The sequence below is a fragment of the Campylobacter sp. 7477a genome, from assembly GCF_014892335.1.
Classification (GTDB): Bacteria; Campylobacterota; Campylobacteria; order Campylobacterales; family Campylobacteraceae; genus Campylobacter_A; species Campylobacter_A californiensis.
This window is the reverse complement of record NZ_JADBJH010000015.1, coordinates 1-51219: the sequence shown is the minus strand read 5'-3', so window position 1 is coordinate 51219 and position 51219 is coordinate 1. Positions and strand designations below refer to the sequence as shown.

Below are 51219 nucleotides of genomic sequence, written 5' to 3'. Positions count from 1 at the left end.
CTCCACATCGATCATATAGCTTGTAGCATTTAGATTGTGAGATACCGACTTTACGCTAAATTCTACATTTTCAAGACCTGCCACGCCTAAAACTTTCAGCTTTCCACCGGCTCTTAATTCTCTGCCCGTAGCCGTAAGCGAGCCGTTTATTCCGCCGCGTTGCAGCTCATTTAGCTTTGCTTCGCCTTTTTTAAAGGCTTCGTTATCGCTCTTTGGCTCGGGGATATTTAGCTTATAGGTTTGCTCTCCACTGCCTACTTTAGCCTGTTTATCTTTGCCCTCTTTGCTATCGTGCCACTGCACGATTACGGCAGAGTAGCTGTTGCGGTTTGCTTCCGTGATGCTTAGGCTTTCACACTCGGTCAAGGCTATTTCAAAGATTGGCAGGCTCTCGTTTTTTGGCGTGTTTGACGTTTGACTCTCATCGCCTTTTGCGTCCTTGCTTGTAATTATTATTGTATTATTTGCTACTTTCATTATATAACCATAGTCAAAGCATAGTCCATATAAAAAGTCAAGATCGCCAATATCGTTTTGCAGAACGGAGGCGATAGGCTGATCCGTTCCGCTAGTTTTTGCCGACAGGATGTTTTCGCCTGCTATCTTTGAGGCTATACTAAAAAGGCTAGTATTTTCCCAGCTTCTACGTTTGGCTATCTTCCCCGGACTTGCGAAATTTACGGCAGTAGCTCTTACTTCTGTTGTGTTGGCTTTGTAATCACGCGTGGCGGTTTGGACTGAAAATTTGCCGCAATGATAAAGATTGTCGCCATATCCCAGCCAAAGCTCCAGCTGATCTCCAAATATTGGTTTGGCGTATATGCCATTTACAACAAAGCTTATTTCATCACTTTCGCTTCCCTCTTTATCTTCGTAGTTTAGGCTTATTAAGTTTGTTTTGATTTTAGCGGTGATGTCGTTACCTTTAGCGAGTAGTTTAAAATTTGGTTTTCTTACCATAACGTTTTCTCGTTTTTTATCTCTTTTACCTTTATTTTAGGCAAAAAGACTTTATCTCCAGCCCTTAAAATAGCGTTTAAATGACTATTAAAGGCTAAAATTTCGGCAAAGTTTTCTAAAGTGCCGTAATGTTTATAAATGATAGTATCTAAACGCTCATTGTCGCTAGCTATATAAATTTTATCCATCATAATCCCTTTTAAGCTCTAAACTAAATCCTTGTGTAAAAAATAGTCCATTGTCTGTAAAAACCGCTTGGCTCTCGCTTATCTTTGTTATAATAAATTTGCCTAGATATTTGCCGTATCCTGTTACTAAAGGGTAGCTAAGCCCGGCACCAGCTAGAGCATAAAGCTCTTTTAGAGCCTCTTGCTTATCTCCGCTATAAGGCAGAGTGTGTCCGTCTATTTTTATACTCTCATTTCCTAAATTTGCACGAAAGAGCGCAGGATAGTTATTTATACGATCATTTGAGCTAATGCCAAATTCGCTCTCTTTTGAGATAGAATCCGTTTGCTTCCAGTTAAATTTAAATCCGCCTGAGATCCGAACATATCGGTCAATACGCCCATTTGAGCTCTTTTATCCACTTTCGCCAAAGCGTTTAAAAACATATCAAGCCCACCGCTTGCGTCACGCTGCATCGCTACCTTTAAGTAGTTTGCATCCATTCCCATGCTTTTTAGAGCTTCTTTAAATTTCTCATCCTGTCCGTCAATATTTGCAAGTTTGTTAAAAAGCGAGTTCATAGCGGTACTTGCTACTTCCGGAGCTTTGCCGAGAGATAAAAAGCTACTTGCAAGGGCTGAAATTTTATCGCCTTTTAGTCCTAAAATAGAGCCCGATCCCGCCGTGCGACCGATCACGTTTATTATATCTCTTGCATTTACCATTGACATTTTATCGTCAAGGTAGTTTATCTTATCGCCAAGCACGGCTATCTCATCGATGCCTAGTTTTAGGTTATTCATAACTGACGCTGTTAGTAAAAAACCAGTAGTAGAGTGCCCACTTACTACTGTTTCTGTAGTAGCACTTAACTGGGATTTATCTAGTGTTACCCATACACCAAAACATACACTTGTAAAAGCAATTGGAAACATAATAGACTTTGCAATAAAGCCATTTTGTGGGTCTGTTATTCCCCACTGAAGTATTAGCCCATTTGGCAGTTTTGTATAGCCGTTTGAAGATTTTGAGCTATCAAAGCTTTCATCCAAAAAGCTTTTTACTGCTTTTTCAGTTACTGCTACATCTTCAGCATTACCAGTGATTGAGTTTTTGAGTTTGGTTATACCTGCTTTTGCTTCTGTTGCGTATATGCTATCGTCTATTTGGTTTGCGTTCGGCTCTTTAACACCAGGCTTAGCCACACTTCGCTTTTAGGGATCTGCGCGCCCTTTGTAGGCGTGTTTTTAGCGATTATTTTGTCTAAAAACGCCTCGATTGACGCCTTATAAAGCTGCGCATTCGCCGAGTCGTATTTATCGTTTAAAATACCGCTTACGGTGCCCTCTCCCTTGCCGATGTGCCTCGCTAATAGCGCGTTTGTTACGCCGTAAGCCTTGCAAAGCTCAAATTTCTCTTTTAAATTCATACTTTCTCCTTTATTACATTTTTATAAATACCGTATGTCTCAAGCAACGGTACACTCATGCGACGATGCGAAGCAAGGCTCTCTTTGAAGTTAAAATTTGCGACAAAAAGCACAATACCTATCACGCTAAGCACGACAAAAATCCCGCGCCAGTCTGTAACTTTAAGCAGAAACGATCCGCCGATAGGAGAAAGAATGGGTGCTAGCGAATTTATAACCATCATGAGTGAGAAAAATTTAGTCATCTCATGACCGCTGTAAAGATCACCTACTACCGCACGAGCGATAACTACGCTGCCCGCACTTGAGAGTCCTTGGATAACCCTCATAAAGATAAACATCTCGATACTTGCGGTAAAAAATATACAAATCGTGCTTATAGTATAGATGATAAGCGATATCGTAAGAGGCAGTTTTCGTCCGAATTTATCACTTATAGGGCCGATTAACAACTGTCCGATCGCAAGTCCTGCCATACTTGTGGTAAGGGTGAGTTGCGTAAGCGAGGTTGAGGCGTTAAACCAATGCGAGATAGACGGAAGTGCTGGAAGATAAAGGTCGATGACAAATGGTCCAAATGCGGAAAGTGCACCCAAAAAGAGCAATAAAAATATTTTTGAATTATGTTTGCGTTTCATGATTTCCTCAAATTTTAAAGGGGCGATTATACTATTTCAAACTAAATTTAAATGAAATTTGGATTTCACTTATTTAGTATAACCACATACTCTTTTATAAGTCTTTCGAGGCTAAATTTGGCATTTCTAGGGCTTGTCGAAGGAAGAGGCGTGACGTTTTTGCCCGTTGCTTGTAAAATTTCGTCTTTTAAAAATTTGTTGCAAATTTCATAAGCTTTACCGCCGTTTGCATAAACTTGCCTGATCTTTGCCGTATCAAAAATCGGCCTTAAATTTACAGGAATTATCCGCCTCATATCAGCGTCACTTGAACCCTTTATCTCGCACATCAAAGCGGCGTCATAAAGAGCGATCTTATGTTTTAGCAAAAACTCTATCTTGCCATTTGTCTCTTTTGGAATTTGCTCGTTAAAAAGTGAAGCAAGAACTTTATAAAAGCGATTTTGAGGATGTGAATAATAAAATCCGGCCTCACGTGAGATAACTGACGGAAATGAGCCGAGTATTAAAATTTGCGAATTTTTATCAAAAATCGGCTCAAAAGGATGAGTATAACTAGCGCTTTTCACTTCGCTTGCTCTTTTTAGCGCTTAATGTAAAGCTCTCGTCTATGAAGTCAAAAACTTGTTCTTTTGAGATATCGCTGTTTAAATTTATGCTTATCCAGTGCTTTTTACTCATATGATACGCTGGGATTATACGAATTTGATCGTGCAAAAGATAAACAAGAGATGGATCGCACTTTAAATTTAAAAGTTCTACTTCGCCTTTAAATTTCTGCCTTGCCTCATCGCTAAAATCAAGACTTTTAGCATCTGCCGATAGTATGATAGCAAACCATTTTTGGTTGTCCTTATGTCTAAAAACATTGATTTTAGGGTATTTTTCAAACACCTTCTCGCCCTCTATGTCAAATTTATCTTTTATGTAGCTTGCGATACTTTCTTTTAGACTCATACTTTTCCCCTTTAAGATAATCACAAAATGTATTTTACCTCAAATTTATTTTAATCCCTTGTAACGATCAAAAGCATCTTAAATTTATCCATCACCTTTAGTCCATGTGGAACTTTACCGGGCATCACGATACTATCGCCCTCTTTTATGTTAAATTTCTCATCACCTATGGTAAGATCAAGCTCTCCGTCAAGCGCAACCAAAAGTGCGTCTCCTGGTGCTGCATGCGTAGAAAGTTGTGTATTTGCACCAAAACTCATCAAAGTCACAGTTGCTTTATCGTTTTTAACAAGAGTTTTACTTACCACCTTGCCATCTTGATATCCTACCGCTTGGACTAGGCTAAATACAGCCGCCTTATCTAAATGCTCTATCATTACATTCTCCTTAAAAGTTATCAAAATCAATTTACTCTGCTTTTTTGCAACAAATTTACGCCAAACACCATTTTCTATAAGACAGCTCTCGCCCGTTTTTAGCATAACTTCCCGAGTGTCATAGGTAAGCAAAATTTCACCGTGCACTACCCATGCAAGGCAGTCTGAAAAAAGCTTTTCTTTATCGATCTCCTCACCTTCATCAAGAGCGTAGATATCTGTGTGTAAAATTTTATTTATAAATAATCTTTGACTAACTATGCTAGCATGCTCCATCAAGATATCATTGGTGAAATTATAAATTTTTGCCATTTTTATCCTTTTTATTTATTTCGGATAATTATAGTATGATTTAAAAATGTTTTTATAGATGTAGGTCAAGGGTCAAGGGAGTAGATAAAATATTAATGATTATTTTCTTTATATTGGCTCAAATTTATATCATTTTTACCAAATTCTTTCTTCTAATTCCTTTTGATAAATTTTATATAATTCAATAAAAATATTATCGATCAATAATAAAATAGAAAACCATAAAAAATAATTTCTTGCATGCTCATCTTGATTCTTCAGCACAGTCAAATCTGGTAAATTTTGCTGGTAAGATAGTGTATTGTGTGCGATTCTGTTTCTTTGACTGTATAACAACTCGTATTTATCTTGAATTATATTTTCCACTAAATTATTTTTATTTTTTAAATATTGATTTTCTTTTATAATATTACTTTTAGAAAAATTTTCAAAAGAGCATTGGTCCCATATTGCTAAATTTGTATTTTCAAAAACGCTCTTTACAAATTGAAACGAACCCTCTTTTACTCTTTTTTTAATATCTGCATTATCAAAAAGATTTAAATCTTTTATTTGCTTACATAGTGATTTGTATATATCATTCTTTGCCTTATATGTTGAGCACTCTCCTAGTTGAAATTTATTACTTAAGAAATCTCTTCTAAATTCAAAGTCGTTGGTTGCGATTTCCCATATTATGCATTTCATTTTTTGTTCTTGATAACCTGTCATTTTTAGAAAAGTAGACTGCATTATATAGTCGCATAGCGGGTATGTTTCCACACCTGCGCCTATACCTGAACTGGCAATAATAGTCTCTTTTAAAATAACCGACATTGATGTTAAAATAAAATCATCATGCTTGCTCATATGTTACATCCCTTATAGCATATTTGCTGTATATCTCTATGGAACTGCCGATCCTTGATTTAAGATATTTAATTGCGCTTGGATTTTTTTTATGTAAATACACATTTTTAAACTTTGCAATTTCTTGATTTAACTCGCCAAGCAACTCATCTTTCTTTTCAAGTTCTATTTTAAATTTTTTAAACATAATAAAATAGATCAACCCAAACAACTTAACGTCCATATCAATAATTGATTCATATTTTGCAAATAAACCAAGCTCAGATAAAGTTTTTTCTATACTATTAAATGCAAATTCATGATTTGTATCTTTAAAAATATCATAATATGACACAAATAAATTAGACGTATTTTCTCCCACTAAAGAATAAATATACTCTTCATAATATTTTTCCATTTTTCTAGCAAATCCTTTAGCTAGACCATCTTGACTGCCATCTTTTTGATATTGAGACAACAAGGCAAGATATCTTACAAAATCCATCTTGGCATCATTGACAAATATTTTGTTGACAAATTCAGGCTTAAAATATTTTGTCAAATCTTTGTTTAAGTAATACAACGCAGATCTACTTTCTTGAGGCAATAATGTTTCACCCTGCATATTTATATTTCTAAATACTTTGGAATAAAAATTTTGTTGTTGTTTTTGGTCGTTTGTATTAGGAACTAGATATGAAAAACCTAAGAAATTATTATTAAAAAAATCATCATCAACCTCATAATCCATATTTGCATAATTACCGTCAATTATATTATTTTTAATTTCGTTCTTCTCTCTTCCTTTTTTGACAAGACTATTAAAATTCCACTCTAAAATATTATCCATAAGCCCTTCGTCTATAGGATTATCATCTTCGTCCGCAAAGCCAATTTGCTCCTTGCTAGCAAAAGATTTTTTGTCGGGAAACAATCCAAGATATGCCAGCAATATACTTGTCAAGCGCTGCTGTCCATCCAAAATTAAATTAACATTTTTTCCATCTTCTTCAAAACTTCCTATCGTTATAGGTGGAATAAATTGTTTTTCTTTAAAAGCTTTTATAAGTTCTTTTGTTTTTTCTTGTTTCCAAACAAAATATCTCTGGTATTCTGGCAAAATAATATTTCTTTTTAAAATTAAATTTATCCAATGCTTTAATGAATACTCACCGTAATAAATTTTATTATCCACAATCTTTCCTTTGTTTAAAGATTACAATTACTTATTTGACTTGTTATTACAATCTTATCTTAATATTTGTCTTTTTTGCAATGGGTTATAGAAAATAGATTTTCATCAATTATATATTTTTAAACATCCGATGTATAATTTTGTTTATGGCATTGGTTTTAACGATGGCTTGCATCAATAGCACATGCCACTAAAAACCACTTTTAAAATTTTTAATAAATTTATGTAATTTTATATTTTATTTTAAAACAACCAGGATTGCACTGTATTATTTTTACAAATAACACAATTTAACCCTAGTTGCTTAAATGCTTTTTATTTAATAATAGCTTATTCCCACTCGATCGTTGCAGGTGGTTTTGAGCTTATATCATAAACTACGCGGTTTATTCCCTCAACCTCGTTAATTATACGACGTGATACATTTTCAAGCAGGTCATAAGGAAGTCTTGAAAAGCTTGCCGTCATGCCATCACTAGCATCTACCACACGGATACAAACAGCGTTTTCATAAGTGCGGTTATCACCCATTACGCCTACGGAATTTACATTTAAAAGCACGCAAAATGCTTGCCATGTTTTGTTATACCAGCCTGTGCTTTTTAGCTCATCGCGAAGTATCACATCGGCTTTACGAAGAAGCTCCAAGCTAGGCACATTTACTTCACCCATTATGCGTATAGCAAGTCCTGGTCCCGGGAACGGATGACGGAAGACAAGATCGCGAGAAAGTCCTAGCTCAAGGCCAAGCTGTCTAACCTCATCTTTAAAAATTTCACGTAACGGCTCGATAAGCTCAAATTTCATCCAGTCAGGCAAACCACCGACATTATGATGACTTTTTATCGTTTTACTAGCACCAACAACCGAACTCTCGATGATATCGGTGTAAAGTGTGCCTTGTGCTAGGTATTTTACATTTGTGTGCTTTTTGGCTTCAGCGTCAAACACCTCGATAAACGTCTCGCCGATTATTTTACGTTTCTTCTCGGGATCGGTAACTCCTGCTAAACGACTTAAAAACATTTCACTCGCATCAATAACTATCAAATCAACGCCTAGACGAGTTCTAAATGTAGCCTCAACTTGCTCACGCTCATTTGTGCGAAGTAGACCGTTATCAACAAAAACAACTATTAAATTATCTTTTATACAATGTGCCAAAAGTGCCGCCACGACAGAGCTATCAACACCACCGCTAACTGCACAAAGCACCTTGTCATCGCCTACTTTAGCCTTTATACGCTCCATTTGCATTTTAGCAAAGCTTCCCATATTCCAAGTGCTTTCACAACCACAAATATGCTTAGCAAAATTCTTTAAAATTTGAGAACCAAACTCGCTGTGCTGGACCTCCGGGTGAAACTGCATGGCATAAAATTTACGCACATCATCACCAAACACACAAAACGGTGAATTTTCGCTAGTCGCCAAAGGCTCAAACCCTTGCGGTAAATTTTCAACTATATCAGAGTGGCTCATCCATGCTATTTGAGAATTTGGAGTATCGGCAAACAAAACATGCTCTTTTACTACATTTAGCTCTGCCTTACCATACTCTTTTTTATTTGCCGCAGCAACCTTTGCTCCGAAGTTATGAGCTAGAAGTTGCATGCCGTAGCAAATTCCAAGTATCGGAAGACCTAATCTAAAAACTCCCTCATCGCAAAAATAAGCATCGGCCGCATATACACTTGCAGGACCTCCACTTAGTATTATACCTTTTGGCTCTTTTGCCTTTATATCGTCAAACTTGGCGTTAAACGGTAAAATTTCCGTATAAACACCCTGCTCTCTTAAACGACGAGCGATTAGCTGAGTATACTGCGAGCCAAAATCCAAAACAATAATGTCAGATGTTTTCATTAATAAATCCCTAAAATTTCAAACTGGACATACCAAATAGCGATCGAAACAACATATCCGACAACTATTTTCCATGCCTGGCTCATATGTGCGCCAAATGTGTAAATGCCTTTTAGTTTTCCCATTACGCCTACACCGGCAGCAGATCCAAAGCTTATCATAGAACCACCGATACCTGCTGTTAACGTAACAAGCAACCACTGATCTATACCCATACTAGGGTTTGATTTAAGAACTGCAGACATTACCGGAACATTATCAACGATAGCCGAAACGAAACCGACCGCGATGTTGATCGCGCTAAGACCGAATACATCATAAAGTTTGATAAGATAATCCAAGAAACCAAGGAAGTGAAGCGCGCCGACGGCTGAAAGGATACCAAAGAAAAATATCAACGTATCATTTTCTATCTTTGACATAAAGTGAAATAAGCTTATAGGCTCTTCGGTTTTATTTACTTTCTTAAAGATGTATGTGTAAATTCCTAAAAGTGACATACCAAACATCATGCCAAACATCGCAGGAAGATGGAAAAGCTGGTGTCCAAGAACCGCCGAAACTATCGTAAACACACCAAGATATATGATAACTTTACCACCCTTTTTAATTGAAAATTTAGGCTCGTTCTCAGGGTCAAAGTGCGGGCTTCCTTCCGGAACGCTCTTAACAAGCAAAAGAGCGGTAACAAGCCAACCGATGATAGAAACCGGAAATAAAAACAAGAAATCCACAAAAGGAGCTTTACCTGCAGCCCAAACCATAAGCGTAGTAATATCGCCAAACGGGCTCCAAGCACCGCCGGCATTAGCCGCTACAACGATATTTATAGCGCCTGCAACCAAAAATGGCTTATTGGTTCTATCTATTGTCAAAAGAACAGTTGAAAGGATAAGCGCGGTAGTTAGGTTATCGGCAACCGGGCTTAAGAAAAATGCAATAACACCTGTTAGCCAAAATAATTTTTTATACGTGTAACCTTTTGAAACAAGGTTGTATTTAAGGGTATTAAATACGTCTCTGTCGATAAGTGCTTCTATATAAGTCATCGCAACTGTTAAGAAAAATACAATCTGCGCGATCTCTAAGATAAGGTGATTTACTTCGTTATTTAACGGATGGACATCCATGCCATGGATAACCATGTAGATGCCAATTAGCATAAACATAAACGTACCTATAAAAAGCGCGGGTTTTGCTTTATTTACGTGGTATTTTTCCTCGGCGGCGATAAAATAATAACCGACGACGAATATAATTAAGCAAAGTATTCCGACCCATGTCGTGCTAAGGTCGATGTGCTCCGCACCGGCTGACTCTGCACCGCTTGCAAATAGCGAACAAAGCATCAGCAACATTAATGAAAGAATTTTCATAAATTTCTCCTATTTTTGGTTTTAAAAACGATGTATTTTACTTAAAACTACATAAAATTTATTTAAATTTTATTTAAAGGTTTGAGTTTTGCTCTCTTTCACAGGCTTATCTCCATAAAACGGATCCGCCTTGTAACCGCACCCCATTAGGAAACTTAAAATAAAAAATGATAAAATCGTCTTATGAAAGATGCTAAAAATTTGATTGAACATATCTATAAAAATCCTCTATATAAAAATTTACACAAAGCCAATGACTGCAGAGAGCTAGTCTTGCTTATGAGTAAAACGTATCAAAGTTTAATAGCCTTTTGCTACCTAAAACACACCACACTTTACTTTGCTCTTAAACATCCTCTAGCCCTGCAAGAACTTAGGCGAGATAGTAGTATAAATATGATAAAAGGCTTATTAAAAGCGCATTCAAGCATCAAAAAAGAGAGCAACTTAGGCTCAGTAGAGGATATAAAATTTTTTGTTACAAAAAGTCTTAGATTTTTGCAGCCAACACAAAACGAGTTAAAAATTTTATGCCCAAAAAGCAAAGGAAAATTTGCAAATTTAGCCAAAGATGAAAAAATACACGCCAAATTTGAAGAGATAAGAGCTATTTTGCAAGCTAGAAACGATAAATTTAATGCTAATTGACGAGATAAAAACTCTACCAAACGAACCTGGCGTCTATCAGTATTTTGATAGTGCAAACCGCCTTTTATACGTAGGCAAGGCTAAAATTTTGAAAAATCGTGTCAGAAGCTACTTTAGCTTTTCTAACGGACTTTTGCCAAGCCCAAAAGTAAGCCCGCGCATACATAAGATGTTAAGCGAAACCGTCCACCTTGAATACATCGTAACGTCAAGCGAAGCTGACGCATTAATCCTTGAAAACTCCTTTATCAAGCAACTTAAGCCAAAATATAACATCTTGTTAAGAGACGACAAGACTTACCCTTATATATTTATAAATTTAAATGATGATTTTCCTAGGTTTGAGATAACACGAAAGATAGTAAAAGGTTCAAATATACGCTATTTTGGACCATATTTCAGTGGAGCTAGAGAACTACTTGACGCTATTTACTTAAATTTTGCTCTTGTGCAAAAAAAGTCATGCCTTAAAAGCAAAAAGGCGTGTTTGTTTTATCAACTGGGTCGCTGTAAAGCACCTTGCGAGGCTAAAATTTCAGCAAGCGACTATGCTTTAATCGTAAAGGAAGCCATGCATGCTTTGCAAAATCCAAATTTGCTCATTGAGCGCCTATCAAAAGTCATGTTAAGCTATGCGCAAACCCAAAACTACGAACAAGCCGCAGCTGTTAGAGATCAGATAGAGACGCTAAAAAACATGCAGATAAAAGTCGAAGTCGATCTTGCCAAGCTTGAAGACTTTGAAGCTTACGCAGTAGTTGCTTCGCACTCTTTGCTTTGTGCGATTAGATTTAGTGTTCAAAACGGTAAGATAAACGGAGTAAAAACATCTATCGCAAATGCAAAAGATAGCGATGAAAGCACGATAAACGAAGCTTATAAACACATTATCCTTGAAAGCTTCGCGCCTGATCAACCATTTATAAGCACTAAAATTTATACCCTTGATGAATTTGAAGATACAGCGCTGGTTGAGAAAATTTTAAACGAGAGGCACTCTACTAGGAAATTTAGCATACAAACGCCAAAAATCGGCGAAAAACGTAAAATTTGCGAGATCGCCGCCAAAAATGCCCACATAAGCATAGAAAAATATCTTAAAACAACACAAAGCGAGCTACTTGAAGAGATCGCAAACTACTTTGAACTTAGCACGACACCTTATGTTATCGAAGCTTTTGATAACTCACATTTATTTGGAGAGGCAACAGTTGGTGCTATGGTGCGTTATGAAAACGGTGAATGGACAAAACAAAACTACCGCCACATGCATTTAAGTGCTAAAAACGACTACGACCAGATGAAAGAGAGCCTAAGTGCTCGAGCGCTTAGATTTGATAAACTTTCCCCGCCCGATCTTTGGGTGCTTGACGGCGGAGAGGCTATGCTTAATCTAGCTTGCGAAATTTTAGCAAGTAGTGGGACAAATATCGACATTATCGCCATTTCAAAAGAAAAAGTAGACGCAAAAGCATACCGCGCAAAAGGCTCGGCAAAAGATAAAATTTATACATTAAAAGGCAAATTTAGCCTTGGCACAGATGATAAAAAACTACAATTTTTCCAAAAGCTACGCGATGAAAGCCACCGTTTTGTTATAAATTTCCACCGTAAAACAAAACAAAAACAAAACATGCAAAACTCAAAACTCGCACAAGCCGGGATTTCGGCGGGACAGATTGTGAAGTTATTAAATTTTTATGGAAGTTTCGATAAAATCTATACGGCAAATTTGGACGAAATAGCAAACGTTACAAATAAAAGCGTTGCGCGAAAGATCGACAGCCTTAGGCAATCCGAAACATAAAGGAAGCTTGTGATACTCTATGATAGTTCTTATAAAATTTTCGGCATGGGCGGTAAAAGCCTTAGAATTTTACATTACGACAGTTTTGATGACTTTATGGCTAGAAACAGCGATCTTGACGATATTTGTGAAAACTATAAAAAAGAAGACAACTTAAGCTTTGTTCAAGATATCCTAAAGTCCCCAAAAAGCACAAAAGCAATTACTTTACGCACCAAAGACAATAAAAAAATAGAAGCAACCGCCAAGGTTTTACAGCTAAGCCTTGCTAGCGGCGAGAGTATGTATGAGGTTGTTTTACTTTTAGACGAGGACTTACTTCCGGTTGCTAATACAACATACGACGACGAACTTCCTGCACTTAGACTTCCTGTTTTTAGATACCTAAGCATGAACGAACAAAGTAAAATTTCAAACACCATGCTTGATGATACTTGGTTTGAAAGAACGAGCAAATTTCTAAACATCAGCTATGAAGAATTCGCCTCATACCTAAATGTCTTGGTAAAAGGGATAAATAAAAACAGCATAGCTTTGCATAACGCCTTGATGTCGCACGACACGACGCATGTAGCAAAGATAATCTCCATACTAAAAGAACCTGCCGTAAATTTACACGTAACACCTCTTGTTAAAATTTACGAGTCGGTTCAAAATGACAATGCAATAGACCTCGGTGCGTTTATACTAAATATCCGCAACAGCCTAAAAAGCCTAAATAGACTAATAAGAAAATACGGTAGAAAAGTATAATATGAAATTTTTTAAAGACTACACACTTTTGATCTCAATTGTAGTAGCGATAATGTTTAGCGCCTACACAAGTTACGAATACATGCAAAAAGCCACCATCTCAAACGAGCTAATCTCAAACATCAAAAAGCAAACCCTGCTTAAACAGATGACTCAAACCCTCATACAAGAACGTAGAAGTGCATTAAATTTTATAAATAATCCAACCCCTAAAAACGAAGAAGACTTTAATAACCTACACGCAAAAAGTAAAAAAATCACCGATGAAATTTCAAAACTTTTTGAAGACATGCCAGAATACAAAGCCGATCTCATACAAAATATAAAATTTCTAAGAGAAAACATACAAGATGCCAAGCAAAAGTATTCGACCGCGTTTTTATACTTTTTTCAACGCATAAATAGCTCAATGATAGAGAGTTACTTAACAGCTCAAAATTCAGACATCAACTTGGACTTAAAAATTTATATCACGATCTTAAATAAAATTTACTCAAATTTAGGGCTCATAAACGAATCCCGCAGTTATATTTCCGAAGCACTGTCAAACCACCAAATCGTAACGCAAGAAAATATCATGAGATGGCTAAATGATGAAATTTTAGAGCAATCACAAATCAACCTCTTGCCACAAAACGAAGTAAAAGCCCAGATAGAAAAGCTTATAAACAGTAAGCAAACCATAGATATGCTAAGTGAATTTTCAGATCTATATCTTAACATCGTATCATCTAAAGCGCATGAAATTTCATCTGATGATATAAAAAAGATAGATCAATTCGAATACTATAAATTTAGTATCTTGCTTGAGTTTTCAGATCTTGTCGAAAACAAGCTGATACGTGATGCAAGTATATTTTACTCCCAGGCGCACTCTAAATTTATAGCATTTTTAGCACTTACCGGCTTTTTGGTGTATTCGGTGATTGTGCTGTTTGCTAGGTTAAGACTACTTAATGAACTAAACGAGGATCTATCTTACATAAAAGAATATATGATAAAGAAAGATATCACCCCAGAAGCCGTGCTAAAAGAGCTAGTAGCAACCCATAGAAACCTGTCTGATAAGTATAACCGCAACAAGATGTTTAACGGGATAAAAAATATATATCTAAACAAACTTATAAAAACACATAAAAACAAACATAAACAAAATGCCCAAAGTATAGCATTTTTAAAGAGGTCGTTCCTGTCTGCAGATAAAACAAAAGCCATAAATACCCTTGATGAAAACACAACTTTGACATATGCAAATTTTGAAAATATCAAAAATATCCTTGATATAGAGTCAAGTGATTTTGTCCTTAATAACGAGGAATTTGATCCGCAAATTTTGTTTAAAAATATCCTTGAGAGCAAGATGGGTGATGTTAGAGATAAAAAGATAAATTTTATAACTTTTATCGATCCGAAACTTGACAAATACCTAGTCGGAGATGATAATAAGATCAAAATTATCACTTCAAACATCATCTCAAGTGCCATATCACAATGTAACCAATACGCAAATATCACAGTCGAAATAAAAACCCTCCCTCAAGAGCTAGGAAGCGAGTTTGTAAATTTAAGCGTAAGTGTGCAAAATGACGCCAACACCTTAACCCAGTCACAGATACACACTCTTTTAAACTCAGATGCAAATTTGCAAAACTACCAAGAGGATACGGAGTTTTGGATAGCAGTTGCAAATATGTATCTTGAGCTTATGAATAGTAAAATTTTTATAAATGCCGCCAATGCCACCGGTGGCATAGGTAACGAATTTAGATATACGATAAAGCTTAGGACCACCGACAAACCTGACATCCCTAAGTATAATAAAAATTTACAAGTGTGTTTTGTAAATGACATAAATGCAAAATACAATAGCTTTTTTACCCAGATTTTAAAAGATTTTGGCATAGACTTTCAAACGGTGTCAAATTTATCAAGGATAAACGACCCTAAAAAATACAACATGATCCTCATGCGCGAAGACAAAGAGATACAAACAAATATCAAAAATTTATCGATGGTAAAAGATCCGCTTACTCCAATCGGTATTTTAAGCAAATTAAAGCATGATTATTTTGTGCATTACGCGCAAGATTTTAGCCTAAATAGACCTCAAGTGCTTATATATGACAACAACTCTATCGTCTTAAATATGTGTGCTACGGCATTTGAAACTTACGGCGTTGATATTGTGCTAAAAAACAACTATGAAGCCATGCTTGAAATGACTAAAAATATCTACTTTGATATCATTTTTATAACAGCGCAACTTCACGGCGATATAACCGCCACAATGAAAGAGTATGATAGATTTAAAGCACTAACTCTAAACGCCCAAACTCCGGTTATCGGCATGCTTTCAAACACGAGTTCCGCATCAGAAAAAGACATCGAAAGTCTATTTGACGCTCACATCAAAAAGCCGTTTAATACAGAAAACTTAAAGATGCTTTTATACAAATTTATACCGAATTTTAAAAATTTCGTAAAAAAAGAGAATGATCTTGCAAAAAATAAGGAAATTTTACTTTGCAAAAAGTCACCTATCGAAAATAAAATTTTTGTAAGTACACTTGAGGAATTTAACGACAAGCTAACTGTTGCAAGCAGCTTTGACGAGGTAGTGCAACATCTAAGAGATAAGATATATGGTCTTGTTTTGGTTGATGAAGAGATAGAGGGATTTAACATAGAAACATTATCAAATTTTATGGAAACGGCTATTGAAGAGCATAAAATAGACGCAAAGCTATTTGTATTTAGCAACAAAAAGATACAAAAGCAAAAAAGCAAATCATACATAAAAGAGTTCTCGCCACACATCGGCAAAATTCAGCTTGCAAACGCTATCAGGCAAGAGTTAGGGCATGGACCAAGAGGAGCTGTAGGCACTCACCTATAAAATACTACTTGCTTGTTAATAAAACAAGCAAGTGAATTCTTAGCCAGGTTTAAGACTTTTTAAACCAGCTTTTTATCTTATCAAAGACGCTGTCGTTGTCGTGTATCGCGGTGCCACTTTTTATATCAAAGCTTTCTTGGAGTTTCGTAAGCAGTTCTGTTTGCTCATCGGTTAATTTTTGTGGATTTTGTATCGAAATTTGAACTATCAAGCGACCGACACGCTTTGAATTTACATTTTTTACACCCTCGTTTTCAAATATAAACTGCTGTTTGTCTTTTGCTCCGACAGGTAGTTTTAGCTCTGTTTTGCCATGAAGTGTAGGTATCGTTATGCTTTCTCCGAGTATCGCTTGGGTAAAAAACACAGGAAAATCAACATAAATATCATCATTATGTCTAATAAAATAATCATCCTCAGCCACATTTATATTTACATAAAGATCCCCGCTCTCGCCTCTTGAACTTATGTTTCCTTTACCGGAAACCCTCATTCTCATGCCGCTATCAACACCCTCCGGAATGCTTATCTTTATAGTTTTTGACTCTTCTTTAAAGCCGTTTCCATTACAACTAGGGCATTTTTCGCTGATAGTTTGACCGCTACCATGGCAGTAAGGACACTCTTGAACAAGACTCATAAAGCCTCTGTTTTGAGAAATTCTTCCCGTTCCTCTACAATACTGGCATGTATGGGTTTTGCCATCTTTGCTTCCGGTTGATTTACACTCGTCACAAGGGACTTTAATCTTGTAACTTATCTCTTTTTCGCAACCAAAAACAGCCTCATGAAATTTTATATCTATAGATACTTCAAGATCAACCGAGTATTTATCGGTATTTCTACGACGTGTCCTTGAAGAACCAAAGTCGCCAAAAAACGAGCTAAAGATATCTGATATATCAAAGTCGGCACCAAAACCTCCTCCAAAACCACCCGATCCATTTAAGCCATCTTTGCCGTATCTATCGTAAATTTCACGCTTTTTTTCATCGCTTAAGACTTGATAGGCTTCATTAACTAACTTAAATTTATCTTCAGCTTCTTTATCTCCGGCATTTCTGTCCGGGTGGTATTTTAAAGCAAGTTTTCTGTAAGCTTTTTTTATCTCATCCGCATTTGCGCTCTGAGAAATTTCTAATATTTCATAATAACTAACTTCCACAACATTTCCTAAATTTATTATTAAAATCCGTTATTCTATCTAATATTTTATAAAATTTAGAAATAAATTTATCTTTTTTGCGTATAATCATACAAATTTTTAACATAAGGATACAATAATGGTTAATGTTTTAATGATTGAAGATGATCCGGAATTTGCACAAATTCTCTCTGAGTATCTTGATAATTTTAATATAAAAATAACAAATTTCGAAGATCCGTATTTAGGTCTTAGCGCCGGCATCAAAAATTTCGACCTACTTATACTTGACCTTACTTTGCCTGGCATAGACGGACTTGAAGTATGTAAAGAGATCAGACAAAAATATGACATACCTATCATCATAAGCTCTGCTCGCTCCGACATAAGCGATAAGGTTGTAGGACTTCAAATAGGTGCTGACGACTATCTGCCAAAGCCATACGATCCAAAAGAGATGTATGCTCGCATAACAAGTCTTATCCGTAGATACAAAAAAACAAACGAGGTTCAAGAAGAAGTTATAGACAGTGCATTTAGAGTAGATGAAAAACGTCATGAAATTTACTTTAACAATGAAGCTTTAACACTAACTCCTGCTGAGTATGAGATACTAAACTATCTTATCAAACAACACAGCTTTTCAGTATCTCGCGAGCAACTTGTCTATAACTGCAAGAGCCTAAAAGATAAGGACTCAAAAAGCTTAGACGTTATCATAGGTCGTCTTAGAACAAAAATAGGTGATAGCTCAAAATCACCTAAACATATATTTTCAGTTCGCGGCATAGGATATAAACTCATCGGATGAAATACTCTATCACCACGAAAATTACGATAATATTTGCCATCGCGTTTTCGCTGATGTGTTTGCTGTTTTTAACTTTTGCAAACATTCAGCGAGACAACGCCGTGGACAAACTTCGAAGCAAACAAGTAAGTGCCATAAGTTATCTTTTAACGCTTTACGAAAGAGCTAATCCACCAAAAGATCTGGAGCACTACTTTAAAAATTTCGGGCTTGAATACGTCGGTAATAAAAATTTAGCAAACGCAGTTGTGGATAACGGAGAGCATATCTTTGCAAGACATACCCCGCTAGGACTTGTGCAATCCATACTTTATAAAAACGACCTTTATTTGCTTATTAAAAACCCATCCTTTCAGCTACTACTTGAAAGCAACGACGTAAGGCATGTAAATGACCCGCTTTGGATGGGATTTTTTGTTATTTCCGCATTGCTTATATCACTTTATGTGTCGGTACTAAAAAGTCTTTTACCGCTTAAAAAGTTAAGTAAAGACATAAGAAGATTTGCCGCTGGAAACATGGACACGGTTATCTGCCCTCTACCTAACGCAAAAGCCCAAGATGAAATATCGCAAGTCGCGCTTGAATTTGATAACGCAGTTTGCAAGATAAGAGAGCTCATACGCTCAAGACAGTTGTTTTTGCGAGCTATAATGCACGAGTTAAAAACACCCATAGGCAAGGGTCGCATAGTCTCTGAAATGGTGTCAAACGATACGCAAAAATCACGCCTCATAAATGTCTTTGAGCGCCTTGAAATGCTAATTAATGAATTTAGCAAAGTCGAGCAACTTCTATCAAAAAGCTACGCACTAAACTATCAAGAGTGTCATTTTTCACTGATACTCGAACAAGTCGAAGACATGCTTATGCTTGATAAATTTCACGAAAAAGTAACTTGCGAGATAAAAGAGGATATGCTTTTAAGGGTTGATTTCCAGCTGTTTTCTCTTGCGATCAAAAATTTAATAGACAATGCCCTAAAATACGCCAACGACAAAAAGGCTATCGTGATATGCGAAAGCAACAGAATAACTGTTAAAAATTTAGGCAACCCTCTAGCTCACCCGATAGAACACTACATGCAAGCCTTCGTAAGAGGCGATAAAAACACCAGTGCAGGCATGGGTCTTGGACTTTACATCATAGAGCAAATTTGTCAAATGCAAAAATTTGAATTAAACTATGCATACGAAGATGGCTATCACTGCTTTAAAATTTCTCCATCTACCACTAAAAAATAATCACAATGAAAAAAGACTTAGAGAAATTTAACGAATTAGTAGAGGCGTTTAACAAGCTGCCAGGTATAGGCAAGAAGTCGGCTACTAGATTTGCTTATTTTGTAAGCTTGCAAGATACATTTGGCGGACTAAAGCTGGCCCAATGCATAGAAGATGCGGTTAGATTTATCAAGCGTTGCGAAAGATGTGGAGGACTTAGCGAGAATGAAATTTGCGATATCTGTGCCGATACGACAAGAGATAATAGTCTATTAACTATAGTTGAAAGCCCAAAAGACATTTTAACCTTTGAACAAAACGGCATATACGATGGATTTTACTTCGTAATGGAAGAAGTAAATGAAGAGGTTATAAACAAGCTAAAAAAAACAATAACCATAAACCAAACAACCGAAGTCATCTTTGCCTTTACTCCTGGACTAAATTCCGATGCGCTTATGATCTATATAGAAGACAAGATAAAAAACCCAGACATCAAATTTAGCAAACTAGCCCAAGGTGTTCCTACCGGAGTAAGCCTTGAAAATGTCGATATGCTATCACTTTTAAAAGCATTTGAAAGCAGAACAAAAACTTGATATTTTATTTATTTTAGGATAGATTAAAAACCCTTCAAGCCGATAAAACAGCTTGAAGGGTGTAAATTTATATCTTTTGAGATAGATAATAATCAATCTGGTCGCGTCTTAGAATTCTTAAAAAGTTTGTGCTTCCCTCAACTCCGGTCGGATGTCCCGCAGTTACCAAATACCCCTTTTCATGATCCACAAAACCACCTTCTACTGCTTTTTGTATAGTGTCAGCCAAAAGATCACCAAGTTTATTTTTAGCAACAACAAGCGCAGGAGTTATACCCCAAGATAAGGTTAGCGAATGCGCCGTAGCTTCATCGTGGGCTACTGCATAGATGTCGATATTTGGGCGATTTCTAGCAAGTTTTATGGCTGATTTACCAGACGATGTTATAGATATTATACCATCTAGCTTTAACCTAACGGCAAGAGCGGCTGCACTTGAAGAGACTACATCAGTTTCATCCATAAACTCAAATTCATCAAATTTATTATACGGATATATACTCTGTGTTTGCACGATTGTATTGCTCATCGCCTCAACGACTGCAACAGGATTTTTGCCTATCGCACTCTCCTCGCTTAACATAACAGCGTCCGTTCCGTCCAAAACGGCATTTGCAACGTCACTTATCTCTGCACGCGTAGCGGTTTCATGTTCTGCCATACTTAACATCATTTGTGTTGCAGTGATGACAGGCTTGCTAGCTGCATTTGCTTTTTTGATTATAAGTTTTTGTATAGTAGGCACACGGTAGTATGGGACTTCTATGCCAAGATCGCCTCTTGCCACCATGATACCGTCACTTTCTTTGATGATCTCGTCTATATTTTCAACAGCGTCAAATTTCTCTATCTTAGAAAGTACACTCGCTTTTGAGCCAAATCCTCTTAAAATTTCTTTTGCTTTTCGCACATCATCTGCATTTTGAACAAAACTAATCGCAACAAAACTCACCCCACACTTAGCACCAAATTCCATATCACTTCGATCTTTTGGAGTTATAACCTCTATACCTATTTTGGTATTTGGGAAATTTACGCCCTTGTTTGAGCTTAAAGTGCCGTCGTTTTCTATCCTAGTTTGGACAACTTTTGCACTTGCTTCAACAACCTTTGCACGGATGTTGCCATCATAAAGATAGACGTATTCGTCAGGTTTTAACATTGCCAAAATTTGAGGTTGATTTAGGCAAGTTTTATAGTGATTTTCATCAACTTTAACACCCAAAATTTCATCAGCATATATATCAAGCCTATCGCCAGTTTTTAGCTCAAATGGCACCTCAAGCTTGCCAATACGGACTTTTGGACCGCAGATATCTTGTAAAATTCCTATACGAATATTAAGCTTTTTCTCTACTTCACGAATTTTGTCGATGTTTGATTTATGGTATTCGTGTGTTCCGTGGCTAAAATTTAAGCGAAAGACATTTACGCCTGCTTTCACCATCTCTTCCATCACGGATATGTCGTCGCTTGCAGGCCCTAAGGTGGCTACGATTTTTGTCTTTTTTATCATTTTTATACCTTTTTTGATTTTGATGATTATATCACATTAAGAGGTTAGTTTAAAGACGAAAAACCTCACGCATTGATTTTTCTATCTTTGTCTCGTCCAAACTTGAGTCATAAAATAAATTCAACGCAAAAACAGCTTGAAAAAGCAACATATCCGCACCATTTTTACATGTAAGGTTATGCTGTTGAGCTAAATTTAAAAACGGGGTTGCTCTATTATATATCACGTCAAATGCAAAATTTGAACCTTTTATCACAGGAAGTAAAATTTCAACCGGAGCACATAAAATATCGTCTTTTAAACCTGCAGAAGTTGAATTTATAACAAGGTCATAACCTTTTGGTCTAAATTCATCCCAGCTAAAGCAGTTAAAATTTTGACTTAAATCTTGAATACGCTCTTTGCTTCGGTTTAAAATTTCAACCTCAACTCCGTTGTTTTGTAAAACATACGCAAGCGCCTTTGCTGTGCCACCGGCTCCTATTATAAGAGCTGTTTTAATATCGCCAAACGGCGCAATAGCTCGCATAAAGCCCAAAGTATCGGTGTTATAGGCATAAATTTTATCATTTTTTAAAACCAATGTATTTGCCGAGCCTGCACAAGTGGCAGTCGGCGAAGCAACATCGGCTAAATTTAAAGCATGCTCTTTATGAGGAACCGTGACATTTGCCCCATCAAGCTTTAAGGAGCGAAATTTAGACATTAACTCGCTTCCATCTTTTAGTAAAACACGAGTATAAAGCGCATCAAGACCCAAATCCCTCAAGGCTTTATTGTGAAGCCTTGGAGAGATAGAGTGAGCGACAGGATCTCCGAAAAGTGCGAAGGTTTGCATTACTTTGCCTTATATACAAATGCGTCTTTGTTTACATCTTTCCTAATATCAGCAAGTGCGTTTTTAAGCTCGTTTGCCCCAAAAGGACCGACGATAACTTTAGTTAACTCTCCAACTTTTACAGTTTGGTATTTATAGCCTTTGGCTTGCAATTTTTTAAGATAGTCCGCATTTGGATTATACTTAAGTCCTGCAAAAACTTGCACATAAGAGCCTCCTGTGCTAGCCTGAGTAGTAGGCTTAGTTGGTTGAGTTTTAGCAACCGGGGTTTGAGTCGGTTTTGCAGCTTGAGGTTGTTTTACCTCTTGTTTTTTATCAGCCGCTTTTGTCTCGTTTTGAGTTTTTGTGCTAGTTGTTGATTGAGCCTTTGGTTGCTCTTTGGCAACTACGACTTCAGACTTAAGCTCCTCTTTTTTAGCTTCATTTGCTGCGGCTATTTTATTGCTCTCTTTTTCCTTTAGCCTTTTTACCATATCTTCAAATTCGTCATTACTCTTGCTTTCAGGAACAATAGGTACTTGCTCAAACAACTGATCGTCTTTTTTGTCATTTATAGGAAGAGATGGCTGCTGAGCTACGATATTGTTATCTTTGGGCGTTTGAGTTGGTACAGGTGGCAAAACAAGCCTTGAATCTATATCATTTTGAGCTTGAGGAACATCACTGGAATTTAGCATTTTTATCGCCATAACGATAATTAAAAATAAAATCACAAGAGCCGCAACAAAGACTAAAAGTCGCTTTATCTTTGCACTTTTTATCTCATCGTCGTTATCCAAAAGTATATCTTTTAGCTCATTATCTGTTTGCATATCTTTTCCTTACATGTGTTTCGACCAGCTCGCCCCTCGCTCTTTTTGATAAAGCTCATAAGGCAAAGCCAATATATTAAATTCTCTTGGCATATCGGTATTAGGAAACATTCTCCACTCTTTAGCAAGACGCTGAGACAGCTTCATGCTTAGCATATTAGCTAGCTGGCAAGCCTCGTGAAATGTCGTATGACCTTTGTGAACATATAGATGTAAATGTCCCTCGGTCTTGCTTTTATATGCGGTAAAATTTATAAAACCTTCCTCTCGCAAAAGCAACTGTGCACGATGCCAAAAACGTTCAGGCGTTCTACCGTTATAGTCAAAAACGATATTCTCAACCTTGTCGTTTGCGTTTATCAAAGGGTGAGCGGCAATAATCCTTCCTGCGTCATGATCTTGTATGACTTTATAGTTTAAAAGCTCATTAACACGCTCAAATTTATCAAAAAATAACCTGCCTTTATGTTCTATTTTATTAACTATAACGTCGCGTTTTATAAAATAATGCGATGTTATCATCTTGATAAGTGCAGTATCAATACTTTGCATTAAAACATCGCCCTGTCGTATATTATAAATTTATGCGCTAGTTCTTTTAGTTCGGCCTTTGTTTTTTTCTGGATAGATGTGTTATTTATGTCGCTAAGCACATCTGCGATTTTATTTGCTATTAGCTCAAATTCGGCCTCTTTCATACCGCGTGCAGTAAGAGCAGGTGAGCCTACGCGAATACCGCTTGTTACAAACGGACTTCTTATCTCGCCAGGAACCGTATTTTTATTGACAGTTATGCCTGCATTTCCTAGTGCGATATCAGCATCTTTACCGCTAAATTCTCTATTTAAAAAGCTCATCAAGATAAGATGGTTGTCAGTACCACCGCTTACTAGGTCAAAACCGCGTCCCATTAACACTTCTCCAAGCTTTTTAGCATTTGCTTTAACTTGTTTTGCATAAACTTTCCATTCAGGTGATAGGTTATGCTTAAAGCCTACTGCTTTGCCTGCTATGACATGTACAAGTGGTCCGCCTTGAATTCCAGGGAAGATTGAAGAGTTGATTTTCTTTGCATACTCTTCATTATTTGTCATAATGATACCGCCTCTTGGTCCGCGAAGAGTTTTATGAGTAGTTGAGCTTACGACATCGCAGTGTGGAAATGGATGCATATGCTCGCCCGCTACAACAAGACCTGCGATATGGGCTATATCGGCAAAAAGTATAGCTCCAACCTCATCGGCTATCTCTCTAAATTTTTTAAAGTCGATCTCTCTTGTGTAAGCGCTTGCGCCGCAAACTATCATCTTTGGTTTTACGATCCTAGCGATATCTAAAACACGCTCGTAATTGATACGTCCGTCAAGCTCTACACCGTAAAAAAAGCTCTCATACATCTTGCCTGAGCTACTTACTTTAGCGCCGTGAGTTAGGTGCCCGCCATGACTTAAGTCCATGCCTAAAATTTTATCGCCAGGGTTTAAAAGTGCGCCGTATACACCTTGGTTGGCTTGAGAGCCTGAGTTTGGTTGAACATTTGCAAATTCACATCCAAAAAGCTCTTTACATCTGTCAATTGCAATCTGTTCTATTTGATCAACAAATTCACATCCGCCATAGTAACGCTTGCCAGGATAGCCTTCTGCGTATTTGTTTGTTAGGATCGAGCCCATTACTTCCATTACTTCAGGATATGTGAAATTTTCACTAGCGATCATCTCAAGGTGATCACACTGTCTTTTTAACTCAAGTTGCACTAGATCAAATATTGACTTATCGTAATTTTCTAAACTCATTTGCTCTCCTTTGTTTGGTTTTCATTTTTTAACGGTCTCATAGCGGGGAATAACACAACATCACGAATCGACTTTTTATCGGTAAGTAGCATAACAAGACGGTCGATACCTATGCCCTCGCCAGCTGTTGGAGGCATAGCATATCCAAGAGCACGGACATAGTCCTCGTCCATCTCATGCGCCTCGTCATCTCCTGCGTTTTTGGCTTCTATCTGACCGGAAAAGCGGCTGTATTGATCTATTGGATCGTTTAATTCATTAAAGCCGTTTGCAAGCTCGCGACCTGCGATAAACAACTCAAATCTCTCTGCCACATTAGGGTTTTTATCACTTCTTCTTGATAGCGGAGATATGGAGATCGGAAAGTCAATTATAAATGTAGGATTTATAAGCTTTTCTTCGACATAGTTATCAAAAAGTTCCGCTTGAAGATGTCCTAGATCAAGCTTGTCGTTTGCCTCAAATTCATCTTTTTTAAGCTTGGCTAAAATTTGCTCTTTATCTTCTATGATACTAGGATCGATGCCGCCTATCTCAACAAGTGCTTTTTTATAATTTATCCTAGCAAATGGCTTTGAAAAGTCGATCTTCATACCGTCAAATTCTATGACCTTTTCCATCTCAAGTTTATCGAGAAGGACGTTAAAAAGCTCTTCTGTTATGCCCATCAAATCATGATAAGTATGATACGCCCAGTAAAATTCTATGCTTGTAAACTCGGGATTGTGCGTTAAGTCCATGCCCTCGTTACGGAAATTTCTATTCATCTCATAAACAGCCTCAAAGCCACCCACGATCAAGCGTTTTAGATATAGCTCCGGTGCTATCCTTAGATAACGATCAACACCTAGTGCATTATGAAAAGTAACAAAAGGCTTAGCATTTGCACCACCCGCGATCGGGTGCATCATCGGGGTTTCAACCTCTAAGAAATTTTTATCTTCAAAAAATCTTCTAATCGTAGAAACAATGATCGAGCGCTTTTTAAAGTCATTTCTAACTTCAGGGTTCATTATCATATCAAGATAGCGCTGACGATATCTTGTCTCTATGTCAACCAAGCCGTGGTATTTTTCAGGTAGTGGGGATATCGCTTTTGAAGCAAGTGTTAGCTCGCTAACATGCATAGAAAATTCGCCCGTTTTAGTAACAAAAGCATATCCGCGAACAAAGATGATATCACCTACTTCGATATTTTTCTTAACAACCTTAAACCACTCTGCGTCAAGTGTTTTGTTACTAAAATAAATTTGTAAATTTCCGTCTTCATCTTCGATATTTGCAAATATCGCCTTACCTGCGTCGCGTATCAGCTTAATGCGACCCGCAAGACTTACGAATTGCCCCTCGGCTTTTTTATCTTCCGTATCTTTTATATGATTAAATTTAAGTCTAAATTTAGAAATATCCATATCACGTCTTAAGAAATGAGGGTATGGATTAACTCCCATTTCACGCAGATCATCCGCTCTTTGTAGCCTTTGTTGTTCTAATTGATTATCAAATATCACCTTATCTTTTACCTCTCTTAATTATTTTCCCTTTATATTGTCTTTATTGCATTTTTCACAAATTCCGTAAAGTTGCATCATATGTCCGGTTAGTTTAAAACCGTGTTCTTTTGCGATACCGATTTGACGTTTTTCTATAGTTGCATCTTCAAATTCTATTATCAAACCGCATCTTCTGCATATCATGTGATCATGGTGAGGCTTTGTAGCAAGCTCAAATTTTTTACCTTGTGCACCAAAACTAATAGAAGTTACCATCTCGGACTCTTCAAGTAAATTTAAGGTCCTATATACTGTTGCGATACCAACATTTAACTCAGGATAGTTCTCTTTGATAAAGAGATAGAGTCTTTCCGGAGTAAAGTGTTCGTCGTTGTTATAAAGTGTTTTTAGTAAAACTTCACGTTGTTTTGTATACTTAAGTCCGTTATCTCTAAGAACTTTTTTAAATCTATCAAGCAGTGCATCATACTCTAAATTCTCTATCATATCACTCTCCTTTTGTTGCATTTACTTCAATTTCATTACTTGCGTTTTCATCAGTTGTGATAAAAATATCCGTTTTATTAGGCTCGACTCTTTTTATACCAAGGTCATCCATCTCGTTTTTGATATTTTTTATATCGACATTGATTATCCAATTACCCGCACTCATTAAGATAGGATAAACTTTACTATTTTGAAAATACGGCGCAACTTTGCTATTTAAATTTGTTCCGGCTAAAACCGCACAAACGGCAGCTAAAACAAGAAAAATTTTACCGCTTCCTGCTACAAACCCGCCAAATCTATCTAAAAATCCAAGTCCACTAAGTGCAACAAGTTTTGACATAAATTTGCCGATTAATATACATAAAAACCAAAACACTATCCAAAGTGCGATAAAGCCGACAAACTGAAGCATAGAAGCGTTATCAAATTTATATATATTTTCATTTATAAATTTCTCAGCTACTTCAGAAAACCTAGTCGCTACAACCAAGCCACCTACAAGCCCTATGAGTCCAAAGACCTCTTTTATAAGTCCGTTTAAAATTCCTTTTATGCCAAGCATTAAAATCGCTGCAACGATTATGATGTCAAACCACGCCACAAAATCCATATTAAATTGCTCCTATAGAGTTTAAAAGTTCTTGTTGGTTTGTAGCAAAACGCATGGCAGTATCTTTTGTGATCTGTCCTGCTTTTATGGCTTTTACCAACGCTTGAGTTTGAGTACTCATCCCGCTTTGCTGTTGATTTAACTGCATTTGCGAATAAATTTGATGAATTCTATTTTCGCGTATCAAGTTTGCAATAGCCGGGTTGTTAATTAAAATTTCATGCACGGCGTATCTTCCGCCGCCAGCTTTTGGAAGTAAACTTTGAGAAATGATGGCAGTTAGTGAAGAGCTAAGCATATTTCTTACTTGAAGTTGCTCTCCACCGTCAAAGCTATCTACTATCCTGTTTATAGTTTGTATAGACGAGTTTGTATGAAGTGTGCCAAAGACCAAGTGTCCTGTCTCTGCCGCTGTTATCGCGGTAGATATCGTCTCGCTATCTCTCATCTCTCCTACAAGGATCACATCCGGATCTTCTCTTAATGAGTATTTTAACGCTTTTGCATATGAGCGAGTATCTGTGCCTACGTTTCTATGAGAAAAAAGTGATTTGTTATTAGGATGGACAAATTCCACAGGATCTTCAACTGTGATGATATGTTTTCTGAAATTTAAATTTATCTCATTTAGCATAGCTGCAAGAGTTGTTGACTTGCCGCTTCCTGTTGGTCCGGTAACCAGGATAAGACCTTTTTCACGTTTTATAAGCTCTTTAAATATCAGCGGGCTTCTAAGGTCATCAAGCGACGGGATATTGATCGGTATGACACGAAAGGCGGCCGCTAAATCGCCGTTTGTAGTATAATAGTAGTTTCCTCTAAATCTGCCGATATTTGGCAAGTCAACGGCAAAGTCAAGCTCTTTGTTGTTTTCTAGTTCACTTTTTTGAGCGTCAGTTATAAGCGTATAGCAGATATCTTCTATATCTTTGCCGCTTAAAACTCCAAGCTCAAGCGGTCTTAAAGCTCCGTCTATACGAATTTGCGGCTCAGCCCTTGATACTAGGTGCAAGTCGCTTGCTTTATTAAAAACAACCGTCTTTAATAAAGCCTCTATGTCCGTTTTTATCTGCATCTTAACTCTACTCTATAATCTTTGGAACGACAAAAAAATTTCCTTCTCTTGCAGGTGCATTTTTTAGTATATCGTCTATCACATGGCTGTCTTTTGCAATATCTTCTCTAAGTAAAGTTCCGCCATTTATCGAGCTAACTACGGCGTTATCATTGCTAAGATCAAGCTCATTTAAAACTTCTACGAAATTTACGATCTCACTAAGCTGTTGCTTTATCTGCATACGTTTATCGTCACTCACCTTTAGTGATGATAATTTTTCAAGCTTACTAAGAAGCGCGTCATCAATCTGCATAAAAAACCTTTTTATTAAATTTTCAGCTTATTATAACATAACTAAGCTTTATTTTGGGCTGTTTTAAATTTATTATGCTACAATTACAACCAAAAAATTTCAAAGGATAATACTTTGGCTATACAAGAAAATTTAACCGAAATCAAAAAAGAAATAGGCGCGCAAGAGCAATTTTTAGAAAGCGTCATAAAAAGCGAGAGATTTTTTAAAAAATACAAAAAAGCCATTATCTTTTCGGCTATTATCGCAGTGCTTGGCATTGCCGGATTTTACGGCTCAAAAGCAATAAATGCAAATAGAATATCTGCGGCAAACGAGGCATACTCAAAACTTATCTTAAACCCAACCGATGCCGACGCTCTTAAAATTTTAAAAGAAAAAGAGCCTACACTTTATGCCATACATCAGTTTAAAGAAGCTATGAAAAAAGAGGATACGGCGCAAGTTAAAGAGCTTTTATCCTTGCCTATAGATCCGGTAGTAAAACAAATCTTATCAAGCCAAATAGGCACACAAGATGGATCTATACTTGCAAACTATGAAACACTTATAAAAGGTTATGAACTTTTAAAAGAGGATAAGATAAATGAAGCCAGAGCAGAATTTGCAAAAATTCCTCTTGACTCGCCACTTATGAATTTAGTAAAAAATTTAGAACATTATCAGGGAAATAAATAATGAAAAAAGCAGTACTTTTCCTAACTTTAGCCATTAGTTTGACCTTTGTCGGTTGTGGAACAAAAAGACAATACTTTGAGCCAGAGAGTGTAAACAAAGAAATCTCTTTATCGCACGACCTGCCTTCTTATATAAAATCAGTTAATCCAAACGGCGCTACCCTAAAAAATGGTAATATAATCACAAAAGACGGTCTTGATACCTCCATCAAGCTCGCAAAAGGTTTTGAACTTTTAAATAAAAGCGAAGATGCTGTCATATCTTCAAACATTAACGGCGATCTTAACGTAAGTGATACTTCAGGTAACACGCTATACTTTGCTAGCTTTAAATCAGCCATAGTTTCAGCCTCACTAGAGGGAAATTTACTGGCTGCAGTGAGCGCTGCAAACCAAATTTATCTGATAGATATATTTGAGGCAAAAACATTAATGCAGTATAAATCATCTGAAATTTATTCAGTTGATTCACGCGTAGTTTCACCTTATTTTATGAGTTCACTTATCATCTACCCATCACTTGACGGTAGAATTTACATAGTGCAAAAAGATAGCGGACGCATACTAAGGGACGTTGTTGTTAGCTCAGAGCCGTTTTTTAACAACATCATCTTTCTTGATGTTATCGGTGAAAACATGATCGCTGCAACCGCTAAAAAACTTATCGTTATAAACCCTCAAAGAACTCTTTACTATGACGCAGAAATAAAAAATATCCTTGCAAACGACGAAAACATATATATCTTTAAAAAAGATGGAAATGTCGTTCTTACCGACCTTGGCTTAAGGGTAAAAAATGAAAGAAATTTTAAATTTGCCATCTTTTCAGACGCACTTGCAACAGATAATTATCTTTATATAGTAGAAAAAACAGGATATATTTTTAGAACGGATTTAGACCTTAACAACCCTGAAATTTATGAATTTGACAGCGAAATAGAAGATAAAAGTTTTATGGGCAAAGATGCGTTTTATTATGATGACGAGTTTGTGAATTTTAAATAATGAACCAAAAAATTTGCGAGCTTTTTGAAGATAAAAAAATTATGCTTAGAGATCTAAGGCGCGTAGATCTTAGTGAATTTTGCAAAAAACGCCTATTTGAAGCATATTTTGGAGTAGATACAAAGGGCTACTATGAGATAGTTTTTATCCGCTATGCAAAAAGTAGGCTTTTAAAAAAAGAGGCTTTAGAAATTTGTGAGTTGTGTAAAAGAATAGAGACAAAATTTGACACCTCTATAAGAAAACGAACCCTCTTCTTTAGCTCGCAAATATGTTCAAAATCGCTTGAAATTTTCAAACAAGACGGTTGGAGAACTTATGATTTTGTGTGATATAGGCAACACCAACGCTACGTTTTTAAAAGACGGCAAAATTTCACGTATGAGCGTAGACGAATTTAGACGATACGAGCCAAAAGAGAGGGTTTATTTTATCTGCGTAAATGATGACCTCTTTGCAAAACTAAAGTCAAATCCAAATTTCATCGACCTTGAGCCTTATTTTGAGATAGATACCATATATCAAGGGTTAGGTATAGACCGCATAGCCGGGTGCTACGGCATAACAGACGGTGTTATCGTGGATGCCGGAAGTGCTATAACTGTGGACATAATGTCAAATTCTATCCATCTTGGCGGGTATATCTTACCAGGAATTTCAAGTATGCTAAAGGCTTATGAGGGCATATCTCCACGCCTCAAACTTCCCATAAATTCACAAATAGACATTGACGCCTTGCCTCAAAAAACAGTTGATGCGGTAAGTTATGGCATACTAAAACCCATAGTCATACTACTTGAAAAACTAGCCGGAAACAAAAAGGTTTATTTTACGGGCGGTGACGGCGAGTTCTTGTCTAAATTTTTCAAAAATGCCGTATGCGACAAAATGCTAGTCTTTCGCTCTATGCAAAAACTAATAAATAATAAAAAGGAAATTTTAAAATGATAACTATTGCACTACCAAAGGGTAGAATCGCAGAAGATACTCTTGAAATTTTTAGGAAAATTTTTGCTTCTAAATTTTTATTTGAAGATCGAAAGCTTATTCTTGAAGAGGAAAATTTTAGATTTTTAATGGTTAGAAACCAAGACATCCCGACTTACGTAACAGAGGGCGCGGCTGATATCGGAGTGGTTGGGCTTGATGTACTTGAAGAGCATAGACCGGATGTTGTAAGACTGCTTGACCTGCACATCGGCAAGTGTCGTGTTTGTATCGGAACAAAAGAAAATGAAGAGCTTGACTACACTCAACCGGAGTTAAAAGTAGCAACAAAAATGCCAAATATCACAAGAAATTACTTTGCACAAAAAGCCATCGCCGTAAAGATCATAAAACTATATGGTTCGATTGAATTAGCCCCTATCGTAGGGCTTAGCGACTGTATAGTAGACGTGGTTGAAACCGGAACTACAATGAAACAAAACGGTCTTAAAGTAGCAGAAACAATAATGCAAAGCTCTGCTCATCTAATCGCAAATAAAAATAGTTTTATCATCAAAAAAGATGAAATTCTAAAGCTATACCACAAGATAAAAGAGCAGATAGTTTAATGTTAAGACTGCCTTGTTTTTAGAAATTTATCTATCGACAAGGCACAAATTTTAGTAAGCTAATCGTTAAAATTTTCTATAAAGTCAAGAAAAATTTGATATAGTTTATCTACTTCTTCCACTAAAACTCTCTCATCAACGGCGTGAATTCTATCGTTTCTTACTCCAAATTCAACCACGTTTATACCGTATTTAGCTAGATATCTTGCGTCACTGGTGCCACCTTTTGTGTTAAGTGAGGGTTTAGTTTTGGACACCTTAAAGACGCTATCACTCATCTTTGTCACAACAACACTATGTTTATCGGTTAAAAACGGTTGTGAGCTTTGTTTTAAACTAAGCTCGTAACTAAGCCCGTCTAAAACATTTTTTAGATACTCTTTAATCTCATTTTTGCTTGTAAGATCTGAATTTCTCACATTAAACATGATAGAAATTTCATTTGGAGTTACATTGCATACTTGCATACCGCCTCTAATATCTGTGATGACTATCTTGCTAGGACTAAAAAATTCACTTCCGCTATCCAAGTTATAACCTGCGATCTTGTCAAAAATTTTAGCAAGCTGATGGGCGGGATTTATGCATTTTTCAGGATAAGCGGCATGACCTTGCTTGCCCATAATCACTATTTTACCATTTATAGAACCTCGTCTTCCAACCTTTATCGTATCGCCAAACACGCTATCACACGTAGGCTCGGCAACTATAGCAAATTCTGGCAATGCGTCATTTTCTTTTAGAAATTTTAGCGCCTCTTGCGTGCCATATATCGCCTCTGCTTCCTCGTCGCTGGTTATTATAATAGTAATTTGTCCATTAAAATTTTTTGCATTTTTACAAGCAAGCAAAAATGCCGCAACGCCGCTTTTCATATCTTGCGAGCCACGACCGTAAATATAGCCATCTTTTATAACAGGGCAAAAAGGATCACTACTCCAGTCATCACCACTAGGAACTACATCGATATGACCCGCAAAGCAAATATGCCTACCATCACCAAATTTCTTGGTTAAAATTAAATTTTTAACACCGTTTTTTTCTATAAATTTACACTCAAATTCGCTCATAAACTCCGCTATATACTTTAGCGAACCATCATCGTGTGGGGTTATTGACTTAAATTTAAGTAAATTTATTAAAAGTTCGGCAGCGTTCAAATATTTTCGCCCTCCATAGGAGCTCCAAGATAAAAGCCTTGAAATTCATCAACACCAAGGTCTTTACATATCTCAAAAATATCCCTTGAATGGACGTATTCTGCGATAGTTTTTATGCCGATATCTTTAGCGAACGCAACTATAGCGCGTGTAACTACATATGCGTCTTTATTTATATCAAGTTCTCTTATTAAGGAGCCGTCTATTTTTAGATAGTCAGGTCTTAGCTTTAAGATATAAGAGAAATTTGAATACCCCGATCCAAAGTCGTCAATAGCGATCTTAGCGCCCAAATTTTTAACCTTGTCTATAAACATTGTCGCCCTATCAAGATGCTCTATACTCTCATCTTCAACGATCTCAAAGACTATACGATCAGCTACATTTTCGCGGTTTAATAAATTTAAAAGATAAGCACTCACATCGCCATCAGTCATATCTCTACTGCTTAAATTTATGGAGATTATAATGTCTGGATTTGACTTTAGCTTTTCTATACTTTTTTTAATAAGTAGCTTTTCAAGCTCTGCGTAACGCTTGACACGCTTTGATATATCTAGGAAAAGATACGGGGAGACAGTTTCATTACTATCTACTATTCTGATCAGGCATTCGTATTTTAAGATATTTTTATCCGCATCAAATATCGGCTGGTAAAACGGAACGATATTGCCGTTCATGATCGCTCTTTGTATAAGCCTAGAGCGTTCGATCTGGTTTTCGTAGTCGTCTTTTTGACTTAGTCCCTTAAAGTAGCACATGTAGTCTTTGTTTAAAGCCCTAGCCATCTTTAGTGCGATCGAAGCTTTTCTTAGCGTTTGGTCATTATCTATCGAAAAGCCTATGCTTGTATTTACCTCGATACCTTCTATCATATCGCCATTTTCGTCTTCCACACTTATAACACGGCCCTTGAACTGACCCAAAAGATCCTCAGCAAGCTCTTCATATCTATCTATAAAAAACGACCCGTCTTCAAGTAAAGCAAAGGTGTCAGCACCTATACAGTAAGCAACCATCTCCTCTTTTTTAGCAAAGTCATCTATCAAATTTGCCATGTAGCTTAAAATTTTATCACAGACAAATTTGCCGTAAAGATCATTCATCTTACCAAAGTCATCAATATCTATCAAAACAACCTTTGGATTTTGCGCTTTTGCGATATCTCTGATTAGAGATTGTTTGTTTAAAAGTCCCGTTGCAGGGTCTGTATATAGTTCAAAGGTTAAATTTTTTATGCGCTCTGTATCATTTTCATGCATTTTTTGATATCGATATTTTGCGTCAAGATAGATAAATATAAACCAAAGCGTTGCAAAAACAAGCAAAAGTGTTCCAAATATAATAAGCGAAAACACCAACGTTAAATTTTGGACAGCCCATTCGGTAAAGTATTTATCTCTAAAGCCTGTTATATTTTGGTTAAAAATTCCCTTAAATCCAACGATGTAATCACCCACGGTTACAAATTTACATGTCAAAACGACATTATCAGGAAGGGAGCGACGATAGTAGTAGTCTTGATGAAAATCATGGTTATTTACCCCAACACAGTCGCGCTCTTTAAATACCGAGCCTACTTCAAATTCGCTACTACTTGAGGCAAGCACCCTATATCCATCTCGTCTTGGGTTATTTTTAAGAAGCACGATGTCGCCGACTGCGCTACCGTTGATAAAATTTTGAAATTTCTTAATGTTTTGTTCGCCCTCGTTTACAAAGTAGTGAACATACACTTCAGTTATAAAATCTAGCTTTTTGTCGGCATTGTAACCAATGTTTATAGTTGCATTTGAGTATTTGTAGTAAAAAACCGCCGAACTTACAAGCAAAAAGAGCAAACCAATAATACTAAGCGCAATGACAGCTGTTTTTATAGCCCCTGTTTGCAATTGTCTTTCGTAATTAAACATTTTATTGCCGCCCTTTTTCTTGATATTTTACCATCACTTTATCTATAAATACACTTAAAATCTAACGATCTTTGCACCAAATCCACCCTGACTCGGAGGTGCGTCAAAAAATTCTTTAACACTTGGGTGAGCTTTTAAGAAATTTTTCACAGCCCATGCAAGTCGACCTGTGCCTATACCGTGATATACGATCACCTCATCAAAACCCATAACCAAACTATCACTTATAAATTTATCAAGCTTATCAATGGCTTCATCAGCCCTAAGACCGTGCAAGTCAAGGTTTAAGCTAGCCGACCTTGGTCTGTCTATGGCTAATTTTACGGCCGGCTTCGGTGCTTGCACGGGATTGCCGTTTTTACGAAGTCCAGAAAGCGGGAGTCTAAGTTTTATCCCCTCACTTATAACAGTCGCTTCATCTTTTGCTATAGCCTGTACGATGCCCTTTACATTGCCGTATTTTACGTTATCGCCTACTTTTAACTCTTCAAATTTTACACTTTGAGGCTTTTTGATAGAACTTTTTTGCTCGTGAGCCTTGTTTATGGCACGCTGTTTATCTTTTGTATCTTTTAAATTTACGGCTTTTTTCGCTTCGTTTATCGCCTTGAAGTACTCAAGCTCCAGCCTACCTATCGTTTGCTCGATGCGCTTTTGCTCACGCTCTTTTTGTTCTTTTACCTCATTTAGTAAATTCTCAAGCTTTAGCTCTTTTTTACTTGCACTTTCTAGCTTGTCTTTAAGCTCGCTCTCTAAATTTAAAGTCTTTGTGATGATCTCATTTAAATTCTCTTTGTCTTCGCCGTAAAGCTCTTTTGCCTTAGCGACTAAAGTCATAGGTATACCGTATCTTTGAGCTGTTTCAAAGGCATAAGACTTACCGATAGTCCCCTTTAAAAACTCGAATTTAGGACGCTGTGCAACCTCGTCGTAAAGCGCCGCCACAAGCTCGACCTCGTTGTTTTTAGATAAAAGCATAGCCAGTCGTTTGTGGTGCGTGGTTATTATCATCTTCACGTCTTGTGCGATTAATTTTTCTATTATCACGCTATAAAGGCTTGCAGCCTCTTCAAAGTCAGTTCCAAGCTCTATTTCGTCAACGCCTATTAGTAAGGATTTTTTTGTAAAAATTTTTGAAAACTGAAGCATTCTTCCGGCAAATGTAGATATGTCGTTTTTGACATTTTGCGGATCTTCTATAATAGCGTCAAATTCTTTAAAAGTGCCGATCTTGGAGCCGTTTGGATTAACCCCAAAAGGCAAAAGGTATTTTGAAAGAAATGTCGCGCTTATTATGGATTTTAAAAGCATAGACTTTCCGCCGGCATTTACACCCGTTATCAACAAGACTTTTTTACTAAAATCAATACTCACGCGTTTTGGGTTTTTAAGTGCTGGGTGAGCGAATTCTTTTAAAATGATATCGTGTGAATTATCGTTTAACAAAAAATTAAAGTCATATCTCTTAGCCATTGCAACACGCGCCTGATATGCGTCAAACTGATCAAAAGCAGAGTTTATAAATTTCAAAAATGGCAGCACCTTACTCATCACGCCACTTAAGCGCTTACAGTGTTCGTAAACTATCTCTTCACGCCTATCTATAAGCTCACTTTGCTCCTTTTTAAGCTTATCTATCGCAGTTGGTGTAACATAAAAATATCCGCTTGCACTTCGTGATACCACAACGCCTTTTAGCACATGGTTAAAGCCGCCTCTAACCAGCAAAGCTTCTTGCGAATTTACATAATGCACCTGCATATCGACAAGATAAGGAGTTATGCTTTTTGAGTATATTATGCGTTTTAATTCAGCGTCTATTTGCTGTTTTTTCATAGCAAAGGCTTGCTTTAATTCGGCAAATCTCACATCCACACTGTCTTTAAACTCACCCTCTTTGTCAAAGCTTTGGGCTAGATCATGCATGTTTTGTTCAAGCTCGATCTTTAAGAGCCATTCGCCTAGTCTTGACTCGAAATTTAGTGTCTTTAAATACAAAAAATACCTCAAAATTTTAGCAAATTCATTTATCTCACTGATATGTAAAACAGCCTGCTTACCAAGACGCATAAGCGCATCATCAAGACTAACGCTTTTTTGGGGAGGCTCATAGTCGTGTCGTGAGAGCTCTTTGATATTTTCAAAATGTATCTTGCTGTCACCTTGCATAAAAAGCGGTTTTGGACGAGACAAAAGCTCTTCAAAGCGGGACATATACTCACTTAAGTCCATTTTTGAGATGATGGCTTTTAAATTCTCGTTTATCACTTTGCACTCTCGCAGTCTGAAATTTTTATCACAAGTCCGCTAAGCTCTTTAAATTCTCGTTTTGGCATGAAACATGATGTGCCAAATTCGTAGTTAAATTTTTCATTTGTAACATTTATATCGCCGCAAACCAAGCTCTTGCCTTGTCTAAATTCCGCTAAAAGCTGTAAGTTTTTATCTGCGGTATCTAGCTTTTTTGTCTCGTAAATATAAGCGAAAATTCCACTAGAAATTATCACAACGGTAATTATGATTTTGATTTTTTTGCTTATGTTTTCGTCTTTTATCATCCATATCGCGCCAAGAAATATCGCGATACCTAAGAAAAATATAACCTCTCTTACCATTTGCCCTCCTTTAAATCACGAATGACATCCTTGTAAAATTCAGGCATTTTCGTTACTTTGTCTATTAATTTTTCTCTATTTTTTTCATTTAAATTTTGAAATTTTATTATGTTAGAAACCACCATGTAAACGCTATTTTCGATTAAAATTTCTATAAATTCATCTTTTAAATTTGTGTGCTTTGAAAGAGCGATATTTATATCTTTTTTATTTAGATCCAAAAGAGCTTTTATCTCTTCATCTGTAAATTCACCTTTTGCTATGAGGTTTAAAATTTTATTTTCGTTTTCGTGGTTAAAATTTTGCGCCAAATTTAACAAATTTTCACTCATTAATACCCGCCTCTAAGCTGCACACTGATATCTCCCGCGCCAAATCCTATAACAAGCCCGTCAGCCAAGCGGTTTTTAACACCAAATTCATCAGTAAATTCGATCGCATTATCAACGCGAGTTATGCAGTCGGTAAATATCGGGTTATAGTCCTTAAATTCAGCCTTCATATCAATATCAACAGGCTTTTCTCCTGCAGCATAAACCGGAAGTATTATAAGCTCGTCAACGTCCTTAAAACACTCTTTAAAGCCCTCTAAATTTGCACTTAGTCTTGTGTATCTATGTGGTTGAAAGACTGCCACGACACGCGAAAGTCCAAGTAGTTTTGCATACTCAAAGGCTGAATTTAAGGTAGCTTTTATCTCGGTTGGATGATGTGCATAATCATCTATCAAGACGAAATTTTTATCTGCACAAAGTATATCAAAGCGCTTTTTTATACCTTTATAGTTTGCAAAATTTTGCTTGATCTGCTTTAGTGAAATTTCATCAAGTGCCGCTAAAATCGCTAAAGAAGCATCGATGGCTATATGCTTGCCCATGCCGTAAGCCTCAAATCTACCTAAATTTTTGAGGTTAAAGCTAGTATATGGCTGAAAATCCCTAACAACCATCGTCATATCCGTTATATCAATACTTGGATAAAGTCGCAACGCATCAAGCTTTAATGTGCTTAAAAACTCATCCTCGGCATTTATTACGCGAACCTTAGCGCGCTCTAAAAATCCCCTATAAGCAGCATGAAATTTCTCGATATCGTAGTCGTAATGCTCCATATGTTCGGGCTCGGCATTAGTAACTACGGCAAGATAAGGGTTTGAGTTTAGGAAGCTAGAGTCGCTCTCGTCGGCTTCAAATACAACATTAACACTTGGCTCGTATCTCATGTTTGAGCCAAACTGTTTTGAAACGGCTCCGATTATCGCAGAGCCTTCGATAAGGCTTGAAAGCATGGCGCTCGTTGTGCTTTTACCGTGTGCTCCGGCAACCGAAAACACCTTTTTACCCTCAAGCACGAAAGGTAAAATTTCCTTTCGCGAAAAGCACTCTATCCCGCGCTCTCTTGCCTCTTTTAGTTCTATATTATCATCTTTTATCGCAGCTGAATACACCACAAAGTCTTGATCTTTTATCGCTTCTTTGCAGTGTGGAGTAATGACCTGTATGCCCTCTTGTCTTAATTGTTTAGTGGTTGAACTCTCTTTTATATCGCTACCACTTATCGTGTAGCCTTTTTCGTTTAAAAATCTAGCGATCGCGCTAATGCCGATACCGCCTATGCCTATAAAATGAACTTTTTTCAAAATTTAGCCTTTATTTCTTATAAATTATCTTTTGCCTTAAAGCAATAGCTTAAATGATCGTTGATGACGCCGATGGCCTGCAAAAACGAATACACCGTAACACTTCCTAAAAATTTAAAACCGCGCTTTTTCATATCTTTTGAAATTTGATCACTAAGCTCGGATCTAGTCGGGATTTGCGAAATTTCATTTAGATTATTTTTTATCCTAACGCCGTTTGTAAAACTCCAAATATAATCAAAAAAACTACCAAATTCACTCTGAATAGATAAAAATGCTTTAGCATTTGCACTTAGCGCATTTAGTTTTAGGCGATTTTTTATAATTCCCTCTGTTTGCAAAAGCTCTGAAATTTTACCTTCGTCGTATTTTGCTAAAATTTCAGGTTTAAAATCATCAAACACAACCCTCATCGCCTCTCGTTTTTTAAGTATCGTGTGCCAGCTAAGCCCTGCTTGCATCATTTCAAGCACGATAAACTCAAACAAAAGCCTCTCATCGCGCACTATCTCGCCCCATTCGTTATCATGATATGCACGGTAAAGGTCATCTTTTTCGCACCACTCACAGCGCTTTTTATCTTCTGCGATATTCAATTTGTCCCGTGCCTCAAAGAAATTTACTCGCTATAGCGTTAAAACACCAGGTGCTTCTTGCGGTTGCGATCTCTTTTTTATCGATATTTGCTATCAACACGCCTTCATCCGCGCCAAGTCTATCTGCTATCTCGCCAAAAGGAGAAACCACAAGACTATCTCCGTAAAATTTCCATGCTTCATCGTCTTTTGCGCCCTTAGTTTTATACGAGCCGATACGATTTGCCCTAATGATAAAAATTCCGTTCATAAGAGCACGAAGCTTTAAAAGCTCTTGCCAACGCGAATTACTATCAAACGTGCTTGCCGTAGGCATTAATAGCACGTCGATCTTTTTTCGCATCAAATTCGTAAAAACAGCATCAAAATGCGCCTCATAGCCAAAGGCAACGCCTATCTTTAAATTTTCATATTTAAACGTCAAAAAACTAAGCTCGTCATTTATTTTATTTGCATAAAATTTAGCCTCGTTCCAGTGAGTGTATGGCATTAAAATTTGCTGTTTTATAAATTTAAACTGTCCGTTTGAAAATTTAGCCACACCCTTGACAAAGCCTTCATTTTCGCTCATAACAATGGGTGCGATAATGTTTAGCTCATATCTTTTGCTAAGCTCGCAAAGTGTCCTTTTTTTCTCTTCACTTTGTTGTTTTATGATGTGCTTTGGCATGCTTTCAAGCTCTTTAAAAAAGCTGTTTAAAACGTATTCGCCAAGCAAAACCAGATGCGCTTCTCTGTCCTTGCAAATTTTAAGATAATAATCCAACCTAGCTTCACTCAAAGGAAGTGTAGGAAGCTGTAAAATCGCTATCTTACTCATCGACCTGCTCTATGCTAAGTTTTGCGTTTTCTAAAATTTTACGCGCTTCATCAAGCAAAACTTTGCCTTGTTTATGAAGCTTCAAGCTTTCGTTGATATTTAGCTCATCTTTGTCTAGTTTAGCTAAAATTTCTTCCGCCATTTTTATCTTATCTTCAAAATTTTGTTCGCCAGTTTGCTCGCCCATATCTTTCCTTTAAATTTATCTTTCCAAGGCTCTTTTTACGTAAATATCAAATTTATCTATCTCAACTAAAAACGCATCGTGCCCGTAATCACTCTTTATCTCGATGTATTCGCTTTGTGCGCCTCGCCCCATCTTACAAAAGGCATCGTGAATTTCACTCATGCACTCAGGAGGAAAGAGCATGTCACCACTAAATGAGATAAGAGTTATTTGTGACTTAACATGTTTGAGTGCACTCTCAAGTGTGTCATAATGCCTGGTGCAATCAAAGATATTCATCATCTTGGCTATATATAAATAACTTAGCGGATCAAATCTTTTTGGAAAGTTAAAACCGTTATACTCCATATATCTATCAACTTGAAAACGCCCAAAAAGCTCATAAAGTCCATCTGTCTCTACGTAATTTCTACCAAATTTATCATCCATCGAGCTTGGACTTAAAAAGCTTATGTGCCCTGCCATACGACCGTAAGCAAGTCCATTTAAGCCATTTTGTTTAATAAAACTTTCATCGTATTGACCGTTTTTAAACTCAGGATCGCGCCTAATGGCTTCAATCGCGATCTTATTAAAAGCTATCGCCCAAGGCTTGCTTTGATAAGTGCTTGCTAAAATTATGGTCTTTTTTGCAAATTCAGGAAATTCTATAGCAAAGCAAAGTGCTTGCATACCGCCCAAACTTCCGCCGATAACGGCATGAGCCTTTTGTATGCCTAGCTTTTTAAAAAGGTTGATTTGCGCTTTTACAACATCACTTATAGTAAGAACAGGGAAATTTAAACGATACTCTTTACCTATACTTTCATCTATGCTAAGCGGCGATGTAGAGCCATAGCAAGAGCCAAGTATACTAACGCAAACAACAAAATACTTACTAGTATCAACACCCTTTTCATGACCGATAAGCCCATCCCACCAGCCGTTTTTACTATCTCCGTCGTAACGACCGGCAGCGTGATGAGAGCCGGTGAGTGCATGACAAACAACTATGACATTGCTTTTATCTTCATTTAACTCACCGTATGTTTCATAGACCAGCTCATACGAACTTAATATCCGTCCGCTTTCAAGATATAGCGGCTCTTTAAATTCGTATTTACCGGTCTTTAAATTTAGCATTAATTCACTTTATAGTTTGGTGCTTCATGTGTTATGACAACATCGTGAACGTGGCTCTCTTTAAGGCCTGCACTTGTTATCTCGACAAATTCAGCTCTTTCTTGTAAAGACTGTATGTCTTTTGCGCCAACATAACCCATAGCGCTTCTAAGACCGCCGATAAGTTGATGTATGACATCTTTCATGCTTCCTACAAAAGGAACACGACCCTCGATGCCCTCAGGAACTAGCTTGTCTTGCGCTGTTCCTTCTTGAAAATACCTATCAGAGCTTCCTCTTGTCATCGCACCGATACTTCCCATACCGCGATAAACTTTATACTGACGACCTTGGAAGGTTATAACCTCACCAGGACTCTCCTCACATCCAGCAAGTAAGCTTCCAGCCATAACACAACTAGCTCCCGCAGCAAGTGCTTTTGCTACGTCGCCGGAGTATTTTAAACCACCGTCGGCGATAGTTGGTATACCGTATTTTTTAGCTTCTGCCGAACAGTCATCGATAGCTGAAATTTGAGGCACGCCAACACCTGCAACGATACGAGTTGTGCAAATAGATCCTGGTCCTATTCCTATTTTTATGCCGTCGGCTCCTGCCTCTGCAAGGTCTTTAACGGCTGCCGGATTTGCGATATTTCCAACCACAACATCAACGTCAAATCTAACTTTTATCTCTTTAAGCGTATCGATAATTCCCTTTGAGTGTCCGTGAGCAGAGTCCATAACTATAACATCAACACCGGCGTTTACAAGAGCCTCTACACGATCAAGCTGGTTTACTCCAACCGCAGCTGCGACTCTAAGTCTTCCGTAACTGTCTTTGTTTGCATTTGGATACTCTTTGCGCTTTTTAAGGTCTTTTATGGTTATAAGTCCGTCAAGTCTGCCATTTTCATCAACGATAGGAAGTTTTTCCACACGATTTTGAGAGAAAATTTTCTCAGCGTCATCAAGAGTGCAGCCTTTTGGGGCGGTGATAAGCGGTGCTTTTGTCATACGATCTTTAACAAGAGTTGTTTTATCAGTCTCAAAGCGTAGGTCGCGGTTGGTTAAAATTCCTATAAGTTTATGGTCGTCATCTATCACTGGAACACCTGAAATATGAAGTTCCGCCATTAAATTTAGCGCCTCTCCTACAGTTGCGTCTGGTTTTATAAATATAGGATCGATTATAACGCCGCTTTCGCTCTTTTTAACACGTCTTACCTCTCTTGCTTGTGCTTCGATGTCCATATTTTTATGGATAACTCCGATACCGCCAAGCCTTGCCATCATGATAGCAGCGCGGTGCTCTGTTACGGTATCCATAGCTGCTGATACGATAGGGATATTTAGCGAGACGTTTTTACTAAAACGAGCCTTTATATCAACTTGCTTTGGTAAAACTTCAGAATACTGTGGCATAAGTAGCACGTCTTCAAAGGTCAAAGCTCTCTTAACTATCTTCATATTTATCCTTTTATTAAATTTTCTAAACTTTTTGCACCGTCTATCACACTTTGCTCATCCCATGCTCTGCCGATTAATTGAGCCGAGATATTTAAACCGTCTTTATCGCTTCCTACAGGCACGGAGATCGCAGGAAGTCCTGATAAATTTACACTTATAGTATAAATATCGCTTAGATACGCCGTTAGCGGGTCTTTCATAGCACCAAATTTTGGCGCTGTGGTTGGAGAAACCGGCATGAAAACAAGATCGGCTTCGCTTAAAATTTTCTCGTATTGTGCTTTGATATGCGCTCTTGCTTTTTGTGCTTTAATATAGTAAGCGTCATAGTATCCGCTACTTAAAACAAATGTTCCTAGTAAAATTCTTCTTTTTACCTCATCGCCAAAACCTTCGCTTCTTGAGTTTAGATATAGCTCTTTTAAATTTTTAGCTTCAGCGCGTCTGCCGTATCTAACTCCGTCATATCTGCTTAAATTTGCACTAGCTTCGGCGGTTGCGATGATATAATAGGTCGCAACGTCGTATTTTGAGTCTTCTAAATTTCTATAGATGATATTGTGCCCATTGGCTTTTAGCTTATCAACCGCACTTAAAAGCGCCTTTTTGGTCTCCTCGCTTGCGTTATTTACATAGTTTTCTATAACACATATCGTAAGCTTCCTATCGCCGTTTATCTTATCGGCAATACTTTTAAACCCAACATTTGCGCTCGTGCTATCGCGCTCATCATGACCGGCTATGATATCGTATAAGATAGCCGCATCTTCTACATTTTGGGTTATAGGTCCGATCTGATCAAGTGAGCTTGAGTAAGCGCCAAGTCCGTATCTGCTAACTCTTCCGTAAGTTGGCTTAAAACCCACGCATCCACAAAATGCAGCGGGTTGACGTATACTGCCTCCTGTATCACTTCCAAGTGCAGCGATAGCGATACCGCCTGCAACCGCAGCTGCCGAACCACCGCTACTTCCGCCAGGAACGTGAGCATGGTTTAACGGGTTTAACGTATGTCCGTAAAAGCTACTTTCGGTCGTATTACCCATAGCAAATTCGTCCATATTTGCTCTACCAAACGGGGAAAGATTTGCCTCCAACATCTTTTCTATGACGGTAGCATTATAAGGTGCGACGTAGCCTTGTAAAATTTTAGAACCGCTCGTTACTGCCCAGCCATTAACTTGAATGTTATCTTTTATCGCTATCGGAATTCCTTCGCCAAGCTTTGAAATAGGCGAATTTATAAGCTGCTCGACATAGGCGCCAAGCTCTTTTTTGGCTAAAATTTCAGCCTCAAGCTCGGCACGTAAATTTTTTATCTCCTCGCTTGAAAGCTTTAAAGCTTCTTTTAAAGTTATCATCTATTTTCCTTAAATTTATTTACTAAAACTATACCGGCCGCAGTAAAAACACAAACGATCGCGACCGTTATCACAACGGTTGAAAAGGCAACAGGCTCAGCAAACACCGTTTAATACCTCCGCACATCTTGGGCATGTATCACCATCTTTTTGAGCGCTAAATTTCCAACATCTTGGACATTTGTGAGCTTTGCTTAGGGTTATTTTAAATTTCTCATCGCCAACTTCAAATTCACCCAAAGAGTCGGCATCATCAAATTTTTCAACCGCGCTTACCATGTAAATATCAGCTATCTCGTTCGCATCATAACCTAAGATCTTATCTGAAGTTGTTTGCATGATAAGTTCTAGTGTTGATTTTATCTTTTTATCTTTTTTAAGCACGTCTATCATCTCAAATAATTTCTCTCTACTTGCAAAAAGAAGTTCGTCTTCAAAGCTAAATTCTACCTCAAGAGGCGAGTATATTAGATCAAACGCATCGATCGCACCGTTTTTAACGATATCGGGCGCATACTCCATAACCTCATCAACCGTGTATGTAAGTGTTGGGGCTATAAGTGGCAAAAGAGAGCGAGTTATAAGAGCCATCGCACTTTGTGCACTCTTGCGTCTTGCGCCGTCTTTAGCGTCACAGTAAAGGCGGTCTTTGCAAACATCAAGATAAATTCCGCTTAGATCCGCAGATAAGAAATTTAAAAGTATATTAAAGCCTTTTGAGAAATCATACGCCGCAAAACATCTACTAGCATCATCAAATGCACGTTTTGCACGTCCTAATATCCATTTATCAAGTAGTCCAAATTCTGTACTAATCTCATCTAGATCACTAACGTTTGCAAGTAAAAATCTTATAGTATTTCTTATCTTTCTGTATTGTTCGCTTACTTGTTTTAGGATGTTATCACTGATCTTAAGGTCGCTTGAGTAGTCACTTAAACCAACCCAAAGACGTAAAATTTCAACACCGTAAGTTTTGGCTACATCTTGCGGAGCTACGACGTTGCCTTTACTTTTACTCATCTTTTGACCGTTTTCATCAACGGTAAAGCCGTGAGTTAAAACACTCTTATAAGGTGCATGAGAATTTACCGCAGTACTTACCAAAAGAGAGCTTTGAAACCAACCTCTATGTTGGTCAGAACCTTCCAAATACATACTTGCAGGATATGCTCCCGCATCGTAATGACGACTGTTTAATACCGCTCTCCACGTAGAACCACTATCAAACCAAACATCAAGTATGTCCATTACTTTTTCTAATTTATCAGCTTCGTATTTGCTTGTTTTTGGTAAAAGTTCTGAAATTTCAAGATCCCACCAAGCATCAGCTCCCTTTTGCTCAAATATATTTGCTATATTTTCCAAAATATCCGCGTCAAATATCGGCTCTTTTGTATCTTTATGCCTAAAAAACGCTATCGGCACACCCCAGTCGCGCTGACGAGAGATACACCAATCCGGGCGATTTTCCACCATTGAGCCTATTCTTTTTACGCCAACGGCAGGATAAAATTTCACATTTTCAAGCTGAGCACGTGCCACTTCACGAAGTGTTTTGCCGTCAAGCTTAGGCTCATCCATGGTTACAAACCACTGCTTTGTTGCACGGTAGATAACCGGCTTGTGTGTCCTCCAGCAATGTGGATAAGAGTGTATAAATTTAGAACAGTGAAGCAAGCTATTTCCTAAGATGGTTATGATCTTTTCGTTTGCTTTAAAGATATGAACCCCTACAAACTCATCTACCACGTCAGCTCTAAAAAGCCCTTTAGCACGCAATGTCTCGTCATAAAGTCCGCCGTCATCAACAGGCATAATAACCTCTGTTATGCCGTTTTTAAGACTTACGTAATAGTCATCCTCGCCGTGTCCTGGAGCCGTATGAACAAGACCGGTTCCGCCGTCCATCAAAACATGCTCTCCAAGTAAAAACTGCGACTTACGGTCATTTAAAGGGTTTATAACATATAAGCCCTCGATATCATTTGAAACAAATTCTTTTAGAATTTCACCTTTTGTTATACCTAGTTTTACTACGCTCTCAAGCAAAGGTTTTGCAAAGATTAAATTTTCACTTGTAAGGACATAAATTTCATCAGGCTTTAAGCTTATAGCTTGGTTTGCAGGAAGCGTCCAAGGGGTTGTCGTCCAAATTACAGCTTTTGCCTCTTTTACACCAAGCTTTTCTAATGCGTCCTTATCAAGAGCAAATGCCACATATATCGAGTAGTCTTCCTTGTCCTCATATTCGACTTCTGCCTCCGCAAGAGCCGACTTAGCCGCCCAGCTCCAGTAAACAGGCTTGCTTCTTTCACATAAAAGCCCTCGTTTTGCTATATCGCAAAGCGCTCGGTATATGTCGGCTTCAAATTCAAATTTCATCGTTAGGTAAGGATTTTCAAAGTCACCGATAACACCAAGCGACTTAAATTCTTCGCGCTGAATGTCTATAAATTCACGCGCATGAGCACGGCAATGCTCTCTTATCTGGCTTTTACTCATGCTTTTTTTCTTCTCGCCAAGCTTAACTTCAACTTGTTGTTCTATAGGCAGACCATGGCAGTCCCAGCCTGGAACATAACGTATATCTTCGCCGAAGAAATAATGAGTTTTAGTAATAATATCTTTTAAAATTTTATTTAACGCGTGTCCGATATGTAGGTGTCCGTTCGCATACGGAGGTCCATCGTGTATGGCAAAACTTTGAGTTGCGTTTTGTCTATTTTTTTTCATTTTTTCGTAGATTTTGCGCTCATTATGCCATGAGGCTAATCTTTTTGGCTCGTTTTCCGGCAAATTGCCGCGCATAGGAAATTGCGTAAAAGGGAGTAATAGGGTGTCTTTGTAGTCCATTGATTTACCTTAGTGATAATTAAAATTTGCTAATTTTAGCTAAAAATGGGTTAAATCGCACTGAAAACAGCTAGTTTTTACATGGCCAAAGAGATAAAAAATGCTATAATTAAACCAAAAAGGAGTTAATATGAAGGATGCTATTTTAATAATTGGCGATGATTTACGCATAAACAACGAATTTTTAAGTTATATTTTTTCAAGCTATGAGGAGCACTTTGGCGAACTTGTCGAGCTAAATTTTAGCCCCAAAAACAATAAAGAATTACCGTTTTTAATAGAAAATTTATCAAAGCGATATGAGCTTTTAAGCATATTTGGCTCAGATGACTCATTTGCTACGGTTGCTAAAATTTTAGCTACTTTAAGCGAAGATACACTTGAACTAAAAGACGCCAATACCCTTGTTCCAAAAAATGTTTTAAATTTTAAGAACAATAGTTTTGTCATAAATTTAAACAACGCAAAAATCAACCTCATAAAAGCAAATCCAACTGAAAAAATAGGCGAATTTTTACTAAAAAATGATCGAAGTTTTAGCTACTTCAACCTCTTTGACATAGATGCCGAAAGTGCAAAAATTTTACTAGAGCCACTTGCTAAGACTTACGAGATCAAGATCAACCTCACACAAAGCACGCAAAGTATGGTTTTAATCAGAGCCGAGGCAAATAAATTCGGTCAATTAGAGGGCTTTATGCAAGGAACAAGAACTCTATTTTCACAAAAGATAATCGAAGAAAGAGATCCTGTTAAATTTATCGCACAAAAACTTATAAAAACAGGTAAAAAGATCACCTTTGCCGAGTCATGCACGGCAGGTTTAACCGTCGCTAGACTAGCAAAATTTGGGGGAATTTCAGCAATACTTGACGGCTCGTTAGTAACTTACGCAAACGAGATAAAACATAGCTGGCTTGGTGTAAATAACGAAATTTTAAATACCTACGGAGCCGTTAGCGAACAGTGTGTAAGAGCCATGTTAAGCGGTGCTTTAAATTCGGCAAATTCAGACTTTGCACTTGCTATAAGCGGTATCGCGGGACCTGATGGCGGAAGCGAGCAAAAGCCGGTTGGAACAGTCTTTGTAGGCGCAATGTCTAGCGATAAAAATATCGTCGTAGAAAGGCTACTTCTAAACGGAAATAGAAGCTACATAAGAGAGCAAAGCGCGCTTGGAGCGTATGCTTGCTTGCTAAGACTAAAGCCTGAAATTTTCTTTAGTTAAATTTATAAAAAGAGGCTAAATTTTTAGCACTCTTTTGCCATTTTGATAAACTCAAGCATTAAATTTGAAGGCTTTTTATCCTCTTTATAGGCTAATATAAGGGTCTTGTTAAGACTTGGCTCGTTAATGTCAAACAGGGTTATCTTGTCTTTTTTATCTTCTTTGATAAACTCAGGTATCGTAAAGCATGCTCCAACACCTGAAGCGACGATAGAGTTTGCTATGTCAAATGTTTCTGTTTCACAAAGAATTTCAGGCTTAATGTTTGCTCTTTTAAAAATTTCATCAAACAAAATTCTACTTCGTTGATTTTGTTTAGGAAGTATAAATTTCTCATCCTTAACGTCTTTTAATGAAATTTTTGGATTTTTTTGACCTTTGTATTTTTGAGACAACGGATGTAGGATCGGTAGAGCTAAAAACATCTCTTGCGTTTTGATAATCTCATATTTTAACCCCTCTGTATCGATAGGAAGTATAAGCATACCAAGGTCTATCTCGTCATCTATCAACATTTTTCGAATTTTTAAAGTCGAAAAAACTTGTAAAATTTTAATGCTAGCTTTATTAAATTTCTTACAAAATTTAGGCAAAACATCCGGCGTCATAATATATCCGTTTTGAGAAAATCCTATACGAATTTTACCGCTTTTAGCTCCACCCATCTCTGATAATTCCAAATTTAAATCATTTAAAATATCAAAAACAAGTCTTGCCTTTTGACAGTAAATCTCTCCCGCGTGAGTTAAAGAGACGGGGTTAGTCGTGCGGTTAAAAAGAGGCATTCCTATCTCTTTTTCTAAATTTAATATACTTTGCGAGAGCGAGGGTTGTGGCACTTTTAGTTCATTTGCCGCTTTTGTGAAACTTTTTAGTTCTGCTGTTTTTAAAACCAATTCCATCTGCCTCAAATTCATATCTGGCTCCTATTTTGATAATTTTAATCTTATGAAATTATATATAAAATAATATTTGACTTATATTAATTTTTCAGTTACCATTCTGAAATTAATTTCTTAAACTAAATTAATCAATTAAGAAAAATAAAAGTCTTTATCAAAATGGGCTTAAAAATGTCAGAACAAGCGTGTGGTTTTACCATTATTAAAAATTTCAAAGTTCAAAGGATTATCAATGAGTGAACAAAAATTTACCAGAAGAGATTTTCTTCAATCCGCCTGTATTAGCGTCGGAGCTTTAGCTGCTAGCGGTAGCGGTGTAAGTGCGCTAGCTGCCGACAATAAAAAAGACAGCGGCAACAAAGATGGCCTGCCAAGCGTTGACGTTTTGGTTATCGGCTCAGGTGGAGCAGGACTTAGAGCTGCTGTTGCGGTTAGAAAAAAGTATCCAAACTTAAGCGTAGTGGTTGTAAACAAAGGTATGCCTTCCAGAAACGCGACATGTATGGCTGAGGGCGGTATAAACGGCGTTATCGACTTTGAACACGGTGATAGCCACGAGCTTCACGCGTATGACACAGTAAAGGGTAGCGACTTTTTGGGCGATCAAGACGCTATCATCAAATTTGTTGAAAAAGCAACAAAAGGCATAAGCTCATTTGGAGATATAGAGTCACTTCGTGTTATGGCTATGAAAAAAGGACTAAACGAGGGAATGGGACCTGCTCACGCAGAGGCGTTCTTACTTGATATGGTAGAGGGTGACGGTAGACTAAATGAGATCAAGCTAGCCCTTAGAAGTGAGGGAGTATTAGCAAATACTACTAAACTAGATATCGCTTATAACCTAATGAAAGCCGGCAAGATGAATCCTCTTCATATATTTGGCGGAGAGAAGATAGAAGGACACGCAGAGCTTGTTAAGATGGTAGAAGCGGCAAGAAAAGCAGAGAAAGAAGGAACTATAAAATGAGTAATAATAAAGAATTTGCATTTTTCCCGGGTTGCGTATTAAGCCAAGCCGCAAAAGAGTCAAAGATGTCACTTGAGGCTATAGCTCCAATACTTGGTATAACACTACATGAAATTCCAGGCTGGAGCTGCTGTGGTGCTAGCCAGGCTCAATGTGTTGATCCTATAGCTAGCTTAGTAGCTAATGCTAGAAACATGGCACTTGGTGAGAAGATGGGTATGCCTATCCTTAC

53 protein-coding genes are annotated in these 51219 nt (G+C 37.3%); 15 read left to right on the top strand and 38 right to left on the bottom strand.

Annotated elements, in window-relative coordinates; genetic code table 11:
- The 13 genes from CCAL5182_RS08000 to nhaD form a co-directional block, all read right to left on the bottom strand.
- A partial coding sequence (locus CCAL5182_RS08000; protein ID WP_336610712.1) for a phage late control D family protein occupies window positions 1-960 on the bottom strand: 960 nt, incomplete at its 3' end.
- Window positions 954-1148, bottom strand: a complete 195-nt coding sequence (locus CCAL5182_RS07995) for a tail protein X (RefSeq protein WP_336610711.1) — start codon at window positions 1146-1148, stop codon at window positions 954-956. The genes CCAL5182_RS07995 and CCAL5182_RS08000, both read right to left, overlap by 7 nt.
- Window positions 1141-1440 (bottom strand): phage tail protein, encoded by a 300-nt coding sequence (locus tag CCAL5182_RS09085; RefSeq protein WP_442862144.1) that lies wholly within the window; start codon window positions 1438-1440, stop codon window positions 1141-1143. Before CCAL5182_RS09085 ends, CCAL5182_RS07995 begins: the two co-directional genes overlap by 8 nt.
- Window positions 1419-2333 carry a phage tail tape measure protein gene (locus CCAL5182_RS07990; protein WP_336610710.1) on the bottom strand — a complete coding sequence of 305 codons (915 nt, stop codon included), beginning with the start codon at window positions 2331-2333 and terminating at the stop codon, window positions 1419-1421. Before CCAL5182_RS07990 ends, CCAL5182_RS09085 begins: the two co-directional genes overlap by 22 nt.
- Entirely contained in the window at window positions 2291-2557 is a 267-nt protein-coding gene (locus CCAL5182_RS07985) for a hypothetical protein (protein ID WP_336610709.1), read from the bottom strand. Before CCAL5182_RS07985 ends, CCAL5182_RS07990 begins: the two co-directional genes overlap by 43 nt.
- Window positions 2554-3195 carry an MFS transporter gene (locus tag CCAL5182_RS07980; protein ID WP_336610708.1) on the bottom strand — a complete coding sequence of 214 codons (642 nt, stop codon included), beginning with the start codon at window positions 3193-3195 and terminating at the stop codon, window positions 2554-2556. Before CCAL5182_RS07980 ends, CCAL5182_RS07985 begins: the two co-directional genes overlap by 4 nt.
- A 65-nt stretch (window positions 3196-3260) precedes the next feature.
- The gene (locus CCAL5182_RS07975) at window positions 3261-3764 is read right to left on the bottom strand and encodes a DNA-deoxyinosine glycosylase (protein WP_336610707.1); all 504 of its coding nucleotides are present in this window, start codon (window positions 3762-3764) and stop codon (window positions 3261-3263) included.
- Window positions 3751-4152 carry an MmcQ/YjbR family DNA-binding protein gene (locus tag CCAL5182_RS07970; protein ID WP_336610706.1) on the bottom strand — a complete coding sequence of 134 codons (402 nt, stop codon included), beginning with the start codon at window positions 4150-4152 and terminating at the stop codon, window positions 3751-3753. Before CCAL5182_RS07970 ends, CCAL5182_RS07975 begins: the two co-directional genes overlap by 14 nt.
- Before the next feature lie 50 nt (window positions 4153-4202).
- Window positions 4203-4841: a cupin domain-containing protein gene (locus CCAL5182_RS07965; RefSeq protein WP_169999830.1), complete on the bottom strand. Its 639-nt coding sequence runs from the start codon at window positions 4839-4841 to the stop codon at window positions 4203-4205.
- Window positions 4842-4976: 135 nt separating this feature from the next.
- Window positions 4977-5690: a hypothetical protein gene (locus tag CCAL5182_RS07960; protein WP_336610705.1), complete on the bottom strand. Its 714-nt coding sequence runs from the start codon at window positions 5688-5690 to the stop codon at window positions 4977-4979.
- Window positions 5677-6864: a DUF262 domain-containing protein gene (locus CCAL5182_RS07955; RefSeq protein ID WP_336610704.1), complete on the bottom strand. Its 1188-nt coding sequence runs from the start codon at window positions 6862-6864 to the stop codon at window positions 5677-5679. The genes CCAL5182_RS07960 and CCAL5182_RS07955 overlap by 14 nt, the downstream gene beginning before the upstream one ends.
- Before the next feature lie 330 nt (window positions 6865-7194).
- Entirely contained in the window at window positions 7195-8730 is a 1536-nt protein-coding gene (gene guaA / locus CCAL5182_RS07950) for a glutamine-hydrolyzing GMP synthase (RefSeq protein ID WP_336610703.1), read from the bottom strand.
- The gene (gene nhaD, locus CCAL5182_RS07945; RefSeq protein ID WP_336610702.1) at window positions 8730-10106 is read right to left on the bottom strand and encodes a sodium:proton antiporter NhaD; all 1377 of its coding nucleotides are present in this window, start codon (window positions 10104-10106) and stop codon (window positions 8730-8732) included. The genes guaA and nhaD overlap by 1 nt, the downstream gene beginning before the upstream one ends.
- A 183-nt stretch (window positions 10107-10289) precedes the next feature.
- Between nhaD and CCAL5182_RS07940 the strand changes: the two genes are divergently transcribed.
- Genes CCAL5182_RS07940 through CCAL5182_RS07925 form a run of 4 tightly spaced genes read left to right on the top strand, consistent with a single transcriptional unit; the run spans window position 10290 to window position 16210 of the window.
- The gene (locus tag CCAL5182_RS07940; RefSeq protein ID WP_169936129.1) at window positions 10290-10754 is read left to right on the top strand and encodes a hypothetical protein; all 465 of its coding nucleotides are present in this window, start codon (window positions 10290-10292) and stop codon (window positions 10752-10754) included.
- Window positions 10744-12561, top strand: a complete 1818-nt coding sequence (gene uvrC, locus CCAL5182_RS07935) for an excinuclease ABC subunit UvrC (RefSeq protein ID WP_336610701.1) — start codon at window positions 10744-10746, stop codon at window positions 12559-12561. Before CCAL5182_RS07940 ends, uvrC begins: the two co-directional genes overlap by 11 nt.
- A 9-nt stretch (window positions 12562-12570) precedes the next feature.
- Complete coding sequence (locus CCAL5182_RS07930; RefSeq protein WP_336610700.1) at window positions 12571-13314, top strand: hypothetical protein; 744 nt, start codon at window positions 12571-12573, stop codon at window positions 13312-13314.
- A gap of 1 nt (window position 13315) precedes the next feature.
- Window positions 13316-16210: an ATP-binding response regulator gene (locus CCAL5182_RS07925; RefSeq protein WP_336610699.1), complete on the top strand. Its 2895-nt coding sequence runs from the start codon at window positions 13316-13318 to the stop codon at window positions 16208-16210.
- Between the two features lie 49 nt (window positions 16211-16259).
- Here the strand turns inward: CCAL5182_RS07925 and dnaJ are convergent, their stop codons facing one another.
- Window positions 16260-17375 carry a molecular chaperone DnaJ gene (gene dnaJ, locus CCAL5182_RS07920; protein WP_336610698.1) on the bottom strand — a complete coding sequence of 372 codons (1116 nt, stop codon included), beginning with the start codon at window positions 17373-17375 and terminating at the stop codon, window positions 16260-16262.
- A 118-nt stretch (window positions 17376-17493) separates the two neighbouring features.
- Between dnaJ and CCAL5182_RS07915 the strand changes: the two genes are divergently transcribed.
- The 3 genes from CCAL5182_RS07915 to recR are packed head-to-tail and all read left to right on the top strand — an operon-like array spanning window position 17494 to window position 19987.
- Window positions 17494-18165, top strand: a complete 672-nt coding sequence (locus CCAL5182_RS07915) for a response regulator transcription factor (RefSeq protein ID WP_336610697.1) — start codon at window positions 17494-17496, stop codon at window positions 18163-18165.
- Window positions 18162-19409: an ArsS family sensor histidine kinase gene (locus CCAL5182_RS07910; RefSeq protein WP_169972099.1), complete on the top strand. Its 1248-nt coding sequence runs from the start codon at window positions 18162-18164 to the stop codon at window positions 19407-19409. Before CCAL5182_RS07915 ends, CCAL5182_RS07910 begins: the two co-directional genes overlap by 4 nt.
- A 5-nt stretch (window positions 19410-19414) precedes the next feature.
- On the top strand, window positions 19415-19987 hold the full coding sequence (gene recR / locus CCAL5182_RS07905) for a recombination mediator RecR (RefSeq protein ID WP_336610696.1): 573 nt from the start codon (window positions 19415-19417) through the stop codon (window positions 19985-19987).
- A 67-nt stretch (window positions 19988-20054) separates the two neighbouring features.
- Here the strand turns inward: recR and pyk are convergent, their stop codons facing one another.
- From pyk to gatC, 10 genes are read right to left on the bottom strand one after another with little or no spacing between them, the layout of a single operon-like run.
- Window positions 20055-21503: a pyruvate kinase gene (gene pyk, locus CCAL5182_RS07900; protein ID WP_169936113.1), complete on the bottom strand. Its 1449-nt coding sequence runs from the start codon at window positions 21501-21503 to the stop codon at window positions 20055-20057.
- 49 nt (window positions 21504-21552) lie between these two features.
- Window positions 21553-22341 (bottom strand): shikimate dehydrogenase, encoded by a 789-nt coding sequence (locus tag CCAL5182_RS07895; RefSeq protein ID WP_169936111.1) that lies wholly within the window; start codon window positions 22339-22341, stop codon window positions 21553-21555.
- Entirely contained in the window at window positions 22341-23153 is an 813-nt protein-coding gene (locus tag CCAL5182_RS07890; RefSeq protein ID WP_170016199.1) for an SPOR domain-containing protein, read from the bottom strand. Before CCAL5182_RS07890 ends, CCAL5182_RS07895 begins: the two co-directional genes overlap by 1 nt.
- Before the next feature lie 9 nt (window positions 23154-23162).
- Window positions 23163-23705, bottom strand: coding sequence for a DUF1882 domain-containing protein (locus CCAL5182_RS07885; RefSeq protein WP_169936107.1), 543 nt, complete (start codon window positions 23703-23705; stop codon window positions 23163-23165).
- Entirely contained in the window at window positions 23705-24949 is a 1245-nt protein-coding gene (locus CCAL5182_RS07880; RefSeq protein ID WP_169936105.1) for a serine hydroxymethyltransferase, read from the bottom strand. Before CCAL5182_RS07880 ends, CCAL5182_RS07885 begins: the two co-directional genes overlap by 1 nt.
- Window positions 24946-26457, bottom strand: a complete 1512-nt coding sequence (gene lysS / locus CCAL5182_RS07875; RefSeq protein ID WP_322619309.1) for a lysine--tRNA ligase — start codon at window positions 26455-26457, stop codon at window positions 24946-24948. Before lysS ends, CCAL5182_RS07880 begins: the two co-directional genes overlap by 4 nt.
- A 24-nt stretch (window positions 26458-26481) precedes the next feature.
- Window positions 26482-26949: a Fur family transcriptional regulator gene (locus CCAL5182_RS07870; RefSeq protein ID WP_169936102.1), complete on the bottom strand. Its 468-nt coding sequence runs from the start codon at window positions 26947-26949 to the stop codon at window positions 26482-26484.
- Between the two features lies 1 nt (window position 26950).
- A complete protein-coding gene (locus tag CCAL5182_RS07865) occupies window positions 26951-27562 on the bottom strand; it encodes a CvpA family protein (protein ID WP_169936100.1) in 612 nt (203 codons plus the stop codon).
- Between the two features lies 1 nt (window position 27563).
- Complete coding sequence (locus CCAL5182_RS07860; protein ID WP_169936098.1) at window positions 27564-28637, bottom strand: type IV pilus twitching motility protein PilT; 1074 nt, start codon at window positions 28635-28637, stop codon at window positions 27564-27566.
- A gap of 7 nt (window positions 28638-28644) precedes the next feature.
- Entirely contained in the window at window positions 28645-28932 is a 288-nt protein-coding gene (gene gatC, locus CCAL5182_RS07855) for an Asp-tRNA(Asn)/Glu-tRNA(Gln) amidotransferase subunit GatC (protein WP_169936096.1), read from the bottom strand.
- 114 nt (window positions 28933-29046) lie between these two features.
- On the opposite strand from gatC, the gene CCAL5182_RS07850 reads away from it, so the two are divergent.
- From CCAL5182_RS07850 to hisG, 5 genes are read left to right on the top strand one after another with little or no spacing between them, the layout of a single operon-like run.
- Window positions 29047-29610 (top strand): hypothetical protein, encoded by a 564-nt coding sequence (locus CCAL5182_RS07850; protein WP_169936094.1) that lies wholly within the window; start codon window positions 29047-29049, stop codon window positions 29608-29610.
- Window positions 29610-30614, top strand: a complete 1005-nt coding sequence (locus tag CCAL5182_RS07845) for an L-seryl-tRNA selenium transferase (protein WP_169936092.1) — start codon at window positions 29610-29612, stop codon at window positions 30612-30614. Before CCAL5182_RS07850 ends, CCAL5182_RS07845 begins: the two co-directional genes overlap by 1 nt.
- A gap of 41 nt (window positions 30615-30655) precedes the next feature.
- On the top strand, window positions 30656-30946 hold the full coding sequence (locus tag CCAL5182_RS07840) for a hypothetical protein (protein ID WP_336610695.1): 291 nt from the start codon (window positions 30656-30658) through the stop codon (window positions 30944-30946).
- Entirely contained in the window at window positions 30933-31562 is a 630-nt protein-coding gene (locus CCAL5182_RS07835) for a type III pantothenate kinase (RefSeq protein WP_169936088.1), read from the top strand. The genes CCAL5182_RS07840 and CCAL5182_RS07835 overlap by 14 nt, the downstream gene beginning before the upstream one ends.
- Window positions 31559-32170 (top strand): ATP phosphoribosyltransferase, encoded by a 612-nt coding sequence (gene hisG, locus CCAL5182_RS07830; protein ID WP_169936086.1) that lies wholly within the window; start codon window positions 31559-31561, stop codon window positions 32168-32170. Before CCAL5182_RS07835 ends, hisG begins: the two co-directional genes overlap by 4 nt.
- Window positions 32171-32229: 59 nt before the next feature.
- Here hisG and dapE read toward each other — a convergent pair whose 3' ends face one another.
- The 13 genes from dapE to ileS all read right to left on the bottom strand — a co-directional run bounded on the left by dapE (window position 32230) and on the right by ileS (window position 47887).
- Window positions 32230-33330, bottom strand: coding sequence for a succinyl-diaminopimelate desuccinylase (gene dapE, locus CCAL5182_RS07825; protein ID WP_336610694.1), 1101 nt, complete (start codon window positions 33328-33330; stop codon window positions 32230-32232).
- Window positions 33327-35243, bottom strand: coding sequence for an EAL domain-containing protein (locus tag CCAL5182_RS07820; RefSeq protein ID WP_336610693.1), 1917 nt, complete (start codon window positions 35241-35243; stop codon window positions 33327-33329). The genes dapE and CCAL5182_RS07820 overlap by 4 nt, the downstream gene beginning before the upstream one ends.
- A 54-nt stretch (window positions 35244-35297) precedes the next feature.
- Entirely contained in the window at window positions 35298-37475 is a 2178-nt protein-coding gene (locus tag CCAL5182_RS07815; RefSeq protein ID WP_442862143.1) for an endonuclease MutS2, read from the bottom strand.
- A gap of 32 nt (window positions 37476-37507) precedes the next feature.
- Window positions 37508-37858 (bottom strand): hypothetical protein, encoded by a 351-nt coding sequence (locus CCAL5182_RS07810; protein WP_169972103.1) that lies wholly within the window; start codon window positions 37856-37858, stop codon window positions 37508-37510.
- Window positions 37852-38190, bottom strand: coding sequence for a hypothetical protein (locus CCAL5182_RS07805; RefSeq protein WP_169936076.1), 339 nt, complete (start codon window positions 38188-38190; stop codon window positions 37852-37854). Before CCAL5182_RS07805 ends, CCAL5182_RS07810 begins: the two co-directional genes overlap by 7 nt.
- Complete coding sequence (gene murC / locus CCAL5182_RS07800; RefSeq protein WP_169936074.1) at window positions 38190-39497, bottom strand: UDP-N-acetylmuramate--L-alanine ligase; 1308 nt, start codon at window positions 39495-39497, stop codon at window positions 38190-38192. Before murC ends, CCAL5182_RS07805 begins: the two co-directional genes overlap by 1 nt.
- 17 nt (window positions 39498-39514) lie before the next feature.
- Window positions 39515-40093 (bottom strand): DNA-3-methyladenine glycosylase I, encoded by a 579-nt coding sequence (locus CCAL5182_RS07795; protein ID WP_336610691.1) that lies wholly within the window; start codon window positions 40091-40093, stop codon window positions 39515-39517.
- A 13-nt stretch (window positions 40094-40106) separates the two neighbouring features.
- Window positions 40107-40913, bottom strand: a complete 807-nt coding sequence (locus tag CCAL5182_RS07790) for a carbon-nitrogen hydrolase family protein (RefSeq protein ID WP_336610690.1) — start codon at window positions 40911-40913, stop codon at window positions 40107-40109.
- Window positions 40906-41100 (bottom strand): exodeoxyribonuclease VII small subunit, encoded by a 195-nt coding sequence (gene xseB, locus CCAL5182_RS07785; RefSeq protein ID WP_169936070.1) that lies wholly within the window; start codon window positions 41098-41100, stop codon window positions 40906-40908. Before xseB ends, CCAL5182_RS07790 begins: the two co-directional genes overlap by 8 nt.
- Before the next feature lie 15 nt (window positions 41101-41115).
- Window positions 41116-42222, bottom strand: a complete 1107-nt coding sequence (metX, locus tag CCAL5182_RS07780) for a homoserine O-acetyltransferase MetX (RefSeq protein ID WP_169999843.1) — start codon at window positions 42220-42222, stop codon at window positions 41116-41118.
- Window positions 42222-43670, bottom strand: a complete 1449-nt coding sequence (gene guaB / locus CCAL5182_RS07775) for an IMP dehydrogenase (protein ID WP_169999844.1) — start codon at window positions 43668-43670, stop codon at window positions 42222-42224. Before guaB ends, metX begins: the two co-directional genes overlap by 1 nt.
- 2 nt (window positions 43671-43672) lie before the next feature.
- A complete protein-coding gene (gene gatA / locus CCAL5182_RS07770) occupies window positions 43673-45031 on the bottom strand; it encodes an Asp-tRNA(Asn)/Glu-tRNA(Gln) amidotransferase subunit GatA (protein WP_336610689.1) in 1359 nt (452 codons plus the stop codon).
- Between the two features lie 96 nt (window positions 45032-45127).
- Window positions 45128-47887, bottom strand: a complete 2760-nt coding sequence (gene ileS, locus CCAL5182_RS07765; RefSeq protein ID WP_336610688.1) for an isoleucine--tRNA ligase — start codon at window positions 47885-47887, stop codon at window positions 45128-45130.
- Window positions 47888-48017: 130 nt separating this feature from the next.
- On the opposite strand from ileS, the gene CCAL5182_RS07760 reads away from it, so the two are divergent.
- Complete coding sequence (locus CCAL5182_RS07760) at window positions 48018-49115, top strand: CinA family protein (RefSeq protein ID WP_169999846.1); 1098 nt, start codon at window positions 48018-48020, stop codon at window positions 49113-49115.
- 23 nt (window positions 49116-49138) lie between these two features.
- Here the strand turns inward: CCAL5182_RS07760 and CCAL5182_RS07755 are convergent, their stop codons facing one another.
- Window positions 49139-50032, bottom strand: coding sequence for a LysR family transcriptional regulator (locus tag CCAL5182_RS07755; RefSeq protein WP_169972111.1), 894 nt, complete (start codon window positions 50030-50032; stop codon window positions 49139-49141).
- A 217-nt stretch (window positions 50033-50249) separates the two neighbouring features.
- Here CCAL5182_RS07755 and CCAL5182_RS07750 point away from each other — a divergent pair, with 217 nt between their 5' ends.
- On the top strand, window positions 50250-50987 hold the full coding sequence (locus CCAL5182_RS07750) for an FAD-binding protein (protein WP_336610687.1): 738 nt from the start codon (window positions 50250-50252) through the stop codon (window positions 50985-50987).
- On the top strand, window positions 50984-51219 hold a 236-nt coding region (locus CCAL5182_RS07745; protein ID WP_336610686.1), incomplete at its 3' end, for a heterodisulfide reductase-related iron-sulfur binding cluster. The genes CCAL5182_RS07750 and CCAL5182_RS07745, both read left to right, overlap by 4 nt.

Bases quoted from the DNA above. Each gene is read 5' to 3' on its own strand.
- CCAL5182_RS07995 (WP_336610711.1), bottom strand. From the start codon at position 1,148: ATGGATAAAATTTATATAGCTAGCGACAATGAGCGTTTAGATACTATC.
- CCAL5182_RS07985 (WP_336610709.1), bottom strand. From the start codon at position 2,557: ATGAATTTAAAAGAGAAATTTGAGCTTTGCAAGGCTTACGGCGTAACA.
- CCAL5182_RS07980 (WP_336610708.1), bottom strand. From the start codon at position 3,195: ATGAAACGCAAACATAATTCAAAAATATTTTTATTGCTCTTTTTGGGT.
- CCAL5182_RS07970 (WP_336610706.1), bottom strand. From the start codon at position 4,152: ATGAGTCTAAAAGAAAGTATCGCAAGCTACATAAAAGATAAATTTGAC.
- CCAL5182_RS07965 (WP_169999830.1), bottom strand. From the start codon at position 4,841: ATGGCAAAAATTTATAATTTCACCAATGATATCTTGATGGAGCATGCT.
- CCAL5182_RS07960 (WP_336610705.1), bottom strand. From the start codon at position 5,690: ATGAGCAAGCATGATGATTTTATTTTAACATCAATGTCGGTTATTTTA.
- guaA (WP_336610703.1), bottom strand. From the start codon at position 8,730: ATGAAAACATCTGACATTATTGTTTTGGATTTTGGCTCGCAGTATACT.
- nhaD (WP_336610702.1), bottom strand. From the start codon at position 10,106: ATGAAAATTCTTTCATTAATGTTGCTGATGCTTTGTTCGCTATTTGCA.
- CCAL5182_RS07940 (WP_169936129.1), top strand. From the start codon at position 10,290: ATGAAAGATGCTAAAAATTTGATTGAACATATCTATAAAAATCCTCTA.
- uvrC (WP_336610701.1), top strand. From the start codon at position 10,744: ATGCTAATTGACGAGATAAAAACTCTACCAAACGAACCTGGCGTCTAT.
- CCAL5182_RS07925 (WP_336610699.1), top strand. From the start codon at position 13,316: ATGAAATTTTTTAAAGACTACACACTTTTGATCTCAATTGTAGTAGCG.
- CCAL5182_RS07915 (WP_336610697.1), top strand. From the start codon at position 17,494: ATGGTTAATGTTTTAATGATTGAAGATGATCCGGAATTTGCACAAATT.
- CCAL5182_RS07910 (WP_169972099.1), top strand. From the start codon at position 18,162: ATGAAATACTCTATCACCACGAAAATTACGATAATATTTGCCATCGCG.
- recR (WP_336610696.1), top strand. From the start codon at position 19,415: ATGAAAAAAGACTTAGAGAAATTTAACGAATTAGTAGAGGCGTTTAAC.
- pyk (WP_169936113.1), bottom strand. From the start codon at position 21,503: ATGATAAAAAAGACAAAAATCGTAGCCACCTTAGGGCCTGCAAGCGAC.
- CCAL5182_RS07895 (WP_169936111.1), bottom strand. From the start codon at position 22,341: ATGCAAACCTTCGCACTTTTCGGAGATCCTGTCGCTCACTCTATCTCT.
- CCAL5182_RS07890 (WP_170016199.1), bottom strand. From the start codon at position 23,153: ATGCAAACAGATAATGAGCTAAAAGATATACTTTTGGATAACGACGAT.
- CCAL5182_RS07885 (WP_169936107.1), bottom strand. From the start codon at position 23,705: ATGCAAAGTATTGATACTGCACTTATCAAGATGATAACATCGCATTAT.
- CCAL5182_RS07880 (WP_169936105.1), bottom strand. From the start codon at position 24,949: ATGAGTTTAGAAAATTACGATAAGTCAATATTTGATCTAGTGCAACTT.
- CCAL5182_RS07870 (WP_169936102.1), bottom strand. From the start codon at position 26,949: ATGATAGAGAATTTAGAGTATGATGCACTGCTTGATAGATTTAAAAAA.
- CCAL5182_RS07865 (WP_169936100.1), bottom strand. From the start codon at position 27,562: ATGGATTTTGTGGCGTGGTTTGACATCATAATCGTTGCAGCGATTTTA.
- CCAL5182_RS07860 (WP_169936098.1), bottom strand. From the start codon at position 28,637: ATGCAGATAAAAACGGACATAGAGGCTTTATTAAAGACGGTTGTTTTT.
- gatC (WP_169936096.1), bottom strand. From the start codon at position 28,932: ATGCAGATTGATGACGCGCTTCTTAGTAAGCTTGAAAAATTATCATCA.
- CCAL5182_RS07845 (WP_169936092.1), top strand. From the start codon at position 29,610: ATGAAAAAAGCAGTACTTTTCCTAACTTTAGCCATTAGTTTGACCTTT.
- CCAL5182_RS07840 (WP_336610695.1), top strand. From the start codon at position 30,656: ATGCTTAGAGATCTAAGGCGCGTAGATCTTAGTGAATTTTGCAAAAAA.
- CCAL5182_RS07835 (WP_169936088.1), top strand. From the start codon at position 30,933: ATGATTTTGTGTGATATAGGCAACACCAACGCTACGTTTTTAAAAGAC.
- hisG (WP_169936086.1), top strand. From the start codon at position 31,559: ATGATAACTATTGCACTACCAAAGGGTAGAATCGCAGAAGATACTCTT.
- CCAL5182_RS07820 (WP_336610693.1), bottom strand. From the start codon at position 35,243: ATGTTTAATTACGAAAGACAATTGCAAACAGGGGCTATAAAAACAGCT.
- CCAL5182_RS07815 (WP_442862143.1), bottom strand. From the start codon at position 37,475: ATGGACTTAAGTGAGTATATGTCCCGCTTTGAAGAGCTTTTGTCTCGT.
- CCAL5182_RS07810 (WP_169972103.1), bottom strand. From the start codon at position 37,858: ATGGTAAGAGAGGTTATATTTTTCTTAGGTATCGCGATATTTCTTGGC.
- CCAL5182_RS07805 (WP_169936076.1), bottom strand. From the start codon at position 38,190: ATGAGTGAAAATTTGTTAAATTTGGCGCAAAATTTTAACCACGAAAAC.
- CCAL5182_RS07790 (WP_336610690.1), bottom strand. From the start codon at position 40,913: ATGAGTAAGATAGCGATTTTACAGCTTCCTACACTTCCTTTGAGTGAA.
- xseB (WP_169936070.1), bottom strand. From the start codon at position 41,100: ATGGGCGAGCAAACTGGCGAACAAAATTTTGAAGATAAGATAAAAATG.
- metX (WP_169999843.1), bottom strand. From the start codon at position 42,222: ATGCTAAATTTAAAGACCGGTAAATACGAATTTAAAGAGCCGCTATAT.
- guaB (WP_169999844.1), bottom strand. From the start codon at position 43,670: ATGAAGATAGTTAAGAGAGCTTTGACCTTTGAAGACGTGCTACTTATG.
- gatA (WP_336610689.1), bottom strand. From the start codon at position 45,031: ATGATAACTTTAAAAGAAGCTTTAAAGCTTTCAAGCGAGGAGATAAAA.
- ileS (WP_336610688.1), bottom strand. From the start codon at position 47,887: ATGGACTACAAAGACACCCTATTACTCCCTTTTACGCAATTTCCTATG.
- CCAL5182_RS07760 (WP_169999846.1), top strand. From the start codon at position 48,018: ATGAAGGATGCTATTTTAATAATTGGCGATGATTTACGCATAAACAAC.
- CCAL5182_RS07755 (WP_169972111.1), bottom strand. From the start codon at position 50,032: ATGAATTTGAGGCAGATGGAATTGGTTTTAAAAACAGCAGAACTAAAA.
- CCAL5182_RS07750 (WP_336610687.1), top strand. From the start codon at position 50,250: ATGAGTGAACAAAAATTTACCAGAAGAGATTTTCTTCAATCCGCCTGT.